Consider the following 42,140-nt stretch of genomic DNA (forward strand, 5'->3'; position numbering starts at 1 on the left):
TCGACGAGCGCTGCCTCACCGGCTGCTCGGCCTTCGACGAGACCAACGCCCCCAACTGGCCCGACGTCCCGTACGACCAGTACTGCAAGGACGGCCTGACCGAGTGCAAGGACCAGTACTCGCCGAGCTTCTGGTCCCGGATCCGCCTCACGTCCATCACCACCAAGGTGCTGACCGGCGGCGCCTACAAGGACGTCGACAGCTGGGCCCTGGCCCAGAACTTCCCGCCCTCCGGTGACGGCATCTCGACGCCGATGTGGCTGAAGTCCGTCCAGCGCACGGGCAAGAGCGGTGGCTCCTCCGTCACCCTGCCGGCCGTCACCTTCGCGGGCGAGCAGCTCGCCAACCGGGTCGACAAGACCGGCGACGGCCTCGCCCCCTTCATCCGGCTGCGGCTCTACGAGATCGGCACCGAGACCGGCGGCACCATCGGCGTCACCTACTCCGCGCCGGACTGCTCCGTGACCTCGCTCCCCGCGCCCGACGCCACCAACACCACCGGCTGCTACCCGGTGAAGTGGATCTTCGAGGGCAGCACCGCGCAGCTCGACTGGTTCAACAGCTACCGGGTCAAGCAGGTCATCGAGGGCGACAACCTCGCCGAGTCCCCCGACAAGGTGACCACGTACGACTACCTCGGCGGAGCGGCCTGGACGAAGAGCGAGGACGAGTTCACGAAGGCCGAGGACCGCGTGCACTCGATCGCCCGCGGCTACGAGCGGGTGCAGACCCGCACCGGCGCGGCGGACGACCCCAGGACCCTCTCGGAGACCCGGTACTTCCGCGGCCGTGACGGCCAGGCCGTGGCGGACTCCGCCGGAGCGACGGTGACGGACCGCGACCAGTTCGCGGGCATGGTCCGGGACGTCGCCACCTACAACGGCGACGACACCACGAAGCTGGTCTCCGCGACGTCCTACACGCCGTGGCGGTCCAGCGCGGTCGCCACCCGCACCCGTCCCGGGCTGCCGGACCTCGTCTCCTACAAGACCGGGGTGCAGAAGCAGCAGACCCGCACCACGGTCACCGGCGGCACCCGCACCACCGAGCTCACCCGCGGCTTCGACGCGTACGGCATGGTCTCCACGGAGTCCTCCACCGGCGACCCGGACGTGCCCGGCGACGAGCGGTGCGCGACGACGACGTACGCCCGCAACACCGCCGCCCACATCCTCGACACGGTCAGCCGGGTCGAGACGGTCGCCGTGGCCTGCGGGGAGAGCGTCTCCCGGCCGGCCGACGTCATCGACGACGTCCGGACGTCCTACGACGGCGGCGCGGTCGGCACGGCGCCGGCCAAGGGCGATGTCACCAAGGTCGAGCGGATCAACGGCACCGGCACCGGCTACGACCCCGTGACCAGCACGCCGGCCGCCGACTTCGACGTCTACGGCCGTCCCCTCTCGGCGGCGGACGCGTACGGCAAGGTCACCACGACCGCCTTCACCCCGGCCACCGGCGAGGTGCCGACCTCCATGGTCGTGACCAACGCGCTCGGCCACACCGTCACGTCGGTGCTGGAGCCCCAGCGCGGCCAGGCCACCCAGGTGACGGACGCCAACAACAAGGTCACCTCCACCACGCACGACGGACTCGGCCGAGTCACCAAGGTCTGGCTGCCGACCCGGTCGAAGGCCACCTACCCCGACTCCCCCAACTACGTCTTCGACTACCTCGTCCGCAAGGACGGGCCGAACGTCACCACGACGAAGGTCCTGACGCACGACGCGCAGTACAAGTCCGCGTACGCCTTCTCCGACGGACTGCTGCGCTCCCGCCAGACCCAGGAGCCGTCGCCGGACGGCGCGGGCCGTATCGTCTCCGAGTCGTTCTACGACACCCGGGGCCAGGTCTGGCGGCACTCCGGCTCGTTCTTCGCGAGCGGCGCGGCGGAGCCCGTGCTCGTCACCGGTCAGGAGCTGAAGTACCCGGCGTCCACCGACACCGAGTACGACGGTGCGGGACGGGTGACGGCGGTCATCTCGCGGACCTTCGGCGACGAGACCAAGCGCACCACGACCCAGTACACGGGTGACACCACCACGGTGGTCCCGCCCCGGGGCGGGGTCGCGACCACCGCCGTGGTGGACGCGCTCGGGCGCACCGTCGAGCAGAAGCAGTACACCGACGCCGCCCGCACCACCTCCCAGTCGACCCACTACGCCTACGACAAGCTCGGGCGGCTCAAGGAGGTCAAGGACCCTTCGGGCGCGACCTGGTCGTACGTCTACGACGTCCGCGGCCGCAAGGTCGAGTCCCGGGACCCCGACCTGGGCACGACCAAGACGTCCTACGACCAGGGCGACCGCGCGGTCGGCGTCACCGACGCCCGGGAGTACACCCTGACGTCGGAGTACGACGCGCTGGGCCGGCGGACCGCCCTGAAGCGGGGCACCACCGCCCTCGCGACCTGGGAGTACGACACCGTCGCCAAGGGCCGGCTGTCGAAGTCGACCCGCTGGGCCGGCGGCAAGGCGTACGTCTCCGCCATCACCTCGTACAACAGCTTCTACCAGCCGGTCCTCAGCCAGGTCACCATCCCCGACAGCGAGGGCGCCCTGGCCGGCACGTACAAGTGGACCAACTCGTACAACCTCAACACCGGCCAGCTCATGTGGATGATGCAGCCGGCCGCGGGCGGGCTGCCCGCGGAGAAGATCGCCAACACCTACGCCCCCGTCTCCGGTCTCCTGAAGACCGTCGGCGCGGGCACCGACTCGCTCGTCTCGGGGAACACCTACGACCACTACGGGCGCAACACCCGTCAGGAGTACGGTTCGTTCGCCCAGGCGCTCTGGGTGAGCAACGAGTACGACGACCACACCGGTGCGGTGAAGCGCCGCTACCTCGACCGTGAGGTGGCGCCGCAGCGCATCGAGGACGTGCAGTACTCGTACGACCCCGCGGGCAACATCACCTCGCTCGCGACGGCCTACGGCCAGGACGCGGCACGCACCACGGACACCCAGTGCTTCCAGCTGGACGCGCTGCGCCGGGTCACCGAGGCGTGGACCAACACGGGCACGACCTGTGCCTCGGCGCCGTCGGCCTCGGTCGTGGGCGGCCCGGACGCGTACTGGACGTCGTACACCTACGACGCCGTCGGCAACCGCAAGACGGAGACCGACCACAAGACGGCCTCCGGCCCGACCGTCGACACCGTGCGCACCTACGCGACGGCCACGACGGGCACCCACCGCCTCCCGAAGGTCACGCAGACGGGCACCGACCCGCACGACGAGACCTTCACCTACGACGCGGCGGGCAACACCCGGACCCGGACCATCGGGTCGAGCGCCGTGCAGACGCTCAACTGGGACGACGAGGGACGCCTGGGCTCGGTGGTCCAGGGCACGAAGACCACCTCGTACCTGTACGACGCCGCCGGTCAGCGGCTGATCGGCCGGGACTCCACCGGCACCACGCTCTACCTGCCGGGCGGCAACGAGCTCAAGCTCGACAAGGCCGGCGTGGTCACCGGCACCCGCTACTACAGCGTCGCCGGCCAGACCATCGCGATGCGCGGCGGCGGCAAGCTGACGTTCGTCTTCAACGACCACCACGGCACCGGTTCGACGCAGGTCTCGGCCGACGCGGCGCAGACGGTGGTCCGCCGCAAGACGGGCCTCTTCGGCGAGGCGCGCGGCACCCAGCCGACCGCCTGGCGCGGCGACAAGGGCTTCGTCGGCGGCACCAAGGACGCCGACACCGGACTGACCCATCTCGGCGCCCGCGAGTACGACCCGGCGATCGGCCGGTTCGTCTCGGTCGACCCGCTGATGGACCTGACGGACCCGCAGCAGACGCACGGCTACACGTACTCCAACAACAACCCCGTCACGCTGTCGGACCCGAGCGGTCTGAAGCCGGACGACTGCCTGGAGCACGGCGTCACCTGCAAGCTCACGGGGAACGGCTGGGACGTCCAGGCGGAGACGAAGGAAGAGGCCGCCTCCGAGCCGAACCACTACACCAAGAAGTACGCGAAGGTCGACCACGAGCAGCGCAAGCAGTACTGGAAGAAGGAGCAGCGGAAGAAGACCCGGGAGCACCGGCTGAAGTACCTCGCGCACAACAGCGAGGAGGTCGAAGAGGTGGTCGACGAGGCCGAGAAGGCGTGCCGCAGGGGACGCGGGATCGGACGTGTCGCCTGCTCGGCGGAGATCAACTCCGACTGGTTCAAGGAGCACACCGCGGAGCAGATCTTCGGCGAGGCCCTCGACCGCATCGACGAGGGCTGGAGGGACGAGGGCAAGGAGAAGGATCCCCACGCGTTCGGCGAGGAGGAGTTCCTCCTCGCACTCCAGCTCGCGCGCGAGGGACAGACCGTCGTCTCCCGCGGAGAGAACATCGGGGCACCGGGCGCCGTGGGAGACAAGCGCTTCGACGCCTGGGTGGACGGTGTCCGCTCCGAGTTCAAGATCCTGCCGACCGGCTCGAAGAGGGGGGTGAAGGACCAGCTGTCCGACTCCAACAAGAAGGGTGCGGACGCCTTGTACCTCAAGCTCAAGGAGTTCGACGTGGACGAAGCCGAGGACATCGTCAACGACTGGGCGGGCGACTCCCGTCGCACCGTCAACCTGACGACGGTCTATATCGTTCACGAGGACGGCATCAAGCCGCTCCACTTCAAGTAGGGAAGGAACAGGTCGCAGTGCACCACCACACCGCCGTCGCGGCGACGCTGGCCGGGGAGACCCGGCGGCACCTGGGGCTGTCCGTGCGTGACACGGACGTCGAGGTCGCCGTCTCCGCCTCCGGCGTCGTCCTGCACGGCTTCCCCGTGGAGGCCGCGGCCGCCCGTCGCGCCTGGGAGTGGTGGCGGGACCGGCACGACCGTTCCGGTCTCGTGCCCTTCCTGTCCGGCCACAGCCCCCTCTCCCTGGTCGAGCTCGACCAGGGAGAGGGGCCCTGGCGCCGCGGCAGCCGGGAGCTGCTGGAGTCGGCGCTCCGGCCCGCGCCCGCGGACGTCGTGGCGGAGCTGAAGGCGGCACGTCTGCGCGAGATGATCGACATCTACGTCCCCCCGCGGGACGACGCCGATCGTCAGGAGATCGCGGAGTACGAGCTGCTCCTCGATCCGGAGGCGGTGGCCGCGGAGCTCTCCGCCGACCCGGCCGTCACGCCGGCCCCCGCACTGGCGGGGACCGGGGAGGAGCCGCTGTGGCTCATCTTCGTCGAGGCCCCGGGGAGCTACGCCCTTCCCGCGTTGCTCCCCCGGCTGGTCTCGACGCCCAACTGGTCGGGCCACCCGGACCGGGAGCTGCTCCCCGCCGATCACGTGGCGGTGCTGCGGCACTGGCACGAGCGGTACGGGGCGGAGTTCCTCCTCGCGGACTCGGCCACCCTGCACCTCGTCGTGGCGCGCCCGCCCCGGACCCGGGCCGAGCGCGCCGAGGCGGCGGTGGAGCAGTACGTCTACTGCCCGGACCTCGGTGACCCCGAGCTGGTCGGGAACGGCCAGGCGGGCTCCGCCGAGTGGACGTTCTGGTGGGACTGACGGACGGCTGAACAACGGAAACCGGTGCCCCGGCGGATCTTCCGCCGGGGCACCGGCGTTTCCGCCACCGGCCTCACGCGTCCCAGAGGGCCCCGAGTTCGAGCAGCTCGTCGCGGTGCTCGATCCGGGCGGTCCACTCCGCCGGCCAGGCGTCGGCGCCCAGGTGGGCGCCGGCGAAGGCGCCCGCGAGGGCCGCGATGGAGTCGGAGTCGCCGCGGGTGCAGGCGGCCCGGCGCAGGGCGGTGAGCGGGTCGCCGGGGAAGAGCAGGAAGCAGAGCAGCCCGGTGGCGAGCGCCTCCTCCGCGATCCAGCCGTCGCCCGTGTACGTACAGGGGTCGAGCTCCGGGTCGGCGGTGCGCTGCACGGAGTCGAGCCGTTCGAGCACGGCCAGGCACTCGTCCCAGCCGCGCCGGACGAAGTGCAGGGCGCTCGGGTCCTGGGAGCGGTTCCAGAGGTCGCCGAGCCAGCGCTCGTGGTACGTGTCGCGGTTCTCGTACGCGTACGAGCGCAGCTGTCCGACGAGGCCGGCCGGGTCCACCCCCTGGGCGAGCAGCCACACGGCGCGCGCGGTGAGGTCGGAGGCGGCGAGGCCGGTGGGGTGCCCGTGGGTGAGCGCGGCCTGGAGCTGGGCGGCGCCGGCCCGCTGTTCCTCGCTCAGCCCGGGGACGAGGCCGAGGGGCGCGACGCGCATGTTGGCGCCGCAGCCCTTGGAGCCGATCTGGCTGGCGTCCTGCCAGGGACGGTCGCCGTCGAGGAGCATGCAGGCCCGCAGGCAGGTGTTGCCGGGGGCGCGGTTGTTCTCCGGCGAGTGGTACCAGTCGACGAACTCGTCGCGGACGGGCCGGGCGAGCCGGAGCGGGGCGAACGGGCCCCGGTCCATGGCGGTCCGGATGCCCCGGGCCAGGGCCAGGGTCATCTGGGTGTCATCGGTGATGTACGCGGTCCCCCGTGTCACCGGCAGCTCCATCGTCCGCCACGGCCCGCACTTCGCGAGGATGGCGGGCACGTCGTTGAACTCGGTCGGGAAGCCCAGCGCGTCCCCCAGCGCCAGTCCCATCAGCGTCCCCGTGGCGGCCTGCTTCTGCTTGGTCATGCGGATCGTCCTTCCGGTCGGAGCAGCGGCGGGTGGAGGGCGGTGGCCTCGCCCGCCCGGTAGAGCGCGGCCGGTTTCCCCCGTCCGCCGGTGCGGCGCGGCGGTCCTTCGACCGGCTCGACGAAGCCGGGGGTGGTGAGGACCTTGCGCCGGAAGTTGGGGCGGTCGAGCGGGACGCCCCAGACCGTCTCGTACACCTCGCGGAGCTCGCCGAGGGTGAACTCGGGCGGGCAGAAGGCGGTGGCGAGGCAGGTGTACTCCAGCTTGGCGCCGACGCGCTCGCGGGCGTCGGCGAGGATCACGTCGTGGTCGAAGGCGAGCGCCGGGACCTCGTCGAAGGGCAGCCAGCGGGCCTCCGCCGCGTCGCCGCCGCCGCGCGGTTCGGGCAGGTCGGGGACGAGGGCGGTGTAGGCGACCGACACGACCCGCATCCTCGGGTCGCGGTCGGGTTCGGTGTAGGTGCGCAGCTGTTCGAGGTGGAGCCCTGCGACGGTGGCCCCGGGCAGTCCGGTCTCCTCGGCGAGTTCGCGGCGGGCGGCGGTGCCGGCGGACTCGCGGGGCAGCACGAAGCCGCCGGGGAGCGCCCAGGCGCCGGCGTACGGCTCCTGGCCGCGCTGGACGAGCAGGACGTGCAGCCGGCCGGTGCGGACGGTGAGGACGGCGAGGTCGACGGTGACGGCGAAGGGTTCGAAGGCCCTGGGGTCGTACCCCTCGGGGCGCGGCGGGGTGTTCATCGGCGCTCCGGAAGGGGGTCGGCGAGGTGCCAGCCCTCGGCGAGCAGCGCGTCGACGGCGGCGACGGCGGTGGCGAGGCGCTCCTCGTGGGGGCCGGTGAGGACGACGGCGCGGCGGCCGCTGTGGGCGAGCTGGGCGAGGAAGCGGGCGGTCATCCACGGGCGGAGGTGTTCCCCGTCGCGCAAGCCGTCGTCCTCGAAGTCGACGCCCCGGTGGTCGGTGAGCAGCCACAGGTGCTGCCGGCCGCGGGCGGCGATCTCGCCGGTGGCCTCGCTGGTGGTGCCGAGGTACCGCTCGTGCCAGATGGTGGTGGCGAAGGCGTCGGTGTCGCAGACGAGGACGGGCGAGCCGTCGCGGGCGGCCTCCTCCTCCAGCTCGGCCTGGCGCTGGGCGATGACGGGGAAGTCGGTGGTGTGGAAGGCGACGTCCGGCCAGCTGGCGGCCGGGTCGCGTTCGCGGAGCTCGGCGAGTTTGAGTTCGCTGTACGCGCGGCCGTACTCGGGGACGTACCGGGTGCGCGCCCAGATCCCGCCGCGCCGCCGGTAGTGGTCGGCGAGGGCGAGGGCCAGGGTGGTGGTGCCGGTGGACTCGGCGCCGAGGACGACGATCCGGCGGGTGAGCGCGGCGCGTACGGGGGCGGCCAGGAAGTCCCAGCACCCGGCGGGGTCGGCACGGACGGCGGTGCCTGAGACGGGGAAGCGGAGCCGTTCGGGGTCGACGGCGACGGAGGCGGCGCCGAAGCGGCGGCCGAGCTCCTCGCCGTACGGCTCCGAGGTGAAGACGGCGTCGACGGGTTCGGGGACGGCGGCCCGGAAGACCGCCATGTGGGCGTCCCAGACGTCGGGGTCGGTGAGGTCGACGGGGATGTCGTCGACGGCGCCGACGACGAGGGCGTCGGGGTGGACCTCGCGCATCCAGGCGACCCGCTCCGCCAGCGGCAGGGACTCCACGGAGGAGGCGCAGACGAGGACGGTGACGCGCTCGCAGGCGGCGAGGGCGGTGCGGACGAGGTGATGGTGGCCGGCGTGCGGCGGATAGAACTTGCCGAGGACGAGCCCGTGGCCGTAGGAGGTCATGCCACGGCCTCCAGGGGGCGGCGGGCGGCGGCGAGGTCGCGGCTCCAGCCGCGCAGGCCGGCCACGCAGAGGGCCATGAAGCCGAGGTAGAGCAGCGAGGTCAGGTAGAGCCCCTTGTACGCGTACAGCGGGACGTAGACCACGTCGGCGGCGATCCACAGCCACCAGGACTCCAGGCGCTTGCGGCACTGGCCGTAGGTGGCCATGAGGGAGAGGCCGGTGGTGAGGGCGTCCCAGAAGGGGACGGTGGAGTCGGTGGCCCGGTCGAGGAGGAGGGCGAGGGCGAGGGTCCCCACCGTCCCCGCCGCGAGCAGCCAGGCCCCTTCGGTGCGGGTGGTGCGCCGCACCGGAAGGGCCCCGGCGGAGCCTGGTCCACCCCCGTGGGTCCAGGTCCACCAGCCGTACGCGGCGAGGACGATGAAGACGATCTGGAGGCCGGCGTCGGCGTAGAGGCCGGCCTGGGTGAAGAGCAGCAGGAAGAAGAGGTTGTTGGCGATGCCGACCGGCCAGTTGGCGAGGTGCTGCCGGGCGACGAGCCAGACGCAGAGGGCGCCGCTGCCGAAGCCGAGGACCTCGGTCCAGCTGACCGGGGTGTCGAGCAGCGTGAAGAGGGGCTGCTGGAGGGGTTCGAGTACGTCCGCGAGGCTCACGCCCGCCTCCTTAAGAGTCACTGTGACTATAAAAGGTGCGGGGGGCCGCGCACAAGGCCGGACGACGCGAAGGGGCCCGTATCCGCGACGCGGATACGGGCCCCTTCCGGAAGGAGGCGGGTCCTACAGACCGACTTCCTTCATCAGCATGCCGACCTCGGTGTTGGACAGGCGGCGCAGCCAGCCCGACTTCTGGTCGCCCAGCCCGATCGGGCCGAAGGCGGTGCGGACCAGCTTCTCCACCGGGAAGCCCGCCTCGGCGAGCATCCGGCGCACGATGTGCTTGCGGCCCTCGTGGAGCACGACCTCGACCAGGTAGTTCTTGCCGAGCTGCTCGACCACGCGGAAGTGGTCGGCGCGGGCGTAGCCGTCCTCCAGCTCGATGCCGTCCTTGAGCCGCTTGCCGACCTCGCGGGGCAGCGGGCCGGTGACGGCCGCCAGGTAGGTCTTCTTCACGCCGTACTTCGGGTGGGTGAGACGGTGGGCCAGCTCACCGTGGTTGGTGAGGAGGATGATGCCCTCGGTCTCGGTGTCGAGCCGGCCGACGTGGAAGAGCCGGGTCTCGCGGTTGGTGACGTAGTCGCCCAGGCACTGGCGGCCGTCGGGGTCCTCCATGGTGGAGACGACGCCGGCCGGCTTGTTCAGCGCGAAGAACTGGTACGACTGGGTCGCCACCGACAGGCCGTCGACGCGGATCTCGTCGCTGTCCTGCACCCGGAGGCCCTGCTCCAGGACGATCTCGCCGTTGACCTCGACGCGGGCCTGCTCGATCAGCTCCTCGCAGGCACGGCGCGAGCCGTAACCGGCACGGGCCAGCACCTTCTGCAGCCGCTCGCCCTCCTGCTCGGCGCCCGGGAAGGTCTTGGGGGTCTTGACCTGGGGCTTGTTCGCGTACCGCTCGCGGTTGCGCTCCTCGGTCCTGGCGTCGTACTCGCGCGAGCGCGCCGGAGCGGCCGCGCGGCCGGTGCCCCGCGACTGCTGCTGCTTCGGGGACTGCTTCGGGCCGCCCTTGGCACCGCCGCGGGCCGCGTCACCGCGGCCCTTGCGGGCGCCGGAGCCGCCCTGGGGACCGTCGGAGGGCATGCTCACGTCGTAGCTGCGCTCCTCGGGGCGGGTCTTGCGGGGGCGGCCGGCGCTCTGGCCGCGCTCGTCGCGGCCGTTGCCCGCGCCCCGGTAGTTGGTGCCGCGGCCGCCGCTCTTGGCACCACGGCTCCCGCCGTTGCTTCCGCTGTTCCTGCCGCTGCTGCTTCGCATCACGCTTCCGTCGTCTCTTCGTCCACTGGTTCGTCCCTGTCGGGATCGAACGACGGAACGCCTTCCAGGGAGTCCGGCTCGACCGCGTCCGCCTCGGGGAGGAAGGGCGCGAGCTCCGGGAGCTCGTCCAGGCCGCGCAGGCCCATCCGCTCCAGGAAGTGGTTCGTCGTCCTGTACAGGATCGCACCTGTTTCGGGTTCCGCGCCTGCCTCCTCCACGAGACCCCGCTGGAGGAGGGTCCGCATCACGCCGTCGCAGTTGACCCCGCGGACGGCGGAGACCCGGGAACGGCTGACCGGCTGGCGGTACGCGACCACCGCCAGGGTCTCCAGGGCGGCCTGGGTCAGCCGGGCCTGCTGGCCGTCCAGGACGAAGGCCTCGACGGCGGCGGCGTGGGCGGGGCGGGTGTAGTAGCGCCAGCCGCCGGCGACCCGGCGCAGCTCGAAGCCGCGCCCGTCGGCGGTGTACTCGTCGGCCAGCTCGTGGAGGGCGTCGGCGACCTCGCGCGGGGCGCGGTCGAGGACCTTGGCGAGGTGGGCCTCGGTGGCGGGCTCGTCGACGACCATCAGGACGGCTTCGAGGGCGGGCTTGAGGTCGCTCATACCGGCTGGTCCTCCTGGTCGAATTCCTCGGTCACCCGGGTCTCGCCGTCGCCGCCCGTCCAGGAGACCGTGAGGGGGCCCAGCGGGTCCTCCTGGTCGAGGGCGACGGCCTTCTCCCGGTACAGCTCCAGGAGGGCGAGGAAGCGGGCGACGACGGTCAGGGTGTCCCCGGCGTCCTCGACCAGCTCCTGGAAGTCCGCGGTGCCGCGTGCGCGCAGCAGGGCGGTGACGATCCCGGCCTGCTCGCGGACGCTGACCAGCGGGGCGTGGATGTGGTCGACGTACACCTGCGGCGCGGCCTTCGGCCGCATCGCCTTCACGGCGAGCCTCGCGAAGCCCTCGGCGCCGATCGAGATGACCACCTCGGGCAGCAGCTCGGCGTGGTGGGGCTCCAGGCCGACGGTCCGGGGGTGGCGCCGGCCCTCCTGCTCCCAGCGGTCGGCGAAGATCTCGGCGATGCGCTTGTACGCGCGGTACTGGAGGAGCCGGGCGAAGAGCAGGTCGCGGGCCTCCAGGAGGGCGAGGTCGGCCTCGTCCTCGACCTCGGCGGCGGGCAGCAGCCGGGCGGCCTTGAGATCGAGCAGGGTGGCGGCGACGACCAGGAACTCGGTGGTCTGGTCGAGGTCCCCGTCCGGGCCGAGGTTGCGGATGTGGGCCATGAACTCGTCGGTGACCTGCGAGAGCGCGACCTCGGTGACGTCCAGCTTGTGCTTGGTGATCAGCTGGAGCAGCAGGTCGAACGGCCCCTCGAAGTTCGCGAGCCGCACGGTGAACCGCCCGCCCGCGTCCCCGGGCTCCGAGGCCGCCACGGGCTCCGAGGCCGCCACTGGCTCCCCCACGGGCGCCGCCTCCGGCACCGGGGCCGCAGGGGGGTCGTCGAGCCCGCCGCCCCGGCCCAGCGCGCGGCGGCGCGGCGGGCGGGACGTTTCGTCGGCGTGCGGATGCATCGGGGCGGTTCCAGGGGGTGCGGGGGCGGGGCCGCCCGCAGGGTACCGTCAGCGGCCGCGCAGACGGCGGACGAGGATGCTCGCCTCGCCGCGGGACTCCAGGTCCGCCAGGACCACGGCGACCGCCTCGCGGACGATCCGGCCGCGGTCGACGGCGAGGCCGTGCTCGCCGCGCAGCACGAGGCGCGCGTGCTCCAGGTCCATGAGCTCCTCGGCGGAGACGTAGACCGTGATCTTCTCGTCGTGCCGCTCCCGGCCGCTGGGCCGCCGCGCGGCGGCCCGGCCCCGGCGCCGCGCGGGAGCACCAGCCTGGGCGGCCGCCTTCACGGGGGCGGGCTGCTGCGCGGGGACCGCCTCGGTCTCCCGGGCGCGCGGCTCGGCCGCCTCCGATTCGGCGGCCGTGTGCTCGGCGGAGCCGGCGGCGCCGCCGTCCGCGCCGGCCGCCGTGTCGCTCTCTCCCGCCGGAGCGGGAACGGTTCGGCGGGGCGACGACGACTGCAGTGCCGTCCCCCCGGTCGTACGGAAGAGTTCGTCGGCTCCGGGCAGACTCACTCGGCGTGACACCGGGCGAGCACCTCCCTGGCGAGCTGGCGGTAGGCGGCGGCGCCCACGGAGTTGGAGGCGTACGTGGTGATGGGCTCGCCGGCGACCGTGGTCTCCGGGAAGCGCACCGTCCGGCCGATCACCGTGTGGTACACGTGGTCGTCGAAGGCCTCGACGACCCGCGCGAGCACCTCGCGGGAGTGCACGGTCCGGGAGTCGTACATGGTGGCGAGGATGCCGTCGAGCTCCAGCTCGGGGTTGAGCCGCTCCTGGACCTTCTCGATGGTCTCGGTCAGCAGGGCGACACCGCGCAGCGCGAAGAACTCGCACTCCAGCGGCACGATGACCTTGTGAGCCGCCGTCAGGGCGTTCACGGTCAGCAGGCCGAGCGAGGGCTGACAGTCGATCACGATGTAGTCGTAGTCGTTCATCAGCGGCTTGAGGGCGCGCTGGAGCGTGGACTCGCGCGCGACCTCGGAGACCAGCTGCACCTCGGCGGCGGAGAGGTCGATGTTGCTCGGCAGCAGGTCCATGTTCGGGACCGCCGTCTTGAGCAGTACCTCGTCGGCCGACATGCCCCGCTCCATGAGCAGGTTGTAGACGGTGAGGTCGAGCTCCATCGGGTTCACGCCGAGGCCGACCGACAGGGCGCCCTGCGGGTCGAAGTCGACGAGCAGCACCCGTCGTCCGTACTCGGCGAGCGCGGCACCCAGGTTGATGGTCGACGTGGTCTTGCCGACGCCGCCCTTCTGGTTGCACATCGCGATGATCTTGGCGGGGCCGTGGTCGGTCAGCGGGCCCGGGATCGGGAAGTACGGCAGCGGCCGTCCGGTGGGGCCGATCCGCTCGCGGCGCTGGCGGGCAGCGTCGGGCGCGAGGGTGGCCGCGTACTCCGGGTCGGGCTCGTACTCGGCGTCGGGGTCGTAGAAGTGCCCCTCGGGCAGCTCGTCGTAGGCGGCGAAGTGGGTGGACTCTCGGCCCATCTCGTTGCCGGCCGTGGCGTTCACGTGTAGGCCGTCCATCGTCTTCAGCGTGTGGGTTGTCGTCATGGGCTGGTGCGTCGCGAAGGTCCGCACCGCGACGGAGCCGACCGGGGCACCTGGCGCACCGCTCCCGGGAGTAAATGTCGACTTATTCACAAGTCGTCTTACCTCCTTGGATGTGACCAGGAACATTTATCGATCTGTCAGCGTGGCACCATGCCGACGGTTGGCGACTCTATGGCGTGTCACCGCTCCGCAGCAACACAATCGCCCGGACCCGGCCCGATGTGTCGGCAACCGAACACGGCTCTGTCAAGGGTGCGCGACCACGCATCCACACGTTTCAGGGGTGTGCGAAACGGTTAAAGGGTTACGTTCGAGGCGAGTTGACCGAACGTTTTGGCGTGGCCGGAGACACAGCCGGCCGGACCTTGTCGAACAAGGTCCGGCCGGGTGTGTGACATTGACGGCGGGCGTTGACGGGTCCGCCGCCGGAGCCCTCGCGAGGGCGGCTCCGGGTCAGCCGACGAGGGTGCTCAGCTCGACGTGCTCGTAGCCGTGCGCCTCGGCGACCTCCTTGTAAACCACCTTGCCGTCATGGGTGTTGAGGCCCAGGGCGAGGGCGGCGTCGCGGCGCAGCGCCTCGACCCAGCCGTTGTTCGCCAGCGACACGATGTAGGGCAGCGTGGCGTTGGTGAGCGCGTAGGTGGAGGTGTTCGGGACGGCGCCGGGCATGTTGGCGACACAGTAGAAGACCGAGTTGTGGACCTGGAAGGTCGGCTCGGCGTGGGTGGTCGGGTGCGAGTCCTCGAAGCAGCCGCCCTGGTCGATCGCGATGTCGACAAGGACACTTCCGGGCTTCATCTTGGCGACGAGCTCGTTGGTGACCAGCTTCGGGGCCTTGGCGCCCGGGATGAGGACGGCGCCGATGACGAGGTCGGCCTCGACGACGGCCTTCTCCAGCTCGAAGGCGTTGGAGACGACGGTCTGCACCTTGGTGCCGAAGATCTTGTCGGCCTCGCGGAGCTTGTTGATGTCGCGGTCGAGCAGGGTCACGTGGAAGCCCATGCCGACGGCGATCTGCACGGCGTTCCAGCCGGAGACGCCGCCGCCGATGACGACGGCCTTGCCGGCGTGGGTGCCGGGGACGCCGCCGGGCAGGACGCCGCGGCCGCCGGCCGAGCGCATCAGGTGGTAGGCGCCGACCTGCGGGGCCAGGCGGCCCGCGACCTCGGACATCGGGGCGAGCAGCGGGAGCGCGCGGTTCGCGGTCTCGACCGTCTCGTAGGCGATGGCGGTGGTGCCGGACTCCAGGAGCGCGTCCGTGCACTCCTTGGAGGCCGCGAGGTGCAGGTAGGTGAAGAGCGTCTGGTCCTTGCGGAGGCGGTGGTACTCCTCCGCGATCGGCTCCTTGACCTTGAGGAGCAGGTCGGCGGTGGCCCAGACCTCGTCGGCGGTGGCGAGGATCTCCGCGCCCGCGGCGACGTACTCCTCGTCCGTGATCGAGGAGCCGACGCCGGCGTTCTGCTCGATGAAGACCTGGTGGCCGTTGCGGACGAGCTCGTGGACACCGGCGGGGGTGATGGCCACGCGGAACTCGTTGTTCTTGACCTCGCGGGGGATGCCGACCTTCATCGTCGATCACGGTCCTTGAATCGGGGGGATAACTGGTGCACTGCGATACATACCCGGATGCACTGCGGCACACCGGAGCAGACCACGTTCGAACGCGGCGGAACCAGTCTAATGAAGGAGTTCCCGCTGTCTAGCCTTTCAAAGTACTAATCTTCCGCAGACCCACTGCGGATTTCGTAGGCACAGGGGTCGGTTTCCAGAAGACGGTCCGCCGCGGCCCGGTGCAGCCGCGCCGCGGCCGGGTCGCCGAGCCGGTCCAGGGTGTCGGCGAGCCGCAGCTGGAGCGCCGCCTGGAGCCGGGTGTCCCGCGCGCGACGGGCCCACTCGACCGCCTCCTCGCAGGTCCGCAGCGACTCCTCGGGGCGTCCGGCGTACTCCTGCACCCGGGCCGCCTCGCTCAACGCCCGTGCGTGGCCCGGGAGATCGCCGAGCCTGCGGTAGCCGGCCGCGGCCGCCCGCCAGTGCCGCAGGGCCTCCCCGTACCGCCCGGCGTAGGTCTGTACGGCTCCGAGGCGGGCGTACAGGCGCGCCTGGTCGGCGCGCTCGTCATGGGCGAGGCGCTGGGCCAGGGCGCGGCCGTACCAGTCGCCGGCCCGCTGCCAGTCGCCGAGCTCCTGATAGCTGCCACCTACGGATTCCATTGCGCGACCGGTGGCGTATGGATCATTTGCCTGCCTTCCGACCTCCCATGCCAACCGATATCGCAGCAGGGCGTCCTTCGTGCGGCCCGTCTTGGCATCGAGGTCGCCGAGGTTGAGCAGGGCGGCGGCCCGCTCGCGGTGGAGTCCGCGCCGCTCGGCGACGTCGAGGACGAGCCGGTGCAGCCCGTAGAGGTCGGGGGCGGCCGCCTCGGCCCCGCGGTGCGCGGTCAGCGCCCGCACCAGGGAGGCGATGAGCCGGCGGGCGAGGGTGTCCAGCTCGCCGTCGGCGACCGCGAGCCGGGCGCAGGCGAGCAGCTCGGTGCGGCGGGAGGCCAGCCAGTCGGCGGCGTCCTCGGGGGTGGGGAAGCGCAGGGCGCGCGGCAGACCGGCGAGCCTGCGGCGGGCCGGGGAGCCCTCGGGTTCGGTGACCGCACGGCAGGACTGGAGGAGCCGTACGGTCCGCTCCAGCATCCGGGCCCGGGCGAGCTGCACCTCGGCGGGCCGGTCGCGCTCCTCCAGCTGGGCGCGAAGGAGGGGGACGAGATGGCCGGGGACCTCGTACCGCCCGTCGGCGGTCTCGGCCACCAGGCCGAGCCGGGCGAAGTCCGCGAGCGTGGTCGTCGCCGCCGAGACCGAGCAGCCGGCCAGGGCGGAGGCGGTGTGGGCGTCGGCCCGGCCGAGCGGGGCGAGCGCCAGGAAGCGCAGTATCCGGGCGGCCGGCTGGGGCAGCGCCTGGTGGGCCAGGAGGAAGGTACGGGTGAGGGGGTCGCCGCTCAGGCCGCGCAGGCGCTTGGCGAGGTCGGCGACGGAGGTCTCGGGCCGGCCGGCCAGCCAGCCGCCGGCGAGGACCACCGCGGCGGGCAGTCCGCCGCACTCCTCGACCAGCGCCTCGGCGGCCTGCGGGTCGACGGTGATGCGGACCGAGCCGGTGGCCGAGGTCAGCAGCTCGATCGCGGACTTCGGGTCGAGTCCGCCGAGGGTGCAGGGCCGGACGTCGGGGATGCCGGTGAGCGGGCCCCGGGCCACCGCGACGACCAGGGCGTCGGGGTTGTCGGGGAGCAGCGGGTCGGCCTGCTCGGCGTCGACGGCGTCGTCGAGCAGGAGGATCGCCCGGCGCGTGCCGAGCGCCTCGCGGACCAGCTCGGTCAGTTCGTCCTCGGCGGCGCCGGGCGGCTCGGCGACCCCGAGGTCGCGCAGCAGTTCGCGGGCGGCCCTGGCGGTGGGGACGGGCTCCCCGCCGGGCTCGGTGAGCCGCGTCCGGTAGACCCCGTCGGGGTAGCGCGCGGCGACCGAGGCGATGAGCTCCTCGGCGAGCGAGGTCCGCCCGGAGCCGGGCCGGCCGGCGACGAGGAGGACACGGGCGCGGGGCTCCTTGCGGCCGGTGAGGGTGTCCAGGCCGGTCCGCTCGATGTCGGCGCGGAGGGCCTTCAACTCCCGCTGCCGGCCGTAGAACTGCCGGCTGCCGGCCGCCGCCACCGCCTGATCCGTCACGGGCCACACTCCCGTCCACCTGCGCACGAGCCGATCCCCGCGGGGGACTCCGCACGGGCGTGTACGAGCGTAGTTCAGCCCCCCGGGCCTCCCCGGCGGAGCACGACGACCACGTCCCCCGATCGGATCAGCCGACAGTCACACCGGCCCCCGTCGAGGGCCGCCGCCGTTCCGTCGTGGGCATACGTTCCGCCAGCGCGGAACGCCTGCCCACAACGGGCGGGGCGCGGCCCGCATCGAAGCGCTACGCCTCGAAAGGCCGGGCCGGCCACGCCGCGTCGGCCGGGCGGAGCGCGTCGAGCCCGTCGCCGGCACGCGCCGCGACCAGCGCCAGCACGCCCACCACCAGGCAGTTGTTGTGGAGCTCGCCGGCGAGGACACCGCGCACGAGGTCGGCGAGCGGGACCCGCGCCACCTCCATGTCCGCCTCCTCCTCGGAGACCGCGTACCGCTCCCCCTCCGCCTCGGCGAGATCCCGGGCCAGGAAGATCCGTACGGCCTCGTCGCAGCCGCCCGGGGTGGTGTAGACGTCCGCGAGGACCCGCCACTCCCCCGCCTTGGCGTACGCCTCCTCGTACAGCTCGCGCTGCGCGGCGCGCAGCGGGTTCTCCCCGGGCACGTCGAGCAGGCCCGCCGGGATCTCCCACAGCTTCTGCCGCACCGGGTGGCGGTACTGCCGCAGCACGAGCACCCGGTCCTGGTCGTCCAGGGCGAGCACGGCGACGGAGCCGGGGTGGACCTGGTAGTCGCGGCGGGCGACCGAGCCGTCCGGCATGACCACGTCGTCCGTGCGGACACTCGTCTTGTTTCCCGTGAAGGGGGTGGTGGTGGCGACGACGCGCCACTCCTCCGGGGTGTCCTGCACCTTCATCTCTGTCCTCCCGTACCCGAACCACATACGAAAACCGGGGTACCGGCCCGTCAGGACCCGTACCCCGGCAACGTTAACGCCTGGCTACTTCTTGCCGGTCTTGCGCTCGACGGCCGCCTTCACCAGGCCCGCGAAGAGCGGGTGCGGGCGGGTCGGGCGGGACTTCAGCTCCGGGTGCGCCTGGGTGGCGACCAGGTAGGGGTGGATCTCCTTCGGGTACTCGACGAACTCGACGAGCTTGTTGTCCGGGGAGGTGCCGGAGAAGACCAGGCCGGCCTTCTTCTCCAGCTCGGCGCGGTACGCGTTGTTCACCTCGTAGCGGTGACGGTGGCGCTCCTCGACGTACGGCTCGCCGTCGTAGGTCTCGCGGACGACCGAGCCCTCGGCGAGCTTCGCCGGGTAGAGGCCCAGGCGCATCGTTCCGCCCAGGTCGCCGGCGCCCTCCACGTAGGCGAGCTGCTCCTCCATCGTGGAGACGACGGGGTGCGCGGTGGCCGGGTCGAACTCGGTGGAGTTCGCCTCGGGGATGCCCGCCAGGTTCCGGGCCGCCTCGATGACGATGCACTGCAGGCCCAGGCAGATGCCGAGCAGCGGCACCTTGTGCTCGCGGGCGTACTGGATGGCGCCGACCTTGCCGGAGACGCCGCGGTCGCCGAAGCCGCCGGGGATGAGGACGGCGTCGCAGTCGCCGAGCTGCTTCTCGGCGCCGGCCTGGGTCTTGCAGTCGTCGGAGGTGACCCACTTGACCTTGACCCGCGCCTTGTTGGCGAAGCCGCCGGCGCGCATGGCCTCGGTCACCGACAGGTAGGCGTCCGGCAGGTCGATGTACTTGCCGACGAGCGCGACGGTGACCTCGTGGTCGGGGTTGTGGACGCGGTCCAGGAGGTCCTCCCAGACGGTCCAGTCCACGTCGCGGAAGGGCAGGTCGAGCTTGCGGACGACGTAGGCGTCGAGGCCCTCGGTGTGCAGCACCTTCGGGATGTCGTAGATCGACGGGGCGTCGATGGCGGCGACGACCGCGGCCTCGTCGACGTCGCACATCAGCGAGATCTTGCGCTTGATGGCGGTGGGGACCTCGCGGTCGGCGCGCAGCACGATCGCGTCGGGCTGGATGCCGATGTTGCGCAGGGCGGCGACCGAGTGCTGGGTCGGCTTGGTCTTCAGCTCGCCGGAGGGGCCGATGTAGGGCAGCAGCGAGATGTGGACGACGAAGACGTTGTCGCGGCCGACCTCGTGGCGGACCTGGCGGACGGTCTCCAGGAAGGGCAGCGACTCGATGTCGCCGACGGTGCCGCCGACCTCGGTGATGACGACGTCGACGTCGTCGGTGGCCATGCGGCGGATCCGCGACTTGATCTCGTTGGTGATGTGCGGGATGACCTGCACGGTGTCGCCGAGGTACTCGCCGCGCCGCTCCTTGGCGATGACCTGCGAGTAGACCTGGCCGGTGGTGACGTTGGCCGAGCCGTCGAGGTCGACGTCGAGGAAGCGCTCGTAGTGGCCGATGTCCAGGTCGGTCTCGGCGCCGTCGTTGGTGACGAACACCTCACCGTGCTGGAAGGGGTTCATCGTGCCCGGGTCGACGTTGAGGTACGGGTCGAGCTTCTGCATCGTGACCCGCAGGCCGCGGGCCTTGAGGAGCGCACCCAGGCTGGAGGCGGTGAGGCCCTTGCCGAGGGAGGAGGCGACACCCCCGGTGACGAAGATGTGCTTGGTCGTCGTGGTGTTGGGCGGCATCGCCAAGAGGGGGCTCCCGTGGTCGCGTTCTGGAGGTGCGAAGCGGCAGGTCCTCCGGAAGAATCGGGGGTGCCGTCGCTGCGGTTTCGGGGGTTTCGGCTGGCGCCGTTTCCCACCGGTCCACGGGGTACCAGGGTATCAGTGACATCAGGAGACCGCTTCCGGCCACACGGGCGGCGCGCCCGCCGACCGGGTGGGACGGGCCCTCGCGGGGCCTCAGGGGGCGCCCGGCGGGGCTCGGGGGGCGTATCGAAAACAACTGTTCACCCGTGTGGAGCAGCGCGTTACACGGGTGATCACCACGGTCACTACTGTGCGGACCATCCCGCCCGGCCTCGTCTCCGGGCGGCCGGCCGACGGCACCACCCCCGCCCGTGGAACCGGACCGGGAGCCCGTGTCGCTTCCCCTCGACCCGCTGCCGGAGCCGGCCATCCCGCACACTGGCACCGCGGGCACCTCTCGCAACTCGCAACATCTGCTGCACGCGCCCCGAGGGGCGGACAGGCCGTTCGACTGGAGTGAAGCACGTGGCCGGGCGTATCGAGGATTACGCACTCATCGGAGACATGCAGACCGCGGCGCTGGTCTGCCGGGACGGCAGCGTCGATTGGCTCTGCCTCCCCCGCTTCGACTCGCACGCGGTCTTCGCGGGGCTGCTCGGCACCGAGGAGCACGGCTTCTGGAGAGTGGGCCCGGCCGGCCCCTCCGACGCCGAAGCCGCCCCGGCGGACCGCCGCCGCTACCGGGGCGACTCGCTGATCCTGGAGTCCGAGTGGGACACCCCGCGCGGCACGGTCCGGGTGACCGACTTCATGCCGCCGCGCGACGGCGCGCCGCAGCTGGTCCGGATCGTGGAGGGGATCAGCGGCCGGGTGCGGATGCGCTCGGCGCTGCGGATGCGGTTCAGCTACGGCCGGATCGTCCCCTGGGTCCACAAGGTCGGCGAGCGGACGGTGGCCGTCGCCGGACCGGACTCCGTCTGGTTCGACACCGACGCCGAGACCCACGGCGAGGACCTCACCACCTACTCCGAGTTCACCGTCACCCCCGGCGACCGGATCACCTTCACCCTCTCCTGGCAGCCCTCGCACAAGGAGCCGCCGGCGCTGCCGGACCCGGAGGGCTCCCTGGAGGCGACCGCCGACTTCTGGCGCGACTGGGTGGAGCACTGCACCTACCACGGCCCCTACCGGGAGGCCGTGGTCCGCTCGCTGATCACCCTGAAGGCGCTGACGTACGCGCCGACCGGCGGGATCGTCGCGGCGCCGACGACCTCGCTGCCGGAGGAGATCGGCGGCGTACGGAACTGGGACTACCGCTACACCTGGCTGCGGGACGCGGCCATCACCCTCTCCTCGCTGCTGCGCACCGGCTACCGCGACGAGGCCCGGGCCTGGCGGGACTGGCTGCTCCGCGCGGTCGCGGGCGACCCGGAGAACCTGCAGATCATGTACGGCATCGCGGGCGAGCGGGAGCTCGGCGAGGCGGAGCTGGACTGGCTTCCGGGGTACGAGAACTCCGGCCCGGTCCGGGTCGGCAACGGCGCGGCGAACCAGCTCCAGCTGGACGTCTACGGCGAGGTCGCGGAGGCGCTCCACCTGGCGCACATGACGGGCCTGTCCCGCAACGACTACGCCTCGCTGCTCCAGATCAAGCTGATCAACTACCTGGAGACCCACTGGGACCAGCCCGACGAGGGCATCTGGGAGGTCCGCGGCCCGCGCCGGCACTTCACCCACTCCAAGGTGATGGCCTGGGTGGCGGTGGACCGCACGATCAAGCTGATCGAGTCCGGGGACGCGGACGGCCCGCTGGAGCGCTGGCGGGAGCTGCGCGACGAGATCCACCGGGACGTCTGCGAGAAGGGCTACGACAAGGAGCGGAACACCTTCACCCAGTCGTACGGCTCCAAGGAGCTGGACGCCTCGCTGCTGCTGATCCCGCAGATGGGCTTCCTGCCGCCGGACGACAAGCGGGTGATCGGCACGATCGAGGCGATCCAGCGGGAGCTGTCCACGGAGGACGGCTTCGTGCTGCGCTATCCGACGGCCGGCGAGGAGGCGGGCGTCGACGGCCTGGAGGGCGACGAGGGCGCGTTCCTCGCCTGCTCGTTCTGGCTCGCCGACGACCTGGCGATGATCGGCCGGGTCGACGAGGCCCGGAACCTCTTCGAGAAGCTGCTCGCGCTCCGCAACGACCTCGGGCTGCTCGCCGAGGAGTGGGACCCCCGGCTGCAGCGGCAGGTCGGCAACTTCCCGCAGGCGTTCAGCCACGTCCCGCTGATCGACACGGCGCTGCGGCTGACGGCGAGCGGCGCGTACGGCGGCTGAGCGGCGGCCCCGGGGGCCCGGACCTACGATGAGAGGTGTTCTGGCCCCCGTACCGAAAGGGGGGCGGCCATGGCTCCCCACACCACCGTTCCGCCGAGCGCCCTGGCCGGGCTCCGCGAGGATCTGGCCGGTGAGGTGTACGTGCCCGGCGATCCGGGCTACGACGAGGCCAGGGCCGTCCACAACGGGATGATCGACCGCCGCCCGGCGGTCATCGCCCAGTGCGCGACCCAGGCCGACGTGGCCAACGCGATCCTCTTCGGCCGGGAGACCGGGCTGCCGATCGCGGTGCGCGGCGGCGGTCACAGCGTCGCCGGGGTCTCCGTCGTCGACGGAGCGCTCGTGGTCGACCTGCGCCGGATGCACGCGGTGGTCGCGGACCCGGAGCACCTGACGGTGCGGGTCGAGGGCGGGGCGCTCATGAGCCACCTGGACCGCGCGACCCAGCCGTTCGGTCTGGCGACGACCGGCGGGCGGGTCTCCACGACCGGTGTCGGCGGCTTCGTGCTCGGCGGCGGCTCCGGCTGGCTGGAGCGGAAGTTCGGCCTGGCCAGCGACAACCTGCTCTCCGTCGAGCTGATCACGGCCGAGGGCCGGCACGTGGTGGCGAGCGCGGAGGAGAACCCGGAGCTGTTCTGGGCGCTGCACGGCGGCGGCGGGAACTTCGGCGTGGCGACCTCGCTGACGCTGCGGCTGCACGAGCTGCCGCACATGAGCGTGGCGCTGCTGCTCTTCCTGCCCCGGTCCGGCCACGAGGTCGTGGACGCCTATCGCGAGCTGGCCGGGTGGGCGCCGGACGAGATCGGCGGCGGGGTCATCTACTTCCCGGCCCCGCCGGAGCCGTTCGTGCCCGAGCACCTGGTGGGGCAGCTGGTGTGCGGCGCCCTGGTGACGTGCGCGGGGCCGGTGTCCCGGGCCCGTGAGGTCGCCGAGTCGCTGCTCGCGCTGCGGCCGGTGGTGGAGGTCGTGGGCGACATCCCGTACGCGGAGCTCCAGTGCATGATGGACGACCCGCCGGGGCTGCGGAACTACTGGTCGGCGGAGTATCTGAGGGGCTTCCCCGAGGAGGCCGTGGACGTCTTCTGTTCGCGCGGCGAGCGGATCCCGGCCGGGACGGCGACCCAGCACGTGCTCTTCATGATGGGCGGGGCGGTGGCGGCCGGCCCGGCCGGCTATCCGCTGCCGTGGCGGACCGCGCCGTGGGTGGTGCACCCGTTCGCGACCTGGGAGGACCCGGCGGACGACGGGCGGGCGGTGCAGTGGGTGCACGACGTCCGCGCGGACATGCGGCCGTGGACCACGGACGCCGTGTACCTCAACTTCATCGGCGCGGAGGGCGAGCAGCGGGTCGTCGCCGGGTTCGGCGAGGAGAACGTCCCCCGGCTCGCCGCCGTGAAGGCGGCCTTCGACCCCGACAACGTCTTCCGCCACAACCACAACGTCCGGCCGGCGGCCTGACCCCTACCGCAGGGCGTCGATCACCTCCCGCGCGGCGCGCTCGCCCTCGGTGGCGCCGCCCTCCATGAAGCCCTGGAAGTCGTAGGAGCAGTGCTCGCCGCCGATGTGGACGTTGCCCTGGGCGGTGCCCTCGTACCCCGCGTACCGGTGGAGGTAGCCCACCGGCCAGCAGGAGTAGGCGCCGAGCGCGTGCGGGTTCTCGTGCCAGGCGGAGAGCTGGGCGCGGCCGTTCCAGGCCCGTGAGGTGCCGGGGAAGAAGGCGTCGACGCCGGCGAGGTAGCGGCTCACGAGGTTCCGCACGTACGGGTCGGCCTCGGTGGAGAAGGGTCCCGCGGGGTTCAGGTTCCGGGCGAGGCTGCCGCCGTTGTACTGGATGAGGATGCCGCCGGTGCCGCCCTGGATCTTGGTGGTGTCCCAGGTCTGCTGGACGTCCAGGTCGGTGAAGCAGTCGCCGGCGGAGACCCCGGGCCAGGGTCCGGTGCCGCGCCAGGGGCGGGTGCCGAACTGCATGTTGAGCTTGGTGCAGTAGCCCATGCGGGCGTCCCGGAGCAGGTTCGTCATGAGCGGGTCGAAGCCGGCCCGGGTGAGGTCGAGCCGCTGGAGGACCGGCAGCGGGACGCACAGGACGGTGTGGTCGGCGGTGACGGTCCGGGTGGTGGCGCCCTCGGTGAAGGTCAGCGTCTGGGTGCCGTCGGCGTTGGCCCGTACGGCCTGGAGGGTGAAGCCCATCCGGAGGGTGCCGGGGTTCAGGGCTCCGGCGATGGCGTGGGGGAGCCGGTCGTTGCCCCCGGTGATGTGGTAGCGCTCGTTGGACAGGCCCCAGATGTTGAAGTTGCCGGGATTGGTCTGGTAGCCCATGAGCAGGACGAGGGCCAGCGAGGACTGTTCGGTGGTGTCGGCGCCGTACTCGACGTTGTAGGCGACGTCGATGAACCGGCCGAGCGGCGAGGCGTGCCCGCCGGGGACGCGGCTCTCGATCCACTCGTACACCGACATCTCGTCGAGGGCGGTGCCGGTGGGGGTGGTCTGGTTCCAGAAGACCTCGCCCGCCTCGGACAGGTCGCGGCGCAGCGCCTGGTAGACGCCGTTGAAGTCCTCGTCGGCCTGGTGGCGCGGGTAGTAGCCGCCGTCGAACCAGAGCACCTCCTCGGCGCCGTTGGGTCCGCCGCCGAGGAAGTCCTCGGTGGGGAGGTCGAAGCGGCGGCAGAGCTCCAGCATCTTCTTGTGGCTGGTGTCGATGAGCTCGCCGCCGATCTCGGAGGTCTGCCCGTAGGCCCAGTGGTTCCGCTGGGTCCACATGCGGCCGCCGACGCGGGCCGGGTCGGCCTCGTAGAGGACGGGGGCGAGGCCCGCGTCCTGGAGGGTGAGGGCGGCGGTGAGTCCGGCGATGCCGGCGCCGACGACGGCGATCCGGGCGTCGGACCGCACCGGCGGGTCGGGGACGGCGGCGACGGCGGGGGCGGCCGCGGCTCCGGCGGAGACCGCGATCCCGGCCGCGGCGGCGGCCTTGAGGAGGGTGCGGCGGCCGGGCGGGTCGTGCCTCAGGCCGCGGAGCTCGTCGACGGGGAGGCCGAGCCGGCGGGCGTCGGCGTGGTCGGTGGCGAGGCGGTTCAGGAGGTGCATCGGGTTGGTGCGTGCCATGGGGCGCTCCTGGAGTGGTGGGGGTTCGGCCGGTGGCGGTGGCGGCCGTACGGCCGCGGGGTCAGCCGTGGGCTGCGGGTACGGGCTCCGCCTGCTCGTCGTCGCGTTCGGCGGCGTCCTCCAGGACGATCCGGCCGATGATCTCGTACCGCTCGGGGCGCCGGGCCCTCAGGTAGAGGCCGAGGGCGAGGCCGCCGAGGAAGACCCCGCCGACGATCCACGGGATCGCCTTGAAGAAGAGGGAGTCGGCGGCGAGCCCGGCCGCGGTCTCCATGTTGACGACGAGCAGCACGACGACGGCGGTCATGCCGATGCCGCCGAGGAGGGGCGCGGTGAGGGTCCTGAACCAGTGCCGGTCCTCGGGGTGGTTCCTGCGGAAGTAGCCGATGACGGCGAAGGAGCAGAGCGTCTGCACGATGAGGATCGCCATCGTGCCGAGGATCGCGAGCAGCGTGTAGAGGTGGATGTAGGGGTCCTGGCCGGTGAGCCAGAAGGCGCCGACGAGGGCGACGGCGATGACGCTCTGCACGAAGGAGGCGAGGTACGGGGAGCCGTGCTTCGGGTGGGTGCGGCCGAGGGCCGGGTGGAGGAAGCCCTCGCGGCCGATGGCGTAGAGGTAGCGCGAGGCGCACTGGTGGAAGGCCATGCCGCAGGCGAAGGAGCCGGTGAGCAGCAGCCACTGGAAGGCGTCGACGGCCCAGGCGCCGATGAAGGTCCGGGCCGGCGCGAAGAAGAGGTCGAGCGGGCTGCTGGAGGACGACACCTCCACCGAGCCGGCGAGGCCGTTCCCGGCGATCGCCATCCACGACACGTAGATGTAGAAGAGTCCGACGCCGACGACGGAGATCAGGGTGGCGCGGGGGATGACCCGCTTGGGGTCGCGGGACTCCTCGCCGTACATGGCCGTCGACTCGAAGCCGACCCAGGACCAGAAGGCGAAGAAGAGGCCGAGCCCGGCGGAGGCCCCGGTGAAGGCGTTCGTCGGGTTGATCGGCTCGACGGGGATGCCGTCGGGGCCGCCGCCGTGGATGAGGACGGCGGTGGCGACCGCGAAGAGGACGGCGATCTCCGCGATGAGCATGACGCCGAGGGCCTTGGCGGTCAGGTTGATGTCGAAGTACGACAGGACGGCGGTGACGGCCAGCATGGCGGCCGCGTAGAGGATCCACGGCAGGTCGGCGCCGAGCTGGTCGGCGACGGTGGTCTTCGCGAAGTAGGCGAAGACGCCGACGATGGACGCCTCGAAGACGATGTACGCGAGGACGGCGAGCATGCCGGAGGCCATGCCGGCGATCCGGCCGAGGCCGTGCGAGATGTAGCCGTAGAAGGCTCCGGCGGCGGTGATCCGCTTGGCCATGGCCACGTAGCCGACGGAGAAGACGGTGAGGACGAGGGTGGCGAAGAGATAGCCGGCGGGCGCGCCGGTGCCGTTGCCGAAGCCGACGGCGATGGGGAGGTTCCCGGTCATCGCGGTGATCGGCGCGGCGGTGGCCACGGCCATGAAGACGACGCCGACGAGCCCGACGGAGTTCGCCTTGAGCCGGTCGACGCGGGGCGCCTGCCCCTTGCTGGAGGTGTCTGCCATGGCGCGAGAGCATCCTCGGAAGTGATGTAGGCCACAAGCGACAGGTGGTCACACAATTCCCGCCACGGCACGACGAGTTGCCGGTCTGTTGTACGAAGTGTCCGACCGGTTGACGATCGGGTGATGTCCAGGAAACACGGTGGGCGATACCGTCCGCCCATGGACACGCAGGGCGGCATCACCGTACAACGGGCACTCGAACTGCCGGGGCTCCGCAGCGGCCTTCCGGAGGTCGTCGCCGGGGCGGACCGGCTCCAGCGGACCGTGCGCTGGGTGCACGCCGGCGAGGTGCCCAACATCGCGTCCCTGCTGAAGGGCGGCGAGCTGCTGCTGACGACCGGCCTGGGCCTCGGCACCCGCCCGGCCGAGCAGCGGGCCTTCGTCCGCCGCCTCGCCGACCGCGGCATCGCCGCCCTCGTCGTCGAGCTCGGCCCGCGCTTCGCCCGCCTGCCGGCGACGATCGTGGAGACCGCGCGGGCCGCCGGGCTGCCGCTCGTGCAGCTCCACCGCGAGGTCCCCTTCGTCGCCGTCACGGAGGAGATCCACACCGAGATCGTCAACGGCCACTACGCGCTCCAGCGGCGGGCCGAGGAGGTCCACCGGCAGTGCACCGAGGCGCTGCTCGGCGGCGGCGGAGTGCCCCAGGTCCTGCGGATCCTCTCCGACTTCGCCGCGAACCCGGTCTTCCTGGAGACCGCCGAGGGACAGCTCCTGTACGCGGCGGGCACCGAGTCCGGGCCCGCCGACCCGCTCCAGGTCTGGGACGGGCTCCGCGGCCAGCGCGCCGCCCGCGAGTCCGGTCCGCCGACCGGCACGGTCCTCGTCGACGTCCCCGGTGGAGGTCCCGGTACGGGCTCGGTGCGGGCCCGCCTCGTCCTCCTCGCGGTCTCCGGCGCCCTCTCCCCCGTCCACCGGATGGCCGCCGAGCGGGCGGCGGGCCTCCTCGCGGTCGTCCTCATGCAGGCCCGGCAGGAGGAGGAGCTGGCGGCCCGCGGCCGCGGCGACTTCCTCACCGACCTCGCGGAGGGCCGGATCTCGGCGGAGGACGCCCCGGCGCAGGCCCGCGTCCTCGGCTTCAAGCCGGGCGAGGGCCCGCTGCTCCCGGTCGTCATGCGGCTCGCCCCCGAGCTGTCCCCCTCGGGCAGCTGGGCGCTGCTGGCGCGCGCCGTCCACGAGGAGCTGTCCTCCGTCGGCGTCCCCGCCCTGCTGGGCGTCCGCCCGGTCGAGGGCCGGGTCCCGCTCCTCCTGGGCCTGCGCTCGGAGTCGGAGCGGACGGCGGTCGCGGACCGGGTCGCGGCGGCGCTGCGGGCCGGCGTCGAGCGGGCCGGTCTGGAGGGCGCCGGGGCGCACCCTCCGGTCGTCGTGGTCGGCATGGCCGGCGGCTGGGCCGCGGCCTCGGCCGGGCTGCGGCACGCGTCGGAGACGGCCACGGCGGCGCAGGGCCTGACGGACCGGCCCTGGTACGACGCCCGGCGCCTCGACATCGACCTGCTGCTGTGGCGGCTGCGCGACCACCCGGACCTGGCGGCCTTCGTCGACCGCGCGATCGGCCCGCTCCGCGACCACGACCGCACCTCGCGGCCGCCCCTCCTCCCCACCCTGGAGACGTACCTGGCGCACGCGGGCCGCAAGGCGGAGACGGCCCGCGAGCTCCATCTCAACCGCCAGACCCTCTACAACCGCCTGGCCCGCATCTCCGAACTCCTCGGCACGGACCTGGACGACCCCCAGACGGTCCTGGCCCTGTCCCTCGCGCTGCGTGCGCGGCGGCACATCCTGTAGCCGCCGGTTCGCGGGCGGCGGCCACGGCCCGCAGCCGGGGCGCTAGCGGGTCGCGGCCAGCTCGTCGTAGACGCTCAGGACGTGCGCGATGGTGTCGTCCTCCGACGGCCAGGTCCCCGCCTGCACCCGCCCCGCCGCCGCGAGGTCCATCCGCCGCTCCGCGTCCTCCAGGAGCCCTCGCACGGCCGTCGCGAGCGCCGCCGCGTCCCCGTACGGCACCAGTTCCGCCGCGTCGCCGACGAGTTCCGGTACGCCCCCGACCGCCGTGGCGACCAGCGGCACGCCGAGCCGCAGCGCCTCCTGCGCGAGCGGGGACCGGGCCTCCCAGCGCGACGGCAGCACCGCGATGTCCGCCGCGGCGAGGAGTTCGGCGACGTCGTCGCGGCGCCCGATGAGCCGCGCGGCGAGCCCCTCCGCCACGATCCGCCGCTGCAGCGCGGCCCGTTCGCGCCCTTCGCCGGCGATGACGAGCAGCGGCTGCGGCTCCAGCTCCCGCCACTCCCGCGCCGCGTCGAGCAGCGTCCCGTACCCCCGCCCGGGTTCGAGCGCGCCGACGGCCATGAGCAGCGGCCGGTCGACGGCGCCGAGTTCGGCGCGGGCCTTGCCGTCGTGGAGGCAGACGGGTCCGCGCGCGGCGGGCACGGTGACGGGGGCGAGCCGCGCGTCGCGGGCACCGCGCCGCCGGGCCCGGTCGACGAGTTCGGAGGAGGTCCCGAGGACGACGGCCGCCGCGCGCACGGTCCGCCGTTCCAGGAGGCGTACGAGCCCGGCCTTGGGCCCGTCGGCGTACGGCCGCCCGTGCCAGGTGGTGACGAGCGGGGTGCGGGCGGGCCCGACGGCTCCGGAGACGGCGAGCGCGGCCCGTACGGAGGCGTGGAGTCCGTGCGCGTGGACGACGTCGGCGCCGATGCAGGCGTTGCGGAGCACGCCGACGGTCGCCGGGTCGTTGCGGCGCGGCAGCGGCACGACGTGCGCCCCGACCCCGGAGTAGTCGTAGAGGCGGTCGAGTTCGGCCGGCGCGCAGACGGTCACCCGGACGCCCCTGGCCACCAGCCCCGAGGCAAGTGATCTGACGTGAGCGCTGCTGCCCGCGCTGCCGCCGCCCAGCACTTGGACCGTACGGAGCTGTGTCACGCGCCCAAGGATGCCAGCCCCGGCGGCCACCCGTACGCACGTTCCGGCACCGACACCGCAACGTTCCCCGCGCCGCCGGGCGCCGGTCGCACGGCCCCGCCCACAGATTCACCCGTCCGAGCGAGCGCGCGGGGAAAACCCCGCGCGCCCCAGGGGCGCCCCGGCCCTCCGGGACGCCTCCGGTGCGCGCCTCCGACGGAGCCCCGCGTGGCCGTCCCGCCGAGGCCACCGGCCCGGCAGAGCCGCGACGGCCGGGCCGGAACGGCCGGGAGCCCCGCGCGGAGGCTCCCCGTCAGGCGTCCGCCCTGGCCGTGGCCAGCAGCTCCTCCGCGTGGGCCCGGGCGGTCTCGGAGTCCTCCTGGCCCGCGAGCATGCGGGAGAGTTCGCGGACCCGCTCCTCGCCCTCCAGGACGGTGACGCCGGACCGGGTCACCGAGCCGTCGTTGGTCTTCTCCACCAGCAGCTGCCGGTCGGCGAAGGCGGCCACCTGCGGCAGGTGGGTGACGACGACGACCTGCGCGGTGCGGGCCAGCTTGGCGAGCCGGCGGCCGATCTCCACCGCCGCCTTGCCGCCGACGCCCGCGTCGACCTCGTCGAAGAGGTAGGTCGGCACCGGGTCGACCCCGGCGAAGACCACCTCGACGGCGAGCATCACCCGGGACAGCTCACCACCGGACGCGCCCTTGGCGATGGGCCGGGGCGGCGCACCGGGGTGCGGGGCGAGCAGCAGTTCGACCTCGTCGACGCCGGACGGCCCGTACGCGACCCACCGCCCGTCGACCCGGACGCCGTTCGCCTCGTCGGCCGCCTCGGTCTGCCGGATGTCGAAGGACACGCGCGCGTGCGGCATGGCGAGCGAGGCCAGCTCGGCGGTGACCGCACCGGCGAACCGGTCCGCGGCCTCCACCCGGGCGTCGGTGAGCCGCTGCGCGAGGACGGACAGCTCGTCTCGGAGCCGGTCCCGCTCGTCGGTCAGCTCCCCGATCCGCTCGTCGTCGCCGTCGAGCTCCCCGAGCCGCTCCGCGCTCTCCTCCGCCCAGGCCAGGACGGCCGTGACGGACTCGCCGTACTTCCGGGTCAGCTGGGTGAGCGCGGCCCGCCGCTCCTCGACCGCGGCGAGCCGCAGCGGATCGGCGTCCAGGTCGTCCGCGTACCCGGCCAGCTCCTGCGCCACGTCGGCGAGGAGGATGGAGATCTCCCCCGCCCGGTCGGCGAGCGCGGCGAGCGCCGGGTCGTGCGCGCGCACCGCCTCCAGGGCCCGGCCCGCCCCGCCGACCAGCGTGGTCGCGTCGACGGACTCGGGGTCCTCCGGGTTCCCGGCGAGCGCGGCGTGCGCGAGGGCGGCGGCGGAGGCCAGCGCCTCGGCGTGCCCGAGCCGCTCGGCCTCGGCGGCCAGCTCCTCGTCCTCGCCGGCCCGCGGCGCCACGGCCTCGATCTCGGCGAGCCCGAAGCGCAGCAGATCGGCCTCCTGGGCTCGCTCACGTGCCCGGGTGGTGATCTCGTCCAGCTCCGTGGTGACGGCCCGCAGCCGGCGGTACGCCTCGCCGTAGGCGGCGAGCGGACCGGAGACGGCCTCGCCGGCGTACCGGTCGAGCGCGCCGCGCTGCCGGGCGGGCTTCAGCAGGCCCTGCTGGTCGGTCTGGCCGTGGACGGCGACGAGTTCGTCGGCGAGCTCGGCGAGCAGCCCGACGGGCACCGAACGCCCGCCGAGGTGGGCCCGCGAGCGCCCCTCGGCGGAGACGGTGCGGGTCACGAGCAGGGCGCCCTCGTCGAGCTCCGCCCCGGCCTCCTGGGCCCGCACCGCGGCGGGCGCGCCGGGCGGCAGGGTGATCCGCCCCTCGACGACCGCCGAGCCCGCCCCGATCCGTACGAGGGCCGGGTCGGCCCGGCCGCCGAGCAGCAGCCCCAGACTCGTGACGACCATGGTCTTGCCCGCACCGGTCTCACCGGTCACCGCGGTGAAGCCGGGCGACAGCTCGACCACCGCGTCGTCGATGACCCCGAGCGACCGTATCCGCATCTCCTCCAGCACGCCCCAGACCATACGAGGTTTCCGTGCCGGGACGCGACATCACCCCCACCCCGGGAGGTCGCCGGGGTGGTCGGTGGGCGGTCACCGGGTGGTCAGTGGGGCGCGCCCCGCCAGCCCGAGACCGGCAGCGCGAACTTGGCGACGAGCCGGTCGGTGAAGGAGGCGTGGTGGAGCCGGGCGAGCCGGACGGGGACGGCGCCGCGCCGGACCTCGACCCGGGCACCGGCCGGCAGCTCGACGGTCCGCCGCCCGTCGCACCACAGCACCCCGTGCGGGGTATGCGGCTCGACCTCGACGGCGAGGACCGATTCGGGGGTGGTGACGAGCGGCTTGGCGAAGAGCGCGTGCGCCCCGATCGGCACCATGAGCAGCGCCTCCACCTCGGGCCAGACGACCGGGCCGCCGGCCGAGAAGGCGTACGCGGTCGAGCCGGTCGGCGTCGCGCAGATCACCCCGTCGCAGCCGAAGCCGGTCACCGGGCGTCCGTCGATGGCGAGGACGACCTCCAGCATCCGCTCCGGGGACACCTTCTGGACGGCCGCCTCGTTGAGCGCCCAGTCGCGGTGCAGGACGTCCCCGTTCTGGTAGACGGCGACGTCGAGGGTCATCCGCTCCTCGACCTCGTACGCCTTGGTGACGACCCGGTCGACGACCTTGTCGAGGTCGTCCCGCTCGGCCTCGGCGAGGAAGCCGACCCGGCCGAGGTTGACGCCGAGCATGGGCACGCCGGAGGCGCGGGAGAACTCGGCGCCGCGCAGCAGCGTCCCGTCACCGCCGAGGACGATGATCAGTTCGCAGCCGTCGAGCGCCTCGGGGCACTCGTCCGGGATCCGCTCCACGGAGGGCGGCAGCGGCAGGTCGGCCGCCTCCCCCTCCAGGACGCGGACGCCGATACCGCTGCGCAGCAGCCCCAGGACGACGAGTTCGGCGCTGCGCACGGCGGCCGGCCGGCCGGTGTGCGCGAGCAGCAGGACGGTACGTGATGCCTGTGGTGCCGCTGTGTCTGTCAACGAGGTCCCTCCGCCACGGCGCGGTCGACGTCCGCCGGATCGAGTGCGGGCGCGCCGGCCCGCAGCCACAGAAAGTACTCGACGTTCCCGGACGGCCCGGGCAGCGGGCTCGCGGTGACGCCGAGCACGCCGAGTCCCAGCTCGGCCGCCTGCCGCGCGACGTTCTTCACGGCGTCGGCGCGCAGCTCGGCGCTGCGCACGACACCGCCCGAGCCGAGCCGCTCCTTACCCACCTCGAACTGGGGTTTCACCATCAGGACGAGGTCGGCGCCGGGTCCGGTGCAGGCGGCGAGCGCGGGCAGCACGAGGCCCAGCGGGATGAAGGAGAGGTCCCCGACGACGAGGTCGACGGGGATCCCGTCGATGGCGTCCAATGTCAACTCGCGCACGTTGGTGCGGTCCTTGACGGTGACCCGCTCGTCGCTCTGGAGCGACCAGGCGAGCTGCCCGTAGCCGACGTCGACGGCGACGACGTGCGCGGCGCCCGCGCGCAGCAGCACGTCGGTGAAGCCGCCGGTGGAGGCGCCGGCGTCGAGCGCCCGGCGGCCCTCGACGACGAGCCCGAGCGGGACGAAGGCGGCGAGGGCGCCGGCGAGCTTGTGGCCGCCGCGCGAGACGTAGTCGGGGTCGGAGTCGTCCTGGGAGACGACGATCGCCGCGGCGGTCTCGACCTGGGTGGCGGACTTGGTGGCGACGGTCTTGCCGACGGTCACCCGGCCGGCGGCGATCAGCTGGCCGGCGTGCTCGCGCGAGCGGGCGAGTTTGCGCCGGACCAGCTCGGCGTCGAGTCGGCGGCGTGCCACTCCTGCCACGTTGGGTTCAGCTCCTGGGGTCGTGCGGACGGGGTGCGGAGGCCGGGTGCGCGTCGAGCGAGGTCAGCTCGGCGCGCAGGCCCCGGTGTACATCCTCGTACACCGCGAGGTGTCCGTCCGCCGTGAGGTGGTCGGTCTCGGCGAGCCGGTCCAGGAGCGCGTCGACGGCCGGCAGCCCGGTGGGCTCCCGGTCGACCCCCAGCGGCGCCGCCGCGGCGGGCCCGTCCGCCGCCGGATCCGTACCGGCGTCCGCACCGGCGTCCGTCATCGCTTCGCTCATGCCACGACGCTACCGCGAAGCCCTGGGGTACGGTCGACGGCGATGGCGACGATCACGGAGTGCCGCGAGGCACTCGACAAGCTGGCGGAGAACCTCGCGGGAGCGGACGGCTCGGTGCGGGGCGCGGCCGCGCTCGACCGCACCCTGAGCTGCCACCTCACGGACCTGGACACGACCTTCACCGGCCGGCTCGCGGACGGCCGGATGGTCGTGGAGTCGACGGTGGCGGGGCCGCCGCCGGAGAAGGCGCAGATCCGCCTCAGGATGACCGGCGACGACCTGGTCGCGATGGTGGACGGCCGGCTGCACTTCGCGAAGGCCTGGGCCTCCGGCCGGGTCGGCCTGGAGGCCGGCTTCCGCGACCTGCTGCGGCTGCGCTCACTTCTGTAGCGCGGCCCCCCGGCCCTCGGCCGCCTCCTGGCCTTCCCCTGCCTGCCGGCCCGAGGGGGCCTCCTGGGCCTCCACGGCCTCCTGGCCGTCCGCGGGCTCCCGCTCCGCGCCCTGCGCCGGGACGGACCGCCTGGCCCGCGCCTGACGCCCGGCGGGGACGACGAGCGGGGTGCCCGTCTCCGGGTCTTCGATGACCTGGCAGCGCAGTCCGAAGACCCGCTCGACCAGCTCCGCGGTCACCACCTCCGACGGCGGGCCCTCGGCGACGACCTCGCCGCCGCGCACCGCGATGAGGTGGGTGGCGTACCGGGCCGCGTGGTTGAGGTCGTGCAGGACGGCGACGAGCGTCCGCCCCTGCGTCTCGTGCAGCTCGGCGCAGAGGTCGAGGACGTCGATCTGGTGCTGGATGTCGAGGTACGTCGTCGGCTCGTCGAGCAGCAGCAGCGGGGTCTGCTGGGCGAGGGCCATGGCGATCCACACCCGCTGGCGCTGGCCGCCGGAGAGCTCGTCGACGAAGCGGTCGGCGAGCTCGGCGACGCCGGTGGACTCCATCGACTCCTGGACGATCCGCTCGTCCTCCGGCGACCACTGGCGCAGCAGCCCCTGGTGGGGGTAGCGGCCGCGGGCGACGAGGTCGGCGACGGTGATGCCGTCGGGCGCGATCGAGGACTGCGGCAGCAGGCCGAGGGTCCGGGCCACCTTCTTCGCCGGCAGGGAGTGGATGGACTGCCCGTCGAGCAGCACCCGGCCCTGGGTGGGCTTGAGCATCCGGGACAGCGCCCGCAGCAGGGTCGACTTGCCGCAGGCGTTGGGCCCGACGATGACGGTGAAGGAGTGGTCGGGGATCTCCACGGACAGGTCGCGGGCGATGACCCGCTGCTCGTACGCGAGGGTGACCGACTCGGCCCCGAGCCGCTGCCGCTGCCGATCGCTCATGGGGGTACTCCTGGTGTCCTGGTTCGGGTGGTCCTGGGGCGCGCTCATATCCGGCCCGCCTTGCGTTCGCTGACGAGCAGCCAGAGCAGGTAGCAGCCGCCGAGGATGCCGGTGATGACACCGACGGGCAGCTGGCGGTCGCCGAAGGCGTTGCCGGCGATCCAGTCGGCGCTCAGCAGCAGCGCGGAGCCCATGACGGCGGAGACCGCCAGGTTCGGGCCGGGCGCGCGGGTCAGCCGGCGGGCCAGCTGCGGGGCGCTGAGGGAGACGAAGACGATCGGTCCGGCGGCCGAGGTGGCGACGGCGACGAGCAGCACGGCGGAGGCCATGAGCACGATCCGGGTCCGCTCCACCTTCACGCCGAGCGCGTACGCCGCGTCGTCGCCCATCTCCAGCATCCGCAGCGCCCGGCCGTGGCCGAGGACCAGCGGCACGAGCACACAGCAGACGGCGAGCAGCGGCCAGAACTGGGTCCAGTCCCGGCCGTCGAGGGAGCCGGTCATCCAGACGGTGGCGCGGGTGGCGTCCACCAGGTTGGCCTTGGTGATGAGGTAGTGGATGACGGAGGTGAGCATGGCGGCGGCGCCGATGCCGACGAGCACGAGGCGGTAGCCGTGCACGCCCCGCTTCCAGGCGAGCAGGTAGATCACGGCGCCGGTGAGGACGCCGCCGACGACGGCGCCCAGGGCGGTGGCGACGGCGCTGCCCTGGAAGAGGACGATCACGGTGAGCGCGCCGACGGTGGCGCCCTGCCCGAAGCCGATGACGTCGGGGCTGCCGAGCGGGTTGCGCGAGATCGACTGGAAGACCGCACCGCCGAGGGCGAGCGCGGCGCCGACGAAGATCGCGACGAGGACCCGCGGGAGCCGCAGCTCCATCACCGCGAACTCCTGGACGACGGTCCCCCGGCCGAGCAGGGTGTCGAGGACCTCGCCCGGCGTCATCGGGAAGTCGCCGGTGCCGACGAGGACGGTGCCGAGGGCGAGGGTGAGCAGGATCAGCCCGGCGCCGGAGAGCGCGGCCCGCGGCGCGTACCGTACGGAGACTCCGCCGCCGGTCCGCAGGGTCTTGGTGGTCACAGCTGGGCCATCCTCTTGCGGCGTACGAGTCGGATGAAGACGGGCCCGCCGACGAGGGCCGTCACGATGCCGACCTGGAGTTCGGCGGGCCGCACGACGACCCGGCCGAGGACGTCGGAGCCGAGCAGCAGCACGGGCGCGAGCACGGCGGCGTACGGCAGGATCCACCGCATGTCGGGCCCGGTGATCGCGCGGACCATGTACGGCACCATCAGGCCGAGGAAGACGATCGGCCCGCAGGCGGCGGTCGCCGCGCCGCACATCAGGGTGACGGCGAGCATGGCGACGATCCGGGTCCGGTTGATGCTGACGCCGAGTGCCCGGGCGGAGTCGTCGCCCATCTCCATGGCGTTGAGCGGCCGCGCGATCCCGAGCGCCAGCACGGCGCCGACGAGGATGAAGGGCGCGACCCGGCCGACGGTGTCCATGTCGGCGGAGGCGAGCGAGCCGACGGTCCAGAAGCGGAGCCGGTCGAGGGCGGCCGAGTCCAGCAGCTGGACGGCGTTCACGAAGCCGTACAGGGCGGCGGTGGCGGCCGTGCCGGCGAGCGCGAGCCGCACCGGCGTCGCGCTGCGGCTGCCGCCGAGCAGGTACACGACGACCGAGACGACGGCGGCGCCGACGAAGGCGAACCACACGTAGTCCCGGACGTCGGTGACGCCCAGGAAGGCGATGGCCGAGACGACGGCGGCGGCCGCGCCCGCGTTGACCCCGAGCAGCCCGGGCTCCGCCAGCGGGTTGCGGGTCAGCCCCTGCATCACGGCGCCGGCCAGGCCGAGCGCCAGGCCGACGAGCAGCCCGAGCAGGGTGCGCGGCACGCGCACGTCGTGGATGACGACGTCGTTGCCGACACCGCTGTTGTGGAACAGTCCGTGCCACACCTCGTCGAGCGGCACCGGTTTGGCACCGATCATGATGCTGAGGACACAGACAAGCAGCAGGACACCGACGGCTGCGAGCAGCCCGAGGGCGCGCACGGAATTCCGGCGCTTCGGGATCTGCCCGGACTTCACCGGCTCCGCGCTCGTACGGGAGGGACTCTCGACCAACACGGGGTTAGGTTAGCCTACCCAATATTGATCTAGCAGGGTCCGGTGGCCCCCCTCCGGAAAGACCCCGCTCCCTACAGTCCGAGCCGGGCCAGCGCCTTCCCCGCGTCGAGCCCGCACGCCCCGGACCCGGCCCACGTCCACGCCGCCCCGCACAGCGCCCGCAGCCCGTCGAGCACGTCGAGCACATCGGAGTCCGCCGCGCCCTCCAGGACGAGCTCCTCCCCGCGCACCGAGGCCCGCCACCCGCCGCACCGGAATCCGCCGTCCGCCTCGGCCACGACCTCCGGCTGCCCCGTGAGCAGCCCCCGCAGATCCGCCGCCACATACGTCGGCCGGTGCTCCGGCACGGCCGCGAGCAGCGTCGCCCCGTCGGTCACCCCGGTCAGCACGAGCAGCGAGTCGACCCCGCCGTGGAAGGCGCCCTCGATGTCCGTGTCCAGCCGGTCACCGACGACCAGCGGCCGCCGCGCCCCCGTCCGCAGCACGGTCTCCCGGTGCATCGGCGGCCGCGGCTTGCCCGCGACCTTCGGCTCGGCCCGCCCGCCGGTGGCGATCCGCACGACCTCGACGGCGGCGCCGTTCCCCGGCGCGATCCCGCGCGCGCCCGGGATCGTCAGGTCGGTGTTGGAGGCGTACCAGGGCACACCCCGCCCGACCGCGTACGCCGCCTCCGCGAACCGGCCCCAGGCCATGTCCGGCCCGCCGTACCCCTGCACGACGGCCACCGGCTCCTCGTCGGCCGACTCCACCGGCACGAGCCCCCGCTCGCGCAGCGCCACCCGCAGCCCCTCGCCGCCGACGACGAGCACCCGGGACCCGGCCGGCACGTCCTCCGCGACGAGCCGCGCCACGGCCTGCGCCGAGGTCACGACGTCGCCCGGCTCGGCCGGCACCCCGAGCTCGGTGAGGTGCGCGGCCACCGTGTCCGGCGTCCGCAGCGCGTTGTTCGTCACGTACGCCAGCCGCATCCCCCGGTCGCGCGCCGCCCCGAGCGCCTCGACGGCGTACGGGATCGCCGCCCCGCCCGCGAAGTACACGACCCCGTCGAGGTCGAGCAGCGCCGTGTCGTACGCCTCGCTCAGCGCGACCGCGCTGCCGTCGGGCCGACCCCTGTCCGTCCGCCGCTCCTGGCCGTCTCGCGCCATGACCACCCGCTCCTCACTCACCACCGGTCCGTCCCCCGCTCCCCCGATCATCGCTCATGCCCGCCGCGCGCCTACCATGACGAGATGAACACCTCAGGTCACGCGGCCGACGCCGTCCGCGACGACACGGCGGGACTGCGCCTGCATCCGTTCCGCGGCATCCGGTACGTCCCCGACCGGGTCGGCAGCCTCGCGGCCGTCACCTCCCCGCCCTATGACGTCGTCGTACGACCTGACGGACTGCTCCACCTGGAATCCGCCGACCCGCACAACATCGTCCGGCTGATCCTCCCCCAGGCGGTCACGGCGGGCACCCGCCACCGCAAGGCCGCGGTGACGATGGACCGCTGGCTCGCCGACGGCGTCCTCGCCCCCGACCCGGCCCCCGCCCTGTACGTGTACGAGCAGCGGGGCGACGGCGTCCTGCAGCGCGGCATCATCGGCGCCCTCGAACTCTCCACCCCCGACGAGGGGATCGTCCTCCCCCACGAGGACGTCATGCCGCACGTCGTCGAGGACCGCGCCGCCCTCATGCGCACGACGGCCGCCAACCTGGAGCCGCTGCTCCTCACCTACCCCGGGAACGGCGACGGCGCCGACGCGGTGATCGAGCGCGCCGTCCTGCGCGAGCCGCTGCTCGCGACGACCACGGAGGACGGCTTCCACCACCGCCTGTGGGCGGTCACGGACCCGGCCGAGCAGGCGGCGGTCACGGCCGAACTCACCCGCCACCAGGCGCTCATCGCGGACGGACACCACCGCTGGGCGACCTATCTGCGGCTGCGCGACGAGCATCCCTCCCCCGGCCCCTGGAACCAGGGCCTGGTCCTCCTCATCGACACGGTCCGCTACCCCCTGCGGGTCCGCGCGATCCACCGCCTCCTGAGCCGCCTGCCGGTCGCGGACGCCCTCGACGCCCTCGGCGACGCCTTCCGCGTCCGCCGCGTCGAGCGCCCCCTGCCCCAGGCCCTGGAGGCCCTCGCCGAGGCCACGGCCGAGGGCAACGCCTTCCTCCTCGCCGGCGACGGCGCCTTCCACCTCCTGGACCGCCCGGACCCGGCCCTGCTGGCCCGCACGGTCCGCGCCGACCGCCCGGAGGCCTGGCGGACCCTGGACGCGACGGTCCTGCACGCGACGCTCCTGGAGCACGTCTGGCAGGTCCCGGACGCCCCCGAGGACATCGCCTACATCCACGACACGGCGGCGGCCGTCGCCCAGGCCGAGCGACGCGGCGGCACGGCGGTCCTGATGCACCCGGTACGGGAGGAGGTCGTCCGCGACCTGGCCCGCCAGGGCGTCACGATGCCCCGCAAGTCGACCTCCTTCGGCCCCAAGCCGGCCACGGGCCTGGTCCTCCGCAGCCTCGCCCTGGACTGACCCCGTCGCGAAACGAGGAAGGGGCGGCACCCGGTGGGTGCCGCCCCTTCCTCACATCACCGGGGCTCAGCTCCGGTCGTCGTCCTCGTCGTCGTCCTCGTCGGCGACGCCCTCGTCGGTGAGGTCCTCGTCGGCGACGTCGGTGACGTCCCGCTCGTCCGCACGGTCGTCGGCAGCGTCGTCCGCCCGGTCCTCGTCCTCGTCGTCCTCGTCGAAGGCGTCGACGAACTCGACCCCGTCGAGCTCGGCGAGGCGGTCGGAGGCATCCGTGGCGCCGTCCTTGTCGGCCTCGAGCGCCTTGGCGAACCACTCGCGGGCCTCCTGCTCCCGCTCGGCGGCGAGCAGGGCGTCGGCGTAGGCGTACCGCAGCCGCGCGGTCCACGGGTGGTTGGCGTTGGACGCCAGCTCGGGGCTCTGCAGGGTCACGATGGCGGCCTCCAGCTGCCCCATGTCCCGGCGGGCGCCGGCGGCGACGAGACGCATCTCCACCTGCCCGGCCTTGTCGAGCTTCTGCACCTCGGGCTCACCGGCCATGGCGAGCGCCCGCTCGGGACGGCCGAGGCCGCGCTCGCAGTCGGCCATGACGGGCCACAGGTCCACGCCGCCGCTCATCCGGCGCGCGGCACGGAACTCGGCCAGCGCCTCGGAGTACTTCTGGTTGGCGTACGCGGCGAAGCCGGCGGCCTCACGGACGGCGGCGACGCGCGAGGCGAGCCGCAGCGCGACCCGGGAGTAGCCGTAGGCCTTCTCCGGGTCCTCGTCGATCAGCTGCGCGACCATGACCAGGTTGCGCGCGACGTCGTCGGCCAGCCCCTTGGGCAGGCTCATCAGCTCCTGGCGCACATCGGGGTCGATCTCCTCGCCGGTGACCTCCGGCGGGATCGGCAGCCGCTTGAGGGGCGCGCGGTCGCTCCGCTCCCGGTCCCCGCGGTAGCCACCCCGGTCGCCGCCACGGTCGTCACGGCCCCGGTACCCACCGCGGTCGCCGCCACGGTCGTCCCGCCCGCGGAACCCGCCGCGGTCGTCACGACGGAAACCGCCGCCACCGCCACGGTTGTCGTCCCGACGGAAGCCGCCACCGCGCTGGTCGCCACCCCGGTCGTCACGACGGAAGCCGCCACCGCGGTTGTCGTCGCGACGCTCGTCACGGCGGTCGTCACGGGGGTACGAGGGACGGTCGTCGCGACGGAACGACGAAGGCCGCTCGTCCCGACGGTCGTCACGACGGAAACCGCCACCGCGCTGGTCGCCACCACGGCTGTCGCCGCCGCGGTCGTCGCGGCGGTAGCCGCCGCCACGGTTGTCGTCCCGACGGAAGCCGCCACCGCGCTGGTCGCCACCCCGGTCGTCACGACGGAAGCCGCCACCGCGGTTGTCGTCGCGACGCTCGTCACGGCGGTCGTCACGGGGGTACGAGGGACGGTCGTCGCGACGGAACGACGAAGGCCGCTCGTCACGACGGTCGTCACGACGGAAACCGCCACCACCGCGGTTGTCACCGCCCCGGTCGTCACGACGGAAACCGCCGCCACCGCCACGGTTGTCGTCCCGACGGAAGCCACCGCCACCGCGGTTGTCACCGCCGCGGTCGTCACGACGGAAACCGCCGCCACGCTGGTCGCCGCCACGGTCGTCGCGCGGGAAGGAGGGACGGTCGTCGCGGCGGAACGACGAAGGCCGCTCGTCCCGACGGTCGTCGCGGCGGAAGCCGCCACCACCGCGGTTGTCACCGCCGCGGTCGTCGCGGCGGAAGCCACCGCCACCGCGCTGGTCACCGCCACGGCTGTCGCCGCCACGGTAGCCGCCGCCACCGCCACGGTTGTCGTCACGGCGGAAGCCGCCGCCACCGCGGTTGTCACCGCCGCGGTCGTCGCGACGGTAGCCGCCGCCACCGCGCTGGTCGCCACCACGGCTGTCGCCGCCGCGGTCGTCACGACGGAAACCACCGCCACCGCCACGGTTGTCATCGCGACGGAAGCCACCACCACCGCGGTTGTCACCACGGCTGTCGTCACGGCGGGGCCCACGGTAGCCGCCCCGGTCGCCACCGGCACCGTCCCTGCGACGCGGCTCGCGCTCCGGACGGTCGTCGGGAGAGTTGGTGGACATCGGTGTGACTCCTGTCTTCGGGTACTGCAGTCATTCTCGCGCAGCCGGCACCCGGCCGCGCCTCGGAAAAGTCAAGCAAAAAACAAAAGGACCCCTGGTCCCAGCGTGAACGCTGGGACCAGGGGTCCTGAAGATTTGTTCGGCGGCGTCCTACTCTCCCACAGGGTCCCCCCTGCAGTACCATCGGCGCTGAAAGGCTTAGCTTCCGGGTTCGGAATGTAACCGGGCGT

33 protein-coding genes and 1 rRNA gene are annotated in these 42,140 nt (G+C 73.2%); 7 read left to right on the forward strand and 27 right to left on the reverse strand.

The window, feature by feature from the left end; genetic code table 11:
* The coding region (locus tag AB0E19_RS34500; protein WP_362187713.1) for an RHS repeat-associated core domain-containing protein at nt 1–4,637 on the forward strand (4,637 nt) is incomplete at its 5' end.
* Nucleotides 4,638–4,654: 17 nt separating this feature from the next.
* Nucleotides 4,655–5,500 carry a DUF4253 domain-containing protein gene (locus tag AB0E19_RS34505; protein WP_362187716.1) on the forward strand — a complete coding sequence of 282 codons (846 nt, stop codon included), beginning with the start codon at nt 4,655–4,657 and terminating at the stop codon, nt 5,498–5,500.
* Nucleotides 5,501–5,573: 73 nt separating this feature from the next.
* On the opposite strand, the gene AB0E19_RS34510 is transcribed toward AB0E19_RS34505, so the two are convergent.
* The 13 genes from AB0E19_RS34510 to AB0E19_RS34570 form a co-directional block, all read right to left on the reverse strand.
* Nucleotides 5,574–6,593, reverse strand: coding sequence for an ADP-ribosylglycohydrolase family protein (locus AB0E19_RS34510; protein ID WP_362187719.1), 1,020 nt, complete (start codon nt 6,591–6,593; stop codon nt 5,574–5,576).
* Nucleotides 6,590–7,327 (reverse strand): NUDIX domain-containing protein, encoded by a 738-nt coding sequence (locus tag AB0E19_RS34515; protein ID WP_362187722.1) that lies wholly within the window; start codon nt 7,325–7,327, stop codon nt 6,590–6,592. The genes AB0E19_RS34510 and AB0E19_RS34515 overlap by 4 nt, the downstream gene beginning before the upstream one ends.
* A complete protein-coding gene (locus tag AB0E19_RS34520; protein ID WP_362187725.1) occupies nt 7,324–8,403 on the reverse strand; it encodes an AAA family ATPase in 1,080 nt (359 codons plus the stop codon). The genes AB0E19_RS34515 and AB0E19_RS34520 overlap by 4 nt, the downstream gene beginning before the upstream one ends.
* Nucleotides 8,400–9,053 carry a nicotinamide riboside transporter PnuC gene (pnuC, locus tag AB0E19_RS34525; RefSeq protein ID WP_362187728.1) on the reverse strand — a complete coding sequence of 218 codons (654 nt, stop codon included), beginning with the start codon at nt 9,051–9,053 and terminating at the stop codon, nt 8,400–8,402. The genes AB0E19_RS34520 and pnuC overlap by 4 nt, the downstream gene beginning before the upstream one ends.
* A gap of 123 nt (nt 9,054–9,176) precedes the next feature.
* A complete protein-coding gene (locus tag AB0E19_RS34530; protein ID WP_362187731.1) occupies nt 9,177–10,307 on the reverse strand; it encodes a pseudouridine synthase in 1,131 nt (376 codons plus the stop codon).
* Nucleotides 10,307–10,909 carry an SMC-Scp complex subunit ScpB gene (scpB, locus tag AB0E19_RS34535; RefSeq protein WP_362187734.1) on the reverse strand — a complete coding sequence of 201 codons (603 nt, stop codon included), beginning with the start codon at nt 10,907–10,909 and terminating at the stop codon, nt 10,307–10,309. Before scpB ends, AB0E19_RS34530 begins: the two co-directional genes overlap by 1 nt.
* Nucleotides 10,906–11,856 carry a ScpA family protein gene (locus AB0E19_RS34540; RefSeq protein WP_362187738.1) on the reverse strand — a complete coding sequence of 317 codons (951 nt, stop codon included), beginning with the start codon at nt 11,854–11,856 and terminating at the stop codon, nt 10,906–10,908. Before AB0E19_RS34540 ends, scpB begins: the two co-directional genes overlap by 4 nt.
* A 48-nt stretch (nt 11,857–11,904) precedes the next feature.
* Nucleotides 11,905–12,408: a hypothetical protein gene (locus AB0E19_RS34545; protein ID WP_360610634.1), complete on the reverse strand. Its 504-nt coding sequence runs from the start codon at nt 12,406–12,408 to the stop codon at nt 11,905–11,907.
* Nucleotides 12,405–13,448, reverse strand: coding sequence for a ParA family protein (locus tag AB0E19_RS34550; RefSeq protein ID WP_226651714.1), 1,044 nt, complete (start codon nt 13,446–13,448; stop codon nt 12,405–12,407). The genes AB0E19_RS34545 and AB0E19_RS34550 overlap by 4 nt, the downstream gene beginning before the upstream one ends.
* Nucleotides 13,449–13,901: 453 nt before the next feature.
* Nucleotides 13,902–15,017 (reverse strand): alanine dehydrogenase, encoded by a 1,116-nt coding sequence (gene ald, locus AB0E19_RS34555; protein ID WP_362187744.1) that lies wholly within the window; start codon nt 15,015–15,017, stop codon nt 13,902–13,904.
* 146 nt (nt 15,018–15,163) lie between these two features.
* Nucleotides 15,164–17,149 carry an NB-ARC domain-containing protein gene (locus tag AB0E19_RS34560; protein WP_362187747.1) on the reverse strand — a complete coding sequence of 662 codons (1,986 nt, stop codon included), beginning with the start codon at nt 17,147–17,149 and terminating at the stop codon, nt 15,164–15,166.
* Between the two features lie 244 nt (nt 17,150–17,393).
* Nucleotides 17,394–18,020, reverse strand: a complete 627-nt coding sequence (locus tag AB0E19_RS34565) for an NUDIX hydrolase (RefSeq protein WP_362187751.1) — start codon at nt 18,018–18,020, stop codon at nt 17,394–17,396.
* Between the two features lie 84 nt (nt 18,021–18,104).
* A complete protein-coding gene (locus AB0E19_RS34570; protein WP_362187754.1) occupies nt 18,105–19,757 on the reverse strand; it encodes a CTP synthase in 1,653 nt (550 codons plus the stop codon).
* 528 nt (nt 19,758–20,285) lie between these two features.
* On the opposite strand from AB0E19_RS34570, the gene AB0E19_RS34575 reads away from it, so the two are divergent.
* Together AB0E19_RS34575 and AB0E19_RS34580 are read left to right on the forward strand one after the other, a co-directional pair.
* Nucleotides 20,286–22,088 (forward strand): glycoside hydrolase family 15 protein, encoded by a 1,803-nt coding sequence (locus tag AB0E19_RS34575; protein WP_362187757.1) that lies wholly within the window; start codon nt 20,286–20,288, stop codon nt 22,086–22,088.
* 69 nt (nt 22,089–22,157) lie between these two features.
* Complete coding sequence (locus AB0E19_RS34580) at nt 22,158–23,546, forward strand: FAD-binding oxidoreductase (RefSeq protein WP_362187760.1); 1,389 nt, start codon at nt 22,158–22,160, stop codon at nt 23,544–23,546.
* Between the two features lie 3 nt (nt 23,547–23,549).
* Here AB0E19_RS34580 and AB0E19_RS34585 read toward each other — a convergent pair whose 3' ends face one another.
* A complete protein-coding gene (locus AB0E19_RS34585) occupies nt 23,550–25,187 on the reverse strand; it encodes an NAD(P)/FAD-dependent oxidoreductase (protein WP_362187763.1) in 1,638 nt (545 codons plus the stop codon).
* 61 nt (nt 25,188–25,248) lie between these two features.
* Complete coding sequence (locus tag AB0E19_RS34590) at nt 25,249–26,772, reverse strand: APC family permease (protein ID WP_362187766.1); 1,524 nt, start codon at nt 26,770–26,772, stop codon at nt 25,249–25,251.
* A gap of 159 nt (nt 26,773–26,931) precedes the next feature.
* Between AB0E19_RS34590 and AB0E19_RS34595 the strand changes: the two genes are divergently transcribed.
* Nucleotides 26,932–28,554 carry a PucR family transcriptional regulator gene (locus AB0E19_RS34595; protein ID WP_362187769.1) on the forward strand — a complete coding sequence of 541 codons (1,623 nt, stop codon included), beginning with the start codon at nt 26,932–26,934 and terminating at the stop codon, nt 28,552–28,554.
* A gap of 42 nt (nt 28,555–28,596) precedes the next feature.
* On the opposite strand, the gene AB0E19_RS34600 is transcribed toward AB0E19_RS34595, so the two are convergent.
* From AB0E19_RS34600 to AB0E19_RS34620, 5 genes are all read right to left on the reverse strand, one after another.
* Nucleotides 28,597–29,688, reverse strand: a complete 1,092-nt coding sequence (locus tag AB0E19_RS34600; protein ID WP_362187772.1) for a glycosyltransferase family 4 protein — start codon at nt 29,686–29,688, stop codon at nt 28,597–28,599.
* A 292-nt stretch (nt 29,689–29,980) separates the two neighbouring features.
* Nucleotides 29,981–31,732, reverse strand: a complete 1,752-nt coding sequence (gene recN / locus AB0E19_RS34605; protein ID WP_362187775.1) for a DNA repair protein RecN — start codon at nt 31,730–31,732, stop codon at nt 29,981–29,983.
* 80 nt (nt 31,733–31,812) lie between these two features.
* Nucleotides 31,813–32,730, reverse strand: a complete 918-nt coding sequence (locus AB0E19_RS34610) for an NAD kinase (RefSeq protein WP_362187779.1) — start codon at nt 32,728–32,730, stop codon at nt 31,813–31,815.
* Complete coding sequence (locus AB0E19_RS34615) at nt 32,727–33,542, reverse strand: TlyA family RNA methyltransferase (protein WP_362187782.1); 816 nt, start codon at nt 33,540–33,542, stop codon at nt 32,727–32,729. Before AB0E19_RS34615 ends, AB0E19_RS34610 begins: the two co-directional genes overlap by 4 nt.
* A 7-nt stretch (nt 33,543–33,549) precedes the next feature.
* A complete protein-coding gene (locus tag AB0E19_RS34620; RefSeq protein ID WP_362187799.1) occupies nt 33,550–33,810 on the reverse strand; it encodes a hypothetical protein in 261 nt (86 codons plus the stop codon).
* Nucleotides 33,811–33,864: 54 nt separating this feature from the next.
* On the opposite strand from AB0E19_RS34620, the gene AB0E19_RS34625 reads away from it, so the two are divergent.
* A complete protein-coding gene (locus tag AB0E19_RS34625) occupies nt 33,865–34,212 on the forward strand; it encodes an SCP2 sterol-binding domain-containing protein (RefSeq protein ID WP_362187785.1) in 348 nt (115 codons plus the stop codon).
* On the opposite strand, the gene AB0E19_RS34630 is transcribed toward AB0E19_RS34625, so the two are convergent.
* The 4 genes from AB0E19_RS34630 to AB0E19_RS34645 all read right to left on the reverse strand — a co-directional run bounded on the left by AB0E19_RS34630 (nt 34,201) and on the right by AB0E19_RS34645 (nt 38,424).
* The gene (locus tag AB0E19_RS34630; protein WP_362187788.1) at nt 34,201–35,148 is read right to left on the reverse strand and encodes an ABC transporter ATP-binding protein; all 948 of its coding nucleotides are present in this window, start codon (nt 35,146–35,148) and stop codon (nt 34,201–34,203) included. The genes AB0E19_RS34625 and AB0E19_RS34630 overlap by 12 nt on opposite strands.
* A gap of 44 nt (nt 35,149–35,192) precedes the next feature.
* A complete protein-coding gene (locus AB0E19_RS34635) occupies nt 35,193–36,227 on the reverse strand; it encodes an iron chelate uptake ABC transporter family permease subunit (protein ID WP_362187791.1) in 1,035 nt (344 codons plus the stop codon).
* The gene (locus AB0E19_RS34640) at nt 36,224–37,240 is read right to left on the reverse strand and encodes an iron chelate uptake ABC transporter family permease subunit (protein WP_362187802.1); all 1,017 of its coding nucleotides are present in this window, start codon (nt 37,238–37,240) and stop codon (nt 36,224–36,226) included. The genes AB0E19_RS34635 and AB0E19_RS34640 overlap by 4 nt, the downstream gene beginning before the upstream one ends.
* Before the next feature lie 110 nt (nt 37,241–37,350).
* Nucleotides 37,351–38,424, reverse strand: a complete 1,074-nt coding sequence (locus AB0E19_RS34645) for an HAD hydrolase-like protein (protein ID WP_362187794.1) — start codon at nt 38,422–38,424, stop codon at nt 37,351–37,353.
* A gap of 84 nt (nt 38,425–38,508) precedes the next feature.
* Here AB0E19_RS34645 and AB0E19_RS34650 point away from each other — a divergent pair, with 84 nt between their 5' ends.
* Nucleotides 38,509–39,801: a DUF1015 domain-containing protein gene (locus tag AB0E19_RS34650; protein ID WP_362187796.1), complete on the forward strand. Its 1,293-nt coding sequence runs from the start codon at nt 38,509–38,511 to the stop codon at nt 39,799–39,801.
* A 66-nt stretch (nt 39,802–39,867) separates the two neighbouring features.
* On the opposite strand, the gene AB0E19_RS34655 is transcribed toward AB0E19_RS34650, so the two are convergent.
* The 3 genes from AB0E19_RS34655 to rrf all read right to left on the reverse strand — a co-directional run.
* Complete coding sequence (locus tag AB0E19_RS34655; protein ID WP_362187805.1) at nt 39,868–40,689, reverse strand: hypothetical protein; 822 nt, start codon at nt 40,687–40,689, stop codon at nt 39,868–39,870.
* Nucleotides 40,629–41,816 carry a hypothetical protein gene (locus AB0E19_RS34660; RefSeq protein WP_362187808.1) on the reverse strand — a complete coding sequence of 396 codons (1,188 nt, stop codon included), beginning with the start codon at nt 41,814–41,816 and terminating at the stop codon, nt 40,629–40,631. Before AB0E19_RS34660 ends, AB0E19_RS34655 begins: the two co-directional genes overlap by 61 nt.
* Nucleotides 41,817–42,047: 231 nt before the next feature.
* A 5S ribosomal RNA gene (rrf, locus tag AB0E19_RS34665) occupies nt 42,048–42,140 on the reverse strand; the annotation flags it as partial.

It is taken from the genome of Streptomyces sp. NPDC047974, assembly GCF_040653375.1.
Classification (GTDB): Bacteria; Actinomycetota; Actinomycetes; order Streptomycetales; family Streptomycetaceae; genus Streptomyces.

Coding starts and splice junctions, on each gene's coding strand:
- AB0E19_RS34595 (WP_362187769.1), top strand. CDS start 26,932: ATGGACACGCAGGGCGGCATCACCGTACAACGGGCACTCGAACTGCCG.
- AB0E19_RS34645 (WP_362187794.1), bottom strand. CDS start 38,424: ATGGCGCGAGACGGCCAGGAGCGGCGGACGGACAGGGGTCGGCCCGAC.
- AB0E19_RS34630 (WP_362187788.1), bottom strand. CDS start 35,148: ATGAGCGATCGGCAGCGGCAGCGGCTCGGGGCCGAGTCGGTCACCCTC.
- recN (WP_362187775.1), bottom strand. CDS start 31,732: ATGGTCTGGGGCGTGCTGGAGGAGATGCGGATACGGTCGCTCGGGGTC.
- AB0E19_RS34530 (WP_362187731.1), bottom strand. CDS start 10,307: ATGCGAAGCAGCAGCGGCAGGAACAGCGGAAGCAACGGCGGGAGCCGT.
- AB0E19_RS34565 (WP_362187751.1), bottom strand. CDS start 18,020: ATGAAGGTGCAGGACACCCCGGAGGAGTGGCGCGTCGTCGCCACCACC.
- AB0E19_RS34510 (WP_362187719.1), bottom strand. CDS start 6,593: ATGACCAAGCAGAAGCAGGCCGCCACGGGGACGCTGATGGGACTGGCG.
- AB0E19_RS34580 (WP_362187760.1), top strand. CDS start 22,158: ATGGCTCCCCACACCACCGTTCCGCCGAGCGCCCTGGCCGGGCTCCGC.
- AB0E19_RS34650 (WP_362187796.1), top strand. CDS start 38,509: ATGAACACCTCAGGTCACGCGGCCGACGCCGTCCGCGACGACACGGCG.
- scpB (WP_362187734.1), bottom strand. CDS start 10,909: ATGAGCGACCTCAAGCCCGCCCTCGAAGCCGTCCTGATGGTCGTCGAC.
- AB0E19_RS34515 (WP_362187722.1), bottom strand. CDS start 7,327: ATGAACACCCCGCCGCGCCCCGAGGGGTACGACCCCAGGGCCTTCGAA.
- AB0E19_RS34550 (WP_226651714.1), bottom strand. CDS start 13,448: ATGACGACAACCCACACGCTGAAGACGATGGACGGCCTACACGTGAAC.
- AB0E19_RS34520 (WP_362187725.1), bottom strand. CDS start 8,403: ATGACCTCCTACGGCCACGGGCTCGTCCTCGGCAAGTTCTATCCGCCG.
- AB0E19_RS34570 (WP_362187754.1), bottom strand. CDS start 19,757: ATGCCGCCCAACACCACGACGACCAAGCACATCTTCGTCACCGGGGGT.
- AB0E19_RS34625 (WP_362187785.1), top strand. CDS start 33,865: ATGGCGACGATCACGGAGTGCCGCGAGGCACTCGACAAGCTGGCGGAG.
- AB0E19_RS34540 (WP_362187738.1), bottom strand. CDS start 11,856: ATGCATCCGCACGCCGACGAAACGTCCCGCCCGCCGCGCCGCCGCGCG.
- AB0E19_RS34590 (WP_362187766.1), bottom strand. CDS start 26,772: ATGGCAGACACCTCCAGCAAGGGGCAGGCGCCCCGCGTCGACCGGCTC.
- AB0E19_RS34620 (WP_362187799.1), bottom strand. CDS start 33,810: ATGACGGACGCCGGTGCGGACGCCGGTACGGATCCGGCGGCGGACGGG.
- ald (WP_362187744.1), bottom strand. CDS start 15,017: ATGAAGGTCGGCATCCCCCGCGAGGTCAAGAACAACGAGTTCCGCGTG.
- AB0E19_RS34585 (WP_362187763.1), bottom strand. CDS start 25,187: ATGGCACGCACCAACCCGATGCACCTCCTGAACCGCCTCGCCACCGAC.